Source organism: Kitasatospora sp. NPDC002522, assembly GCF_053595195.1.
This window is the reverse complement of sequence record NZ_JBSFXE010000045.1, coordinates 1-56,643: the sequence shown is the minus strand read 5'-3', so window position 1 is coordinate 56,643 and position 56,643 is coordinate 1. Positions and strand designations below refer to the sequence as shown.

Annotated in this window: 52 protein-coding genes (1 of these 52 only partly in view); 30 read left to right on the top strand and 22 right to left on the bottom strand. The window is 74.1% G+C overall.

Features of this window, described 5'->3' with window-relative positions; translation table 11 throughout:
• Positions 1-159, bottom strand: the beginning of a protein-coding gene (locus ACWD4U_RS29440) for an FAD binding domain-containing protein (RefSeq protein ID WP_363448687.1). The gene continues 729 nt to the left of window position 1, outside the view; 159 of the gene's 888 nt are visible here — the first part of the coding sequence; its start codon is at positions 157-159; the stop codon falls past the left edge of the window.
• 364 nt (positions 160-523) lie between these two features.
• On the opposite strand from ACWD4U_RS29440, the gene ACWD4U_RS29435 reads away from it, so the two are divergent.
• Positions 524-2,113, top strand: coding sequence for a PucR family transcriptional regulator (locus tag ACWD4U_RS29435; protein WP_363448689.1), 1,590 nt, complete (start codon positions 524-526; stop codon positions 2,111-2,113).
• A gap of 62 nt (positions 2,114-2,175) precedes the next feature.
• On the opposite strand, the gene ACWD4U_RS29430 is transcribed toward ACWD4U_RS29435, so the two are convergent.
• Complete coding sequence (locus ACWD4U_RS29430) at positions 2,176-3,258, bottom strand: alpha/beta hydrolase (protein ID WP_363448691.1); 1,083 nt, start codon at positions 3,256-3,258, stop codon at positions 2,176-2,178.
• 283 nt (positions 3,259-3,541) lie between these two features.
• Here ACWD4U_RS29430 and ACWD4U_RS29425 point away from each other — a divergent pair, with 283 nt between their 5' ends.
• The 7 genes from ACWD4U_RS29425 to ACWD4U_RS29395 all read left to right on the top strand — a co-directional run bounded on the left by ACWD4U_RS29425 (position 3,542) and on the right by ACWD4U_RS29395 (position 11,974).
• Positions 3,542-4,645, top strand: coding sequence for an ROK family glucokinase (locus tag ACWD4U_RS29425; protein WP_449787348.1), 1,104 nt, complete (start codon positions 3,542-3,544; stop codon positions 4,643-4,645).
• Between the two features lie 264 nt (positions 4,646-4,909).
• Complete coding sequence (gene ggt, locus ACWD4U_RS29420; RefSeq protein ID WP_363448693.1) at positions 4,910-6,703, top strand: gamma-glutamyltransferase; 1,794 nt, start codon at positions 4,910-4,912, stop codon at positions 6,701-6,703.
• Positions 6,704-6,830: 127 nt separating this feature from the next.
• On the top strand, positions 6,831-7,634 hold the full coding sequence (locus ACWD4U_RS29415; protein WP_363448695.1) for an exodeoxyribonuclease III: 804 nt from the start codon (positions 6,831-6,833) through the stop codon (positions 7,632-7,634).
• 124 nt (positions 7,635-7,758) lie between these two features.
• Positions 7,759-8,286, top strand: coding sequence for a PadR family transcriptional regulator (locus tag ACWD4U_RS29410; RefSeq protein WP_363448697.1), 528 nt, complete (start codon positions 7,759-7,761; stop codon positions 8,284-8,286).
• The gene (locus ACWD4U_RS29405; protein WP_363448699.1) at positions 8,283-8,975 is read left to right on the top strand and encodes an ABC transporter ATP-binding protein; all 693 of its coding nucleotides are present in this window, start codon (positions 8,283-8,285) and stop codon (positions 8,973-8,975) included. The genes ACWD4U_RS29410 and ACWD4U_RS29405 overlap by 4 nt, the downstream gene beginning before the upstream one ends.
• On the top strand, positions 8,972-11,233 hold the full coding sequence (locus tag ACWD4U_RS29400; protein WP_363448701.1) for an FtsX-like permease family protein: 2,262 nt from the start codon (positions 8,972-8,974) through the stop codon (positions 11,231-11,233). Before ACWD4U_RS29405 ends, ACWD4U_RS29400 begins: the two co-directional genes overlap by 4 nt.
• Positions 11,234-11,398: 165 nt before the next feature.
• Positions 11,399-11,974, top strand: coding sequence for a hypothetical protein (locus ACWD4U_RS29395; RefSeq protein ID WP_363448703.1), 576 nt, complete (start codon positions 11,399-11,401; stop codon positions 11,972-11,974).
• Between the two features lie 128 nt (positions 11,975-12,102).
• Here ACWD4U_RS29395 and ACWD4U_RS29390 read toward each other — a convergent pair whose 3' ends face one another.
• On the bottom strand, positions 12,103-12,792 hold the full coding sequence (locus ACWD4U_RS29390; protein WP_363448705.1) for a lysoplasmalogenase: 690 nt from the start codon (positions 12,790-12,792) through the stop codon (positions 12,103-12,105).
• Positions 12,789-13,676: a sterol desaturase family protein gene (locus ACWD4U_RS29385; RefSeq protein WP_363448707.1), complete on the bottom strand. Its 888-nt coding sequence runs from the start codon at positions 13,674-13,676 to the stop codon at positions 12,789-12,791. The genes ACWD4U_RS29390 and ACWD4U_RS29385 overlap by 4 nt, the downstream gene beginning before the upstream one ends.
• A gap of 181 nt (positions 13,677-13,857) precedes the next feature.
• On the opposite strand from ACWD4U_RS29385, the gene ACWD4U_RS29380 reads away from it, so the two are divergent.
• On the top strand, positions 13,858-15,210 hold the full coding sequence (locus ACWD4U_RS29380) for a DUF2398 family protein (protein ID WP_363448709.1): 1,353 nt from the start codon (positions 13,858-13,860) through the stop codon (positions 15,208-15,210).
• 16 nt (positions 15,211-15,226) lie between these two features.
• Here ACWD4U_RS29380 and ACWD4U_RS29375 read toward each other — a convergent pair whose 3' ends face one another.
• The 5 genes from ACWD4U_RS29375 to ACWD4U_RS29355 all read right to left on the bottom strand — a co-directional run bounded on the left by ACWD4U_RS29375 (position 15,227) and on the right by ACWD4U_RS29355 (position 18,635).
• Entirely contained in the window at positions 15,227-15,433 is a 207-nt protein-coding gene (locus ACWD4U_RS29375) for a cold-shock protein (protein WP_363448711.1), read from the bottom strand.
• Positions 15,434-15,501: 68 nt separating this feature from the next.
• Positions 15,502-15,690 carry a hypothetical protein gene (locus ACWD4U_RS29370; RefSeq protein WP_363448713.1) on the bottom strand — a complete coding sequence of 63 codons (189 nt, stop codon included), beginning with the start codon at positions 15,688-15,690 and terminating at the stop codon, positions 15,502-15,504.
• A gap of 130 nt (positions 15,691-15,820) precedes the next feature.
• Positions 15,821-16,447 (bottom strand): TetR/AcrR family transcriptional regulator, encoded by a 627-nt coding sequence (locus ACWD4U_RS29365; RefSeq protein ID WP_363448715.1) that lies wholly within the window; start codon positions 16,445-16,447, stop codon positions 15,821-15,823.
• 83 nt (positions 16,448-16,530) lie between these two features.
• The gene (locus ACWD4U_RS29360; protein ID WP_363448717.1) at positions 16,531-17,442 is read right to left on the bottom strand and encodes an acyl-CoA thioesterase; all 912 of its coding nucleotides are present in this window, start codon (positions 17,440-17,442) and stop codon (positions 16,531-16,533) included.
• A 215-nt stretch (positions 17,443-17,657) separates the two neighbouring features.
• Positions 17,658-18,635 carry a glycoside hydrolase family 16 protein gene (locus ACWD4U_RS29355; RefSeq protein ID WP_363448719.1) on the bottom strand — a complete coding sequence of 326 codons (978 nt, stop codon included), beginning with the start codon at positions 18,633-18,635 and terminating at the stop codon, positions 17,658-17,660.
• 366 nt (positions 18,636-19,001) lie between these two features.
• On the opposite strand from ACWD4U_RS29355, the gene ACWD4U_RS29350 reads away from it, so the two are divergent.
• The 3 genes from ACWD4U_RS29350 to ACWD4U_RS29340 all read left to right on the top strand — a co-directional run bounded on the left by ACWD4U_RS29350 (position 19,002) and on the right by ACWD4U_RS29340 (position 22,892).
• Positions 19,002-19,463, top strand: a complete 462-nt coding sequence (locus ACWD4U_RS29350) for a hypothetical protein (RefSeq protein ID WP_363448721.1) — start codon at positions 19,002-19,004, stop codon at positions 19,461-19,463.
• A 106-nt stretch (positions 19,464-19,569) separates the two neighbouring features.
• The gene (locus ACWD4U_RS29345) at positions 19,570-21,645 is read left to right on the top strand and encodes a bifunctional polysaccharide deacetylase/glycosyltransferase family 2 protein (protein ID WP_363449317.1); all 2,076 of its coding nucleotides are present in this window, start codon (positions 19,570-19,572) and stop codon (positions 21,643-21,645) included.
• 2 nt (positions 21,646-21,647) lie between these two features.
• Positions 21,648-22,892: an acyltransferase family protein gene (locus tag ACWD4U_RS29340; protein WP_363448723.1), complete on the top strand. Its 1,245-nt coding sequence runs from the start codon at positions 21,648-21,650 to the stop codon at positions 22,890-22,892.
• Between the two features lie 50 nt (positions 22,893-22,942).
• Here the strand turns inward: ACWD4U_RS29340 and ACWD4U_RS29335 are convergent, their stop codons facing one another.
• The 4 genes from ACWD4U_RS29335 to ACWD4U_RS29320 form a co-directional block, all read right to left on the bottom strand.
• Entirely contained in the window at positions 22,943-23,893 is a 951-nt protein-coding gene (locus ACWD4U_RS29335; protein ID WP_363448724.1) for a hypothetical protein, read from the bottom strand.
• A gap of 204 nt (positions 23,894-24,097) precedes the next feature.
• Positions 24,098-25,447 carry an MBL fold metallo-hydrolase gene (locus tag ACWD4U_RS29330; protein ID WP_363448725.1) on the bottom strand — a complete coding sequence of 450 codons (1,350 nt, stop codon included), beginning with the start codon at positions 25,445-25,447 and terminating at the stop codon, positions 24,098-24,100.
• Between the two features lie 259 nt (positions 25,448-25,706).
• Positions 25,707-26,165, bottom strand: coding sequence for a MaoC family dehydratase (locus ACWD4U_RS29325; protein WP_363448726.1), 459 nt, complete (start codon positions 26,163-26,165; stop codon positions 25,707-25,709).
• 120 nt (positions 26,166-26,285) lie between these two features.
• Entirely contained in the window at positions 26,286-26,720 is a 435-nt protein-coding gene (locus ACWD4U_RS29320; RefSeq protein WP_363448728.1) for a pyridoxamine 5'-phosphate oxidase family protein, read from the bottom strand.
• 183 nt (positions 26,721-26,903) lie between these two features.
• Here ACWD4U_RS29320 and ACWD4U_RS29315 point away from each other — a divergent pair, with 183 nt between their 5' ends.
• The 13 genes from ACWD4U_RS29315 (at position 26,904) to ACWD4U_RS29255 (ending at position 40,802) form a co-directional block, all read left to right on the top strand.
• A complete protein-coding gene (locus tag ACWD4U_RS29315) occupies positions 26,904-27,743 on the top strand; it encodes a hypothetical protein (protein ID WP_363448730.1) in 840 nt (279 codons plus the stop codon).
• A gap of 123 nt (positions 27,744-27,866) precedes the next feature.
• A complete protein-coding gene (locus ACWD4U_RS29310; protein WP_363448732.1) occupies positions 27,867-28,487 on the top strand; it encodes a hypothetical protein in 621 nt (206 codons plus the stop codon).
• A complete protein-coding gene (locus ACWD4U_RS29305; protein ID WP_363448734.1) occupies positions 28,481-29,425 on the top strand; it encodes a hypothetical protein in 945 nt (314 codons plus the stop codon). Before ACWD4U_RS29310 ends, ACWD4U_RS29305 begins: the two co-directional genes overlap by 7 nt.
• A gap of 83 nt (positions 29,426-29,508) precedes the next feature.
• Positions 29,509-30,201, top strand: a complete 693-nt coding sequence (locus ACWD4U_RS29300) for an SAF domain-containing protein (RefSeq protein WP_363448736.1) — start codon at positions 29,509-29,511, stop codon at positions 30,199-30,201.
• On the top strand, positions 30,201-31,379 hold the full coding sequence (locus tag ACWD4U_RS29295) for a hypothetical protein (protein ID WP_363448738.1): 1,179 nt from the start codon (positions 30,201-30,203) through the stop codon (positions 31,377-31,379). The genes ACWD4U_RS29300 and ACWD4U_RS29295 overlap by 1 nt, the downstream gene beginning before the upstream one ends.
• A complete protein-coding gene (locus tag ACWD4U_RS29290; RefSeq protein ID WP_363448740.1) occupies positions 31,369-32,919 on the top strand; it encodes a CpaF family protein in 1,551 nt (516 codons plus the stop codon). The genes ACWD4U_RS29295 and ACWD4U_RS29290 overlap by 11 nt, the downstream gene beginning before the upstream one ends.
• Complete coding sequence (locus ACWD4U_RS29285) at positions 32,919-33,878, top strand: type II secretion system F family protein (protein WP_363448742.1); 960 nt, start codon at positions 32,919-32,921, stop codon at positions 33,876-33,878. Before ACWD4U_RS29290 ends, ACWD4U_RS29285 begins: the two co-directional genes overlap by 1 nt.
• 7 nt (positions 33,879-33,885) lie before the next feature.
• Complete coding sequence (locus ACWD4U_RS29280; protein WP_363448744.1) at positions 33,886-34,773, top strand: hypothetical protein; 888 nt, start codon at positions 33,886-33,888, stop codon at positions 34,771-34,773.
• Between the two features lie 51 nt (positions 34,774-34,824).
• Positions 34,825-35,091, top strand: a complete 267-nt coding sequence (locus tag ACWD4U_RS29275) for a hypothetical protein (RefSeq protein WP_363448746.1) — start codon at positions 34,825-34,827, stop codon at positions 35,089-35,091.
• 98 nt (positions 35,092-35,189) lie between these two features.
• Entirely contained in the window at positions 35,190-35,549 is a 360-nt protein-coding gene (locus tag ACWD4U_RS29270; RefSeq protein ID WP_363448748.1) for a TadE family protein, read from the top strand.
• On the top strand, positions 35,546-36,031 hold the full coding sequence (locus ACWD4U_RS29265; RefSeq protein WP_363448750.1) for a TadE/TadG family type IV pilus assembly protein: 486 nt from the start codon (positions 35,546-35,548) through the stop codon (positions 36,029-36,031). The genes ACWD4U_RS29270 and ACWD4U_RS29265 overlap by 4 nt, the downstream gene beginning before the upstream one ends.
• Before the next feature lie 35 nt (positions 36,032-36,066).
• Complete coding sequence (locus ACWD4U_RS29260; protein WP_363448752.1) at positions 36,067-36,516, top strand: hypothetical protein; 450 nt, start codon at positions 36,067-36,069, stop codon at positions 36,514-36,516.
• Positions 36,516-40,802 (top strand): LysM peptidoglycan-binding domain-containing protein, encoded by a 4,287-nt coding sequence (locus ACWD4U_RS29255; RefSeq protein ID WP_363448754.1) that lies wholly within the window; start codon positions 36,516-36,518, stop codon positions 40,800-40,802. The genes ACWD4U_RS29260 and ACWD4U_RS29255 overlap by 1 nt, the downstream gene beginning before the upstream one ends.
• Positions 40,803-40,863: 61 nt before the next feature.
• Here ACWD4U_RS29255 and ACWD4U_RS29250 read toward each other — a convergent pair whose 3' ends face one another.
• The 3 genes from ACWD4U_RS29250 to ACWD4U_RS29240 form a co-directional block, all read right to left on the bottom strand.
• Positions 40,864-41,289: an SsgA family sporulation/cell division regulator gene (locus ACWD4U_RS29250; protein WP_363448756.1), complete on the bottom strand. Its 426-nt coding sequence runs from the start codon at positions 41,287-41,289 to the stop codon at positions 40,864-40,866.
• 120 nt (positions 41,290-41,409) lie between these two features.
• Positions 41,410-42,393 (bottom strand): AraC-like ligand-binding domain-containing protein, encoded by a 984-nt coding sequence (locus ACWD4U_RS29245; protein ID WP_363448758.1) that lies wholly within the window; start codon positions 42,391-42,393, stop codon positions 41,410-41,412.
• A gap of 162 nt (positions 42,394-42,555) precedes the next feature.
• Positions 42,556-45,399: an ATP-binding protein gene (locus tag ACWD4U_RS29240; RefSeq protein ID WP_363448760.1), complete on the bottom strand. Its 2,844-nt coding sequence runs from the start codon at positions 45,397-45,399 to the stop codon at positions 42,556-42,558.
• Between the two features lie 200 nt (positions 45,400-45,599).
• Between ACWD4U_RS29240 and ACWD4U_RS29235 the strand changes: the two genes are divergently transcribed.
• A complete protein-coding gene (locus ACWD4U_RS29235) occupies positions 45,600-46,436 on the top strand; it encodes an alpha/beta fold hydrolase (protein ID WP_363448762.1) in 837 nt (278 codons plus the stop codon).
• Positions 46,437-46,467: 31 nt separating this feature from the next.
• Here ACWD4U_RS29235 and ACWD4U_RS29230 read toward each other — a convergent pair whose 3' ends face one another.
• The 3 genes from ACWD4U_RS29230 to ACWD4U_RS29220 all read right to left on the bottom strand — a co-directional run bounded on the left by ACWD4U_RS29230 (position 46,468) and on the right by ACWD4U_RS29220 (position 49,209).
• A complete protein-coding gene (locus ACWD4U_RS29230) occupies positions 46,468-46,836 on the bottom strand; it encodes a carboxymuconolactone decarboxylase family protein (protein WP_363449319.1) in 369 nt (122 codons plus the stop codon).
• A gap of 92 nt (positions 46,837-46,928) precedes the next feature.
• Positions 46,929-48,521 carry a D-alanyl-D-alanine carboxypeptidase/D-alanyl-D-alanine endopeptidase gene (gene dacB, locus ACWD4U_RS29225; RefSeq protein WP_363448764.1) on the bottom strand — a complete coding sequence of 531 codons (1,593 nt, stop codon included), beginning with the start codon at positions 48,519-48,521 and terminating at the stop codon, positions 46,929-46,931.
• Positions 48,522-48,732: 211 nt separating this feature from the next.
• Positions 48,733-49,209 (bottom strand): VOC family protein, encoded by a 477-nt coding sequence (locus tag ACWD4U_RS29220; protein ID WP_363448766.1) that lies wholly within the window; start codon positions 49,207-49,209, stop codon positions 48,733-48,735.
• Positions 49,210-49,378: 169 nt separating this feature from the next.
• Here ACWD4U_RS29220 and ACWD4U_RS29215 point away from each other — a divergent pair, with 169 nt between their 5' ends.
• Positions 49,379-50,131, top strand: a complete 753-nt coding sequence (locus tag ACWD4U_RS29215) for a nucleotidyltransferase family protein (RefSeq protein WP_363448768.1) — start codon at positions 49,379-49,381, stop codon at positions 50,129-50,131.
• 27 nt (positions 50,132-50,158) lie between these two features.
• Here the strand turns inward: ACWD4U_RS29215 and ACWD4U_RS29210 are convergent, their stop codons facing one another.
• Complete coding sequence (locus tag ACWD4U_RS29210; RefSeq protein WP_363448770.1) at positions 50,159-50,752, bottom strand: DUF4240 domain-containing protein; 594 nt, start codon at positions 50,750-50,752, stop codon at positions 50,159-50,161.
• A 114-nt stretch (positions 50,753-50,866) separates the two neighbouring features.
• Here ACWD4U_RS29210 and ACWD4U_RS29205 point away from each other — a divergent pair, with 114 nt between their 5' ends.
• Complete coding sequence (locus ACWD4U_RS29205; protein WP_363448772.1) at positions 50,867-51,817, top strand: zinc-binding dehydrogenase; 951 nt, start codon at positions 50,867-50,869, stop codon at positions 51,815-51,817.
• A 379-nt stretch (positions 51,818-52,196) separates the two neighbouring features.
• Here ACWD4U_RS29205 and ACWD4U_RS29200 read toward each other — a convergent pair whose 3' ends face one another.
• Positions 52,197-52,787 (bottom strand): helix-turn-helix domain-containing protein, encoded by a 591-nt coding sequence (locus ACWD4U_RS29200; protein ID WP_363448774.1) that lies wholly within the window; start codon positions 52,785-52,787, stop codon positions 52,197-52,199.
• 87 nt (positions 52,788-52,874) lie between these two features.
• On the opposite strand from ACWD4U_RS29200, the gene ACWD4U_RS29195 reads away from it, so the two are divergent.
• Positions 52,875-53,744, top strand: a complete 870-nt coding sequence (locus ACWD4U_RS29195) for an alpha/beta fold hydrolase (RefSeq protein ID WP_449787347.1) — start codon at positions 52,875-52,877, stop codon at positions 53,742-53,744.
• Between the two features lie 47 nt (positions 53,745-53,791).
• On the opposite strand, the gene ACWD4U_RS29190 is transcribed toward ACWD4U_RS29195, so the two are convergent.
• A complete protein-coding gene (locus ACWD4U_RS29190) occupies positions 53,792-54,133 on the bottom strand; it encodes a hypothetical protein (protein WP_363448778.1) in 342 nt (113 codons plus the stop codon).
• A gap of 190 nt (positions 54,134-54,323) precedes the next feature.
• Here ACWD4U_RS29190 and ACWD4U_RS29185 point away from each other — a divergent pair, with 190 nt between their 5' ends.
• Positions 54,324-56,471, top strand: coding sequence for a hypothetical protein (locus ACWD4U_RS29185; protein WP_363448780.1), 2,148 nt, complete (start codon positions 54,324-54,326; stop codon positions 56,469-56,471).
• Positions 56,472-56,643: the final 172 nt, after the last annotated feature.

Sequence of the window (56,643 nt, the reverse complement as noted above, 5' to 3'; positions counted from 1 at the left end):
CTCGGTGATGCGGTTCAGGTCGAGAATCGCGGATGGCCGGTGCACGTCGAAGTTCATCTCGACCATGACGTCCGTGCCGCCCGAGATCGGCAGCGCGGTGGGGTGCTCAGCCTTCGCCGCGAGTGCCTCGTCCCAGGTAGCGGGCCGAAGGAACTCCATGCGGGTGTCTCCTCAAGTCGTCGCCAACCGGACGTGGGCACTGCGCCCTGGCCGGTGTTCCGGACTGTGCAACCGCCGTGTTGCCACGGCGTTGAGTCCCGGTCACCGCGGTGTGTCCGGCGGGATGTGGCCAGTGAACCGCTGTGACGGGGCCCACTGGCAGTCACCGATGGCATGAGGCCCGGCGGCGTGCCGCAGTACCGTCCTGTACGTTCCTCTAAGGTGGACGATCGCCCAGCTCACCTCGTGCACACTGGGCCAACCCACCCACTCTTTTCATCCCCTTGTCCCAGCCTGATCCACCCCCCGGCACCCCATCAGCAGCACCCCACCCTCACCCCCTCGCACCCCCTGGGAGGCGCCCATGCGCGTCCGTGACCTGCTCGCCCCCGGCGCACCCCGGCTGCGCCTGCTCGCCGGCGAGGACGAGCTCGACCGGCAGGTCACCGGAGTGATGACCACCGACCTCCAGGACCCCGGGCGGTACCTGCACGGCGGCGAACTGGTCCTCACCGGCATGCTCTGGCGCACCGCCCCCGCCGACTCCGAACGCTTCGTGCGCACCGTCGTGGCCGGCGGCGCCGCGGCCCTCGGCGCGGGCGAGGCCGAGGTCGGCCCCGTCCCGGACGACCTCACCGAGGCCTGCCGCCGGCACCGCATCCCGCTGCTCGTCGTCCCCGACGACATCGCTTTCGGCACCGTCACCGAGTACGTCGGCCGGCAGGTCTCCGCCGACCGGGCCGCCGACCTCGCCGCGCTGGTCGACCGGCACCGCCTGCTGGTCTCCGCGGCCGGCGGCGGCGGCCTCGACGCCGTCCTCGACCTGCTCGGCGGCGACCTCGACCTCGACTGCTGGGTGCTCACCCCGACCGGCCGGGTGGTCGCCGGACCCACCGACCGGCTCACCCCCACCGACCGCGACCAGCTCGCCCGCGCCCACCTCGCCGCCCAGCGCCAGCGCCGCAGACCCCCGCACCGCGCCCGGCTGGCCGGCGGCGCCTACTCCCTGCTGCCCGCCGCCGTCGACCCCGCCGACGAGGCCCCGCTCGCCGACTGGCTCCTGGTGGTGGCCGGCGACGTCACCGAATGGACGCCCAAGCGGCAGCAGCTCGCCGAGAACCTCGCCCGGCTGGTCGCCGCCGAGCGCACCCGCCGCGACGAGGGCCGACGGCTGCGCCGCCGGATCGCCGACGAGGTCCTGACGCTCCTTCAGCGCGACGCCGACCCCGGCGAGATCGGCCGCGCCCTGCACGCCTCCAGCACCATGGCCACCCGCTACGAGGGCGCCGGCGACAGCGACGACAGCGCGCAGTGGCTGGTGCTCAGCGCCGAATCCACCGGCCTGCCCGACGGCGCGCTACGGCCGATCCTCGAGGAGGCCCTGGCCGGCGCCACCGACCGGGCCCTGGTCGCCGCCCACGGTGCGACCGGCGCGGTGGTCGTCCTGCCCGCGCTCGACGTGCCGGTGCCGGCCGACGCGATCCGCACCCTGCTCGCCCCGCTGGAGGCCGGCCTCGGCTCCGAAGGCCGGATCACCCTCGGCGTCTGCGCGCCCGCCGCCGAGTCGGCCGGCCTGCGCGGCGCCCTGGAGGAGGCCCGGCACGCCCGCCGGATCGCCGCCGCCCGGGTCGGCCGGGTCTGCGTGGCCGGCCCCGAGGAGCTCGCCTCCCACGTCCTGCTGCTGGCCGCCGTCCCCGACGAGGTCCGCCGAGCCTTCCGCAGCCGCCTCCTCGACCGGGTCATCGCCTACGACCTGGAACACCAGGCCGACCTGGTCCGCACCCTCGAGGCCTTCCTCCGCTCCGACGGCTCCTGGACCCGCTGCGCCGCCCAGCTCCACGTCCACGTCAACACCCTCCGCTACCGCATCGGCCGCATCGAGGAACTCACCGGCCGCGACCTCTCCCGCCTGGAGGACCGGGTCGACTTCTACCTCGCCCTGGAACTCGCCTGACGGGCCGTCAACACGCCGAAGGGCCCTGCCTGGTGGCCGGGCCCTTCGGGGGTGGGACGGGGTCAGTGCTGGACGGGGATGATCGAGGTCAGCCAGGTGAAGACGCCGGGGACCATGGGCTTCCAGACGTCGCTGCTGTGGGCGCCGGTGGTCTCCACCACGTTGACGGTGGTGGGGGTCTTGGCGGCGGCCTTCAGGGCCTCGCCGGCCTCCAGGCCGTCACCCTTGTTGCCGCTGACGTAGAGGGCGACCTTGGGGGGCTGGGCGGCGGACTTGAGGATGTTCAGCGGGTTGGAGACCTCCCGCAGGTGCGGGTCCTTGGCGGTCAGCGACGCGGGCTCGGCGGCCGGGTCGCTGTAGCCCGAGAGGCTGACGCCGGCCCGGTAGCGGTTCGGGTGCTCCAGGGACAGCTTGGCCGCGCAGTGCGCGCCCGCCGAGTAGCCGGCCACCGCCCAGCGGTCGGCGGACGGGTCGGCGCGGAAGTTGTCCAGCACCATCTGGGGGACGTCCCGGGACAGCCAGGCGTCGGCGTTGACCTTGCCCGCCACGTCGGCGCAGCCGGTGTCGACGGTGTCGCCCAGCAGGTTGGTGCGCGGCGAGACCAGGATGAACGGCGCGACCTGCCCGCTCTGCATCATCGGCTTCAACTGCTCGGACACCTTCAGGGTGCCGAACCAGGTCTTCGAGGAGCCCGGCCAGCCCGGCAGCAGTTCCACCACGGGGAAGGTCTTGTCCTTGAACGCCGGGTCGTTGTACTGCGGCGGCAGCCAGACCAGCACCTCGCCGTCGACGCCCGACACCGCGCCCTTCAGGTCGGTGGTCTGTACGTCGTTCGGCACCTTGGGGTCGCCGACCGGCTTGAACTGCTGGATCACCTTCGGGTGCTTGGCGTCGTTCGCCGGCGCCCCGCTCGCCCCGCCCGTCTCCGCCTGCACGTTCGGCACCGCGCGGATGTGGTTGCCGGTGCCCAGCAGGTCGTCCCAGCTGCCGTAGATCAGGTTGGCGTTGTTCACCATGACGAACACCATGGTGACGGCCGTGAGCTGACAGAACAGCAGCATGGCGATCCTGGACAGCACCTGAAGGGGTCGCGGACCGCGCACCCGCCCCCACAGCAGCAGTGCCGCCGTGACGGAGATCGGCACGAGAATGATCGTGACGATGAGGAAAGGGGTGCCTGTCAGCTGCATCGGGTCTCTCGTATCAGGTCGTCCGGCCGTCCGGGGCATGGTCCCCCGGTTCGCGCTTCACACTTGTCAGACTGCGTGGAACACACGATCAGTTGCCCCCGAACGGCGTAGAAACCTGAGAGGAACATCACGTTTTCTCGAGAATCCGCTGTGTGTTCGCCGCCCAAGTCTGCCACTTCGCTGAGAACCCCCCGCCCCAGGTCGCAGCCCTTTACCAAACAGAGGAGCATCAGCCCCCGTGACCAGTCCCAGCGGCCCCAACCGCCCAGCCGTCCTGCCGAATCTGCTCGGTCTGGGCCCCCGTGCCGAACGCCGCCGCCGCGCCCTCCCGGCCAGCGTGCTGCGGCTGCCCACCATCGGCGTGGACATCGGCGGCACCAAGGTGGTGGCCGGTGTGGTCGACGGCGAGGGCCGGGTGATCGACCGGCTGCGCACCGAGACGCCGGACAAGAGCAAGAGCCCCAAGGTCGTCGAGGACGTCATCGTCGAGCTGGTCCTGCAGCTCGCCGACAAGCACGACGTGCACGCGGTCGGCGTCGGCGCGGCCGGCTGGGTGGACGCCGACCGCTCCCGGGTGCTCTTCGCCCCCCACCTGAACTGGCGCAACGAACCGCTGCAGGAAGCCCTCAGCTCCCGGCTGCGCTTCCCCGTGGTGGTCGAGAACGACGCCAACGCCGCAGCCTGGGCCGAATGGCGCTTCGGCGCCGGCCGCGGCGAGGACCACATGGTGATGATCACCCTGGGCACCGGGATCGGCGGCGCGGTGGTCCGGGACGGTTTCGTCGACCGTGGCAAGCACGGTCTGGCCGGCGAGTTCGGCCACATGCAGGTGGTGCCCGGCGGCCACCGGTGCCCGTGCGGCAACCGCGGCTGCTGGGAGCAGTACTCCTCCGGCAACGCGCTGGTCCGCGAGGCCCGCGAGCTGGTGGCCGAGGAGTCCCCGGTGGTCCAGCCGCTACTCGCCCGGGCCGGCGGCAGCCCGCTCGGCATCAGCGGGCCGCTGGTCACCGAGGCCGCGAGGGACGGCGACGCGGTGGCCGTCGAACTGCTCTACGAGGTCGGGCGCTGGCTCGGGGTCGGGATCGCGAATCTGGCCGCCGCGCTCGACCCCGGCCGGTTCGTGGTGGGCGGCGGCGTCAGCGAGGCCGGCGAGCTGCTGCTCGGCCCCGCGACGGACGCCTTCCGCCGCACCCTCACCGGCCGCGGGTTCCGGCCGGAGGCCACGATCGTCCACGCCGCGCTCGGCAACGAGGCGGGGTTGGTCGGCGCGGCGGACCTGGCGCGGCAGGTCGCGCGGCGGTTCCGGACGATCAAGCGCAGAAGGGTCGAACGCGGCCTGTAGTGGCAAACGTCCAGGGGCTCTGGGGGTACCTCCCGGCCCCCCTTGGGGCTGGGGGCGGAACTGCGGGGCGGGTGGCGGTGCGGTCTGAACTCGGCTGACGGTCTTCGGAGACGTCCATGCGCCCAGACCTTGCAGCGCCCCCGAACCCCGACCGCCACGCACTCCCGCCGTTCCCCGGGCCCCTAACGGGTCCCGGAGGGACCCTTGCTGGGGGTGCGGCATGTATGGGACAACGGGTTACTGACGCCGTTTCAGGGAGGCCGTATGGGACCCGTTGCCCGTCTCGTTCCCGCACTCGTGCTCGTCACCGGATTGCTGGCCACTGCCGCGGGGCCCGCCGTCGCCGATCAGGTCGTGCCAGAGAAGTCGCCCGAGGCGGTGGGGTGGGGCGGGGCGGTGGCCAGTGTGGATGCGGATGCCACGGCTGCCGGGATCGAGGTGTTGCGGCGGGGCGGCAACGCGGTGGACGCGGCCGTGGCCACGGCTGCCGCGCTCGGGGTCACCGAGCCGTATTCGGCGGGTATCGGCGGGGGCGGGTACTTCGTGTACTACGACGCCAGGACGCACCGGGTGTCCACGCTGGACGGCCGGGAGGTCGCCTCGCGGACGGCGGATTCCTCGCTGTTCCTGGAGAACGGCGTACCGCTGCCGTTCAACGACGCGGTGACCAGCGGGCTGTCGGTCGGCGTTCCGGGTACCGCGGCGACCTGGGAGCAGGCGTTGCGGCGGTGGGGGACCCGTTCGTTGGGGGAGGCGTTGAAGCCCGCGGAGCGGATCGCCGACCGCGGGTTCACCGTCGACCAGACCTTCCAGGACCAGACCGCGGCCAACCAGGCGCGGTTCAAGGACTTCCCGGCGACGCGGGAGCTGTTCCTGCCGGGCGGTCAGCTCCCGGTCGTGGGCAGCGCCCTGCGCAACCCGGATCTGGCGGCGACCTACCGGCAGTTGGGGCGGGAGGGCACCGCCGCGCTGTACCGCGGGGCGATCGGTACGGACGTCGTCCGGACCGTGCAGCACCCGCCGGTCGATCCGGCGTCAGGTCGCAACGCCCGGCCGGGGCGGATCGACGCCGGGGACCTGGCGGGGTACCAGGTGCGCGAGCAGGAGCCGACGCACGTGAGCTACCGGGGGCTGGACGTCTACGGCATCGCGCCGTCCTCCTCGGGCGGGACGACCGTCGGTGAGGCGCTGAACGTCATGGCGGGGGCCGACCGGGGGAGCCTCGCCGATCCGGTGCGGTACGACCACCGGTTCCTGGAGGCGAGCCGGATCGCGTTCGCCGACCGCAACCGGTGGGTCGGCGACCCGCGGGCCCAGCAGGTGCCGACCCGTCAACTCCTCGATCCCGGCTACGCGGCGAGCCGCGCCTGCCTGATCGACCCCGACCACGCGCTGACCAGCCCGCTCGCCCCGGGCGACCCGTACCACCCGGCGGCCTGCGCGAGCAGCGGGCAGCCCGCGGCCGAACCGTACGAGGGGCAGTCGACCACCCACCTGACGGTCGCCGACCGGTGGGGCAACGTGGTGGCCTACACGCTGACCATCGAGCAGACCGGCGGCAGCGGCATCACCGTTCCCGGCCGGGGCTTCCTGCTCAACAACGAGCTGACCGACTTCAACTTCACCCCGCTCACCCCGGGTGTCCCGGACCCGAACCTGCCCGGGCCGGGCAAGCGGCCGCGCTCGTCGATCTCCCCGACCATCGTGCTGCGCGACGGGCAGCCGTACTTCGCGGCCGGCTCGCCCGGCGGCGCGACCATCATCACCACGGTGCTGCAGGTGCTCACCGGCCGGATCGACCGCGGTCTGACGCTGGAACAGGCGATCGCCGCGCCGCGCGCCAGCCAGCGCAACACCGCCGCGACCCAGGCCGAACCGGCGTTCCTGGCCTCGCCCGAGGCGGCCCGGCTGCAGGCGATGGGCCACGTCTTCGCGACCGTCCCGGAGATCGGCGCGGCCACCGGCGTCGAGCGGCTGCCGGACGGGCGGTGGCTGGCCGCGGCCGAACCGGTCCGGCGCGGCGGGGGAGCGGCGGCGGTGGTGCGGCCCTCGCGCTGAACACCGGGGCCCGGGCGGACGTCCGGGTGAGCGCGACCTGCCCGGTGCTGTCGGCGACGGGCGGTATGTTCGGACGGGGTGCCCGCCCGCGGGGCCCCGTCCGTCCGCTCGCCTAGGGAAGGCCGCCGTGACCGTCCGCATCGCCACCTGGAACATCAACTCCGTCACCGCCCGGCTGCCGAAGCTGCTGGAGTGGCTGGAGTCCGCCAAGCCGGACGTGCTCTGTCTGCAGGAACTCAAGTGCAGCACCGAGGCGTTCCCCGCCGAGGCGGTCGGCGAACTCGGCTACGAGTCCGCGGCGCACGGCACCGGGCGGTGGAACGGCGTCGCGGTGCTCTCCCGGATCGGGTTGGAGGACGTGGTCCGCGACCTGCCCGGCCAGCCCGGCTTCCTCGCCGACGACGCGATGCTGCCCGTCGTGGAGCCCCGCGCCGTCGCCGCCACCTGCGGCCCGGTCCGGGTCTGGTCGGTGTACGTGCCCAACGGCCGCGAGGTCGACCACGCTCACTACCGGTACAAGCTGGAGTGGCTGACCGCGCTGCGCGACGCCACCCGGGAGGACGCCGCCGGCGCCCGCCCGTTCGCCGTGCTCGGCGACTTCAACATCGCCCCCGCCGACGAGGACGTCTTCGACGTCGCGGCCTTCGAGGGCCAGACCCACGTCACCGCGCCCGAGCGCGCCGCCCTCACCGCCCTCCAGGAGATCGGGCTGCAGGACGTCGTGCCCCGCCCCCTCAAGTACGACCGCCCCTACACCTACTGGGACTACCGCCAGCTCGCGTTCCCGAAGAACCGCGGCATGCGCATCGACCTCACCTACGCCAACAAGCCGTTCGCCGACGCCGTCACCGACAGCTACGTCGACCGCGAGGCCCGCAAGGGCAAGGGCACCTCCGACCACGCCCCGGTCGTGGTCGACCTGGACGTCTGACCGGTCGTCAGGGCACCGTCCCCGCACCGCCGATCGGTCCGGAAGGCCCGGTCGGCGGTGTTTTCGACCCCACTATTCTCTGAGTGTATAGACGCGGAGTACACCCGCAGCGTAGGGTCGCGGCATGAGCGTTCCTCTCACCCTGCTGGGCCTGCTCGAACGTGAGCCGAGCCACGGCTATGACCTCAAGCGCGACTACGACGCCTTCTTCAGCCGCGGCAAACCGCTCCCCTTCGGGCAGGTGTACGCGACGCTCGGGCGGCTCGCCCGGGACGGGAAGGTGGTGGTCGGGGAACCGGAGGCCGGGGACGGGCCGGACCGCAAGCGGTACGTGATCACCGACGCCGGAGCCACCGAGTTCGAGGAGTGGCTGACCGAGCCGGTCGCCGCCGAACCGCACCTGCAGACCGTGCTGTTCAGCAAGGTCGTGCTGGCCCTGATGCTCGGCCGCAACGCCGAGGCGTACCTGGACACCCAGCGCAGCGCGCACCTGCAGCGGATGCGCGAACTCACCGAGATCAAGCGGGCCGGCAGCCTGGTCGACGCGCTGCTCGCCGACCACGGCCTGTTCCACCTGGAATCCGACCTGCGCTGGATCGACCTGACCACCGCCCGACTCGACGCCCTCGCCGCGGAGGTGACCCGCCGATGACCACCGGCCCCGCCCTGCTCGAAGCCCGCTCCGTCACCCTCTCCTTCGGCAACACCCCCGCCCTGCGCGGCGCCGACCTGGTCGTCGACGCCGGCGAGATCCTCGCCGTGATGGGCCCCAGCGGCTCCGGCAAGTCCACCCTGCTGCACTGCCTGGCCGGCATCCTCACCCCCGACGGCGGCGAGGTCCTCTTCGACGGCCGCCGGATCGACCGGCTCGGCGAGCAGGAACGCAGCGCGCTGCGCCGCGACTCCTTCGGCTTCGTCTTCCAGTTCGGCCAACTGGTACCGGAGTTGACCGCCGAGGAGAACGTCGCGCTGCCGCTGCTGCTGGGCGGCGTCCGACGCAACGCCGCGCTCCAGCGGGCCCGCGCCTGGTTCCCCCGGCTCGGCCTGGACGGGCTGGAGGCCCGCCGCTCCGGCGAGCTGTCCGGCGGCCAGGCACAGCGCGTCGCGCTGGCCCGCGGGCTCGTCGCCGAGCCGCGCGTGCTGTTCGCCGACGAGCCCACCGGCGCACTCGACTCGCTGACCGGCGAACACGTGATGGACCTGCTCGTCGACTCCGCCCGGGCGCAGGGCACCACCGTCGTCCTGGTCACCCACGAGGCCCGGATCGCCGCCTACGCCGACCGCGAGGCCATCGTCCGCGACGGCCGCGCCACCTCGCTCTCCGGCCGGATCGCCTCATGATCCGACTCAGCCTCCGACTCACCGTCAGCGGCGGCCGCGAGGCGCTGGCGCGACTGCTGATCACCGCCGCCGCGATCTCCCTCGGCGTCGGCCTGCTGCTCACCACCCTCGCCGCGGTCAACGCCGTGCACACCCAGAACGCCCGCTACGCCTGGTTCAACACCGGGTTGGGCGCAGACGGCCACGCCGGAGCTGACGGTGCGTCGGCCACCGGGAACGACGCGCGGTCGCTCTGGTGGCTGACCAGGCGGGACACCTTCCACGGGGAGGAGATCGGCCGGGTCGACGTCGCCGTCACCGCCGAGGGCGGACCGGTCTCGCCCGGGGTGTCGCGGATGCCCGGCGCGGGGGAGTACTACCTGTCGCCCGCGCTGGCGCGGCTGGTGGACACGACACCGCCCGCGCAGCTCGGCGACCGGTTCCCGGGCCACCGGGTCGGGATCCTCGGGCCGGCGGCACTGCCCGCGCCCGACAGCCTGGTGGCCCTGGTCGGGCGGACACCGGCGGAGATGGCGGCACTGCCGGGCGCCCGGCAGGTGTCGCGGATCGCCGACACCTCGCCCGACGAGTGCGCGGACTGCGTGGTGGGCCTCAAGGCCAACGGCGTGGACCTGATCCTGACGGTGGCGACCGGCGCGCTGGTGTTCCCGGTGCTGATCCTGATCGGCACGGCCACCCGCCTGACGGCCACTCAGCGCGAGCGCCGCTTCGCCGCGATGCGGCTGGTCGGCGCGACGCCCCGGCAGGTCTCGGCCGTGGCGGCGGTGGAGTCGACGGTCGCCGCGGTGGCAGGAGTGCTGTTCGGCTTCCTGCCGTACCTGCTGCTGCGCGGCCCGGTCGCCGGGATGGCGCTGACCGGCGCGGCGTTCTACCCGGACGACCTGACGCTGACGGTCCCTCAACTGCTGGCCGTCTGCCTCGGCGTCCCGGTCGCCGCCGCGGTCGCCGCGCGGATCGCGCTGCGCCGGGTGCGGATCTCCCCGCTGGGGGTGAGCCGGCAGGTGACGCCGAAGCCGCCGCGGGCGTGGCGGGTGCTGCCGCTGGCGGCGGGGCTGGGGGAGCTGGTGTTCTTCCTGGTGCGGCACCCGGAGACGGTGCCCGGGCAGATCAAGGCGTACCTGTCGGCGTTCCTGCTGATCATGCTGGGCGTGGTGCTGAGCGGCCCGTGGCTGACCAAGGTGGGCGCCGGGCTGCTGGCCGGCCGGGCCCAGCGCCCGGCGCCGCTGATCGCGGTCCGGCGGCTGGCCGACAACCCGACGGCGGCGTTCCGTGCGGTGAGCGGGCTGGTGCTGGCGCTGCTGGTGACCACCGCGACGGTCGGGATCATCACCACGTTGAGCGATGAGCGCGGCGTCCCGCACGGCGGCCCGCAGTTCGACAACCTGATGCTGAACGACCTCTCCGGCGGCTACGACGACCACGGCCGCCCGGCGCGCACCGGCGCGCCCGCCCTGCCCGGACTGACCGATCGGCTGCACGCCGTGCCGGGTGTGCGGGAGGTCCTGCTGGTCCACCCCCTCGCGGAGCCGGTGCCGATCGCCGACTACGACCGCTTCGCCAGCGAGGCGGTGGACTGCCGCAGCCTGGACGCCGTCCGGGTGTACGGCCACTGCGAGCCCGGCGCACAGAGCGCGTACGTGCCGGTGATGTGGTCCGGCTGGGAGGACCTGAGCGCCCGGCAGTGGCCCGCCGCGCCGTACACGGTGGAGCAGCTGGCGGCGCTGCCGGTGGTCAACGTGGTGGTGGACACCGACGGCTCGCCCGCCGCGGTGGAGCAGGCCAGGACCATGGTGGACAGCGCGTACCCGGCGATCCGGCAGGCCGCGACGCTCTCCGAGTCGCGGACGATGATGACCAGTGAGCTGAGGGGCTACCAGCAGCTGGCGAACGTGGTGATCCTGGCGACCTTCCCGATCGCGGGGTGCAGCCTGGCGGTGAGCGTGGCCGGCGGGCTGAGCGAGCGCAAGCGGCCGTTCAGCCTGCTGCGGCTGACCGGGGTGCCGCTGCCGCTGCTGCGCGGGGTGGTGGCGCTGGAGTCGGCGGTGCCGCTGCTGCTGGTGTCGGCGGTGGCGATCGGCATCGGCTTCCTGGCCGCCGACCTGTTCCTGCGCTCGCAGCTGAAGTACACGCTGCACGCCCCCGGCGCGGGCTACTACCTGACGGTGGTCGCGGGGCTGGCCGCGGCGCTCGGGATCATCGCGGCGACGCTGCCGCTGCTGCGCCGGATCACCGGGCCGGAGACCGCGCGCAACGAGTGACGGGCGAGGCCGTTCGGGTCCGGAGCATCGACCGGACCCGAACGGCCTCGCGGGTTCGCCGGTCACGGGGGCACTGCCTAGCCTGGTCGGAAACCGAGGGTAGCGGAACGACCACGGGGCGCCAGCGCCTGCCGCTACCCCGACCCGACCCCCTGGAGGTACGGCATGCGCCCAACGCGCACGGCCGCCGCCGCTCTGCTCGGCACCACCGTCCTGTTCGGCCTGGCCGGCACCGCCCCCGCGTCCGCCAAGGGCGGCGAACCCGCCTGGGTGAGCCCGGCCCAGGCGCAGCCCGGACAGTCGGTCTCGGTGAGCGTGACCTGCGAGACCAGCTCGGTGAAGACCGTCACCGCGACCTCGGCGGCCTTCGCCGGCGGCTCGACCACGCTCAGCGTCGGCCCCGACGGCAAGTACTCCGGCACCGCGACGGTGATCTCCGAACAGGAGATGGTCAGCGCGGCCGCCAAGCGGACCACCACGGACTCCTCGTGGGGCATCGACGGCAAGTGCCCCAACGGCGACGGCTTCGTCGGCGCGGTCGCCATCGCGGCGGCCGCCACCGGCGGCAGTGCCGAGTGGGAGGGCGCCAAGACCCCGCACGGCGCGGTGGAGACCGGTCTCGGCGGCTCGGTCGGCGTCGACGCCCGGCAGCTCGGCGCCGGCGCGGCACTGGTCACGGCCGGTGTCGGCGGCTTCTGGCTGCTGCGGCGGCGCGGGGGCGCGGCCGGCGGGACGTCCTGACCGGCACCCGTACGCGCCCACCGTACGAAGCCGGCCGCCCGTCCCCGCGGCCGCACGAGAAGGGCGGCACCCGAGCCTCGGGTGCCGCCCTTCAGCACGTGCGCGGGGGCCTGCGGCCGGTCGGCGCGTCAGGCGGTGGCCACCGCGGCTCCGGCCGGGGCGGTGGCGGCGGCGGTGCGGGCCAGGGTGCCGGTGGTGAGCAGGTACTGGCCAGCGAGGTAGGTGGCCATCACCAGGAAGCCGTGCCCGGGAAGGTGCTTCCAGTGGGCCAGGTCGGTGGCGATCAGGGTGTCGGAGAGCAGGAACAGCGCCCCGCCGAGGCCGGCCCGCCCGTTGATGCCCGCGGAGCTCACCGCGGTGGCGGTCAGCAGCAGGCTGTAGCCGGCCACCGCGATCTGCAGGTCGCCGAGGTCCGGCCAGAGCTGACTGATCAGCACCCCCCAGGCGACCGCGTACCCGGCGGCGGTGAGCAGCGCGCGGCGGCGGTCGGCGAACGCGCCGAGCCTCACGAACATGGTCACGTAGCAGAGGTGGCCGAGCGCGAAGGAGCCCATCCCGGCGAGGAAGGCGGGGGTGGTGCCGAACTGCAGCAGGATGTCGCCGCCCGCGCCGAACAGCAGCGCGGGGATCAGCAGCCGGGGCGCGGCGGCCGCGCCGGCCCACACCCAGGCGGCGAGCAGCGGCATCAGCAGCGGCTTGGTGAGGTTCTGCAGCAGCGTCAGGTGGACGAGGATCGCCAGCAGGTGCACGACCGAGACGGCGGCGAAGGCGATCAGCAGGGCCCGCGCGGTGCGCGGGTCGCGGACGGTGGTGGTCATGCGGCTGCGCCCTCCGGGCCGGCGGCGGGACGGTCGGCGGTGCGGTCGGCGGCCGGGGCGGGCTGCCAGCCCGGGCCCTTGGCCAGGTGGCGAAGCCGGTCGCCCCAGGTGGTGGCGGTGCGGACGTCCCGGGCGATCGACAGGTACTCGTGGGTGGCGACCTTCAGCGGGTTGAAGGTGCCGATGTTCTTGGTCAGGCCGTACACCGGGCGCTCGGCCTCCGCGGCGAAGCTGCCGAACATCCGGTCGAAGACGATCAGGATGCCGCCGAAGTTGCGGTCCAGGTAGCCGCCCTGCGAGGCGTGGTGGACCCGGTGGTGGGAGGGCGTGTTGAACACGTACTCGATCGGCCGGGGCAGCGTGCCGATCCGCTCGGTGTGGATCCAGAACTGGTAGACCAGGTTGGCCGAGGAGCAGAACGCCAGCGCCGCCGGGTGCACGCCCGCCAGGATCATCGGCAGGTAGAAGACCCAGCTGGTGGCGCTGGTCCAGGGCTGGCGCAGCGCGGTGGAGAGGTTGTAGTGCCGGCTGGAGTGGTGCACCACGTGGCAGGCCCAGAGGATCCGGATCACGTGGTGGCCACGGTGCGACCAGTAGTAGAAGAAGTCCTGGGCGAGCAGCATCAGCGGCACCGTCCACCACAGCACCGGCACCCGAAGCGGCGTCAACTCGTACAGGAACGAGTAGATCGCCACGATCGGGATCTTCCAACCCGCGTCGAACAGCAGCGAGCCCAGACCCATGGTCAGGCTGGTCGCGGTGTCCTTGGCGGCGTATCCCTGCTCGTCCTCGTCCGGGTGCAGGCGGAAGGACACCAGCTCCAGGACGGTGAGCAGGACGAAGGCGGGTATCGACCAGAGCACGACGTCGGGCAGGTGAGGCATGCCCAGACCATAGGGGACGGCGGCGACCAGCGGAAGAGGTGGTTACCGGCGCGTAGCACTCGGTATGCCGTCTACTCTTGGGGGCGACATGGAGCGGCACGAAGCAGCCGCCCGCGCCGCCACCGCGGCCGGGGGCACGGGGATCGGGCGCACGGGCGGGGCGGGACGACTCGCTGCCCCTGTGCGCGTCGGCGCACCCGCTGACGGTGCGTACGAGCAGCTCCGCCGTGCCCGGACGGAACTGGCGCAGCGGTTCGCGGCCGCCGAACCCGCCGACGCGCAGCGGCTGTTCGCCGCCCGGTTCGGGCTGTACGGCGCCCGGCACCTCGGCGGCGCCCCGGAGCAGGCCGAACCCGCGCCCGGCACCAGCTGGTGGCACGGGCCGAGCGTCCACCACGCCACCTCCCCGCTGTTCCGGCCGCTCGGCTACCGCCGGGTCCGACGCGAGGCCCCCGCGGCCCCGGCCGCCGCCCCCACCGGCGGCGGGCGCCACCGCAAGCCCGAACTCCCGCCCGGCGGCGGCGACCGCACCGCGGCCGCCGAACGGCGCACCGCCGCCCGGCTGCTGCTCGCCCACCCGCTGGTCACCGCCGACGGCCCGCACGGCGCCGCGCTGCCGCTGATCCGCCGTCACGCCGAGGCGCTCGCCGAGCAGTTCCACACCCTGCTCGGCTACCGGCTCACCCTCGGCCCCGCCCACGCCCGGCTGCACAAAGCGGACATTCCCGGCCGCGGACTCCCGGGCCTCACCCCCGACGGCTACGCCGAGCTGGTCACCGCCCTCGCCGCCCTGGCCGACGGCGACAGCGCCGAGCCCGAACGGCCCGAGGTGCGCGCCGTGCTCGCCGACTGGCGGCTGCCCGCCGGGCAGGAGGGACGCGACCTGGCCGCCCAGATGCTCGACGGCCCCGGGCTGCCGCCCGCCGGGCCGGAGCTGACGGTGCGCCGGCTGCTCGCCGAGACCCCGGTGGTGCTGCTCGACGACCTGGCCCCCGCCGAACGCGCCCACCTGGACGGCGCCCGGCGGGCCGAGACGGAACGGTTCGCCGGCTTCCTCGGCCTGACCGCCGAGATACGCGCCGAGGGCGTCGCCCTGCTCGACCCCGCCGACGAGCTCACCGACCTCGCGCTGCCCGGCCCCGGCACCCTCGCCCAGGCCGCCCTGCTGCTCGCCGAACGGCTGGTCGAGGAGCTCCGCCCGGTCACCGCCGACACCGCCCCGCCCGCCGTGCTGATCCCCGACGCGCTGATAGACGGCGCCCTCGGCGACATCACCGACGACTACGGCCTGCGGGCCGGCTGGGACGCCGGGTACCTCGCCGACCTGGCCGCCTTCCGCCGGGACGCGCTCGACCTGCTGCACCGGATGGGCCTGGCGGCGCCCGCCGGCCGCGCCTGGGTGCTGCGGGCCCCCGCCGCCCGGTACGCCCCGCAGGCCGAACTCCAGCCCGCCCCCGGCTCCGGCCGGCACTCCCGGCCCGCGACGCAGACCGTCCCCGCACCGGGGCGGGGACGGGACCGTCAGTCGGTGTGAGCCGCGCCGGGACGCGTCACAGCGGGCGGACCTGCTCGGCGACCGGCCGGAACTCCTGCACGGTCTCCTGGTACTGCACCCGCTGGCCCTGGTGCAGGATGCGGTCCTCGCTGTCGGCGAGGACGGAGTCGTAGTAGACGGCGACCTCGGGGCCGCCCGAGTCGGGGGTGATGTAGCCGTAGGCGTGGTGGATGTTGAACCACTTCACGGTGCCGGTCTCCATGGTGGGACTCCCTTCGGGCCGGTTACCCTCAGTATCGGCCGGGCCCCCGGCGCCCACCACCCGTCCGCTCAACGGCCGCTCGCGGCCGCCGCGGCGACCGCCGGCCGATGGTCCCGGACCGTCTCCACGGTGGCGCCGACGCCCAGGCTGCCCAGGGCGATGGAGGCCGCGACGGCGGCGCAGGCCAGTATCCGGCGGTGCAGCTTCGGCAGGGGGAAGCGCGACGCGGGTACGGAGAGGACGGGACGGGCGTTCATGTCCCCGAGCATTCCAGCGGGGTGTTACGCGGTCGCGAAACGCGGGTGAAGTCTGGACGGGATCTCAGCATCGGAACCGGCACCACCGGATCGCCGCAGGTGGCGACCGTGATCGTGAGTGTGCGCAGGCTCAGGCGGGCGCCTCCTGCGGTTCGTACGGGGTGAGCACCAGCCGGACCATCTCCTCCAGCCGGCTGCGGGCGTCGTCCAGCGTGGTGCGGCCGGTCACCCAGGCCGTCAGCTCGCCCTGCCAGGCGTGGCCCACCATGTGCCGCACCAGCTCGGCGGAGGCCGGCGGGACCTCCGGCATCACCGCGTGCAGTGCCGCCCGGTCCGCCCGGGCCAGGCCCTGCAGCGCCTCGCTGGCGAAGGGGTCGGTGGAGGTCGCCACCGCGACCCGCAGCCGGGCCAGTTCGGGCTGCCGCTGGTAGGCCCGCATGCCGCGCCGCACGAAGCGCACCGCCCGCTCGGTGGGCGAGGCGCTGCGGGCCGCCCCCACCTCGCCGACCAGGTCGGCCAGCAGCAGCCGGTGCCAGTCCGCTATGGCCGCGGCCAGCAGGTGGTCCTTGGACGAGAAGTACCGGTAGGCGGTGCCGAGCGCGACTCCCGAACGCTCCGACACCTGTTTCATCTGGAGCCGTTCCACGCCGATCTCGGTCACCAGGGCCAGGGCGGCGGACAGGAGCGAGCCGCGGCGTTCGAGCTGACGGGGGGACATCGCCTCCACCGGACGAGGTGACAGGTCAACCTTGGTCACCCGAACCATGATACGTGGCGGGTCCTCGCCGCGGTATGACGCCGACGAGGGCCGGCTGAACACCCCTCAGGAACCGGCGGCCCTCAGCGGTCGGTCGGGCGCAGCTCGCGCAGCAGCGTCTCCTGCACCGCCGAGGCCACCAACTGGCCGTCCCGGTCGTAGAACTCGCCCATCGCCAGGCCCCGGCCGTCCGAGGCGGACGGGCTGCGCTGGGCGAACAGCAGCCACTCGTCGGCGCGGAACGGGCGGTGGAACCACATCGCGTGGTCCAGCGAGGCCAGTGCCACCCGGGACTCCTCGACCCGGTGCACCCGGTGCGGCTGCAGGTGCAGCGCGGTGGTGGAGGCCAGCGTCAGGTCGGAGAGGTAGGTCAGCGCGCAGGTCTGCAGCAGCGGGTCCGCGCCGGGCAGCTCGGTGCCCGTCCGCAGCCAGACGAACTGCTGGGGGACGCCCGGCACTTCGGGCGGCATCCCCGGGGCGTCGGCCGGCACGAAGCGCATCTGCAGGGCGCGGAAGATCGCGGCCTTGGCGAACTCCTCCGGGGCGTCCCGCTCCCAGGCCAGGAACGGGTCCGGCAGCTCCTCCGGGCCCGGCACCGGCGGCATGGTGCGCTGGCGCTGGCCCGAGGGCTCCGGCCGCTTGAACGACGCCGACATGGTGAAGATCGCCTCGCCGCGCTGCACCGCCGTCACCCGCCGGGTCGCGTACGAGGCCCCGGTGCGCACCCGGTCGACCTGGTAGACGATCGGCCGCCGCGGGTCGCCCGGGCGCAGGAAGTAGCCGTGCAGGCTGTGCACCCGGCGGGCCTCCTCCACGGTCCGCCCCGCGGAGGTCAGCGCCTGCGCCGCCACCTGCCCGCCGAACGCGCGCAGCGGCGCACCGGCGTGGCAGCGGCCCCGGAACAGGTTCTCCTCCAGTTCCTCGATGCCGAGGAGCTCGGCGAAGCCGTCCGGCCCGGTGTCGGAGGGGTCCTGCGGGAGGGGGGCATCGGTCACGCCCGTCATGCTAGAACACGTTCCACCCAGGAGTTCGCGTGGCGTGGGTCACCCGCCGTGGCGCGGGCGGGCGGGGCCGGGTTCGAGAACGAGGGCGCCTCGGTGGACGATCCGGTGCAGCGGCTCGGGGTGCACCGGGTAGCGAGGAGTCCTGCCCGCCGTCGCCCTGGTGGAGAGCGCGCTGCGCGGGTGGGCCCGCGGGGCTGGTGGCGGGGTCAGGACTTCGGGACGGTGTTCACGTAGTTCGTGCCGGCGCTGTAGAAGCCGTCGACCGTCTTCTGGACGTCCGCCTGGGAGAGCGCCTCGTCGGCCTTGTAGTAGAACCAGTTGACCTTCAGGTTCCAGGTGCGCTGGCCGCTGATGCTCGAGGGGAGGTCGATGAACCAGTTGCTGAAGTGGACGTCCACCTTCTCCCGCAGGGTGTACTTGCCGGTGCTGGTGGACAGCTCCTTGCCGTCCAGGGTGTAGGTGACCTTCCCGTCCTGGGCGGTGATCATCATGAGGTGCCAGCCCTCGAGGCGCTGCTTGAGCGGGTGGGTGACCCGGTCCGCGGGGTCGGCCTTGAACCAGCTGGTGGTGTCGAGCTGCGGGCCGGGCGTGCCCCAGCCGCCGTTCGGGTAGTACTCGTAGTCGAGCTCGCTGTAGTTCGGCGAGGAGTCCGAGGGGGAGATCGGGAAGTACGACTGGGCGACATGGTCGCCGTTCCGGCCGCTCGCGGGCTTGTCGCTGAGATAGACCCGGGCAGCGAAGGTGCCGTTGAAGAGGGTGGCGCCGGTGCTCTGGATCTCGGTCTGCCGGGTGCCCTTGGGAGTGCCGTCGGTGGAGGCCTGCAGCTGCAGGACCCGGCCGCCCTGGGCGGTGGCGTCGGCGGGGAAGCCGGCGCCGGCCGAGGACCAGGTGTCCTTGATGCCGGGGCCGCCCCCGCCCTCGCGGACCTGCCAGCCGTGCGCGGTGAGTGACGGGTCGTCGGCGCCGCTGTAGTGGAAGTTGTCGAACAGGGTCCCGGGCGGGCCGGTCGGCGTCGGCGAGGCGCTGGGGGAGGCCGCGCCCTTCGCGGGCGCCCCCTTCGCTGACGCGGTGTCACCCCCGTCGGACGACGGGCTGCCGGAGCACGCGGCGAGGAGGCACGCGAGGGTCGGCAGCGTGAGCACGCTCCACGCGCGGTGACGACGGGTGCGGCGGGGCTGGCTCACACGAACTCCTTGGGGCGGCGGAGGCGGTACCCGGAGCCGCCCGTGGCACGAAGATCAATGGATGACTGACCGTATGACGATCAGATGGGGGGTCATCCTAACGAAGCGTGCAAGCCCCACCGCCCCCGCCCAGGGGTGCGCGCGGTGCTGCGCCCCGGCCCCGCCGGACCCGCATCGACCAGGCATGACAACCGTGCGTGCACGCTTACGGGTGGGTACACCTGCCCCGGTATTCCAATCCGATTACGACACCCGAACAGATCAGGCCAAAAGCAGACATCGGGTCACATTCGCTTCAGGCCGGTGCCGTAGCGTGCGCCCTACGCTTCCGCGGTCCACGTACCCTGCACTGAAAGGCCTCGCAAGGTGCGAAACGTCATCACCCCCACCGAACGCGGATCGGCGCACCAGGCCCAGCCTGACATGTTCGAGTCGGACTTCGAGGAGCCCGCCTCCTTCGAGGAGCCCGCCCCCACACCCGTGTTCGTCTCCCGGTCGGGAATGCGCGGCCGGCTGCTGCGCGGCCTGGGCTGGCCGGTCTCGGTAACCGGCGCCATCCTCGCGGTGGCCATGGGCAGCAGCCTGGTCGGTGTGCAGGCGGACGCCCCCGCGATGGGCATACCCGTGCAGCCCTCGCGCTCGCCCGTCACCTCGCCCTCACCCACGCCGTCGCCGTCCCCCTCCGCCTCGCCCTCCTCGTCGTCCTCGCCCCGGACGGGCACGCGCTCCGCGACGCCCTCGGCGAAGACCTCCGGCGCCACGGCGAAGTCCACGACCACCACCTCGCACGCGGCGACGCCTTCGGGCCAGGCCAGCAAGCACCCCTGATCGTCCGCACCACCCATCTCCAGGAGCGTCATTGTCCCGCCACCAGCGCCGCCGGCAGTCCCTGCTGAGGCCGCGCCGACTGGCCGCCCCGCCGCTGCGCTTCTTCATGCCGCTGTCGCTGCTGGCCTGCCTGCTCGCGCTGCTCGTGCTGCGCGGCCTCGCCACCAACGAGGTGTTCCACGACACCCGGATCGCGATCTCGGTGGACAAGGACACGGTTCCGCAGAACCTGCTCAAGGGCGGGCCGATCATCGACGCGCGCGGCTCCAAGAACGCGCACCCGGTGAGCTACGGCATCCCCGAGAAGACCGTGGTGCTGAGCTTCGACGACGGCCCCTCGCCGGACTGGACGCCGAAGATCCTCCAGGTGCTCGCCGCCCACGACATCCAAGCGGACTTCTTCGTGACCGGTGCGATGACCACCCGCAACCCGGAGCTGATCCGGCAGATCGTCGCGGGCGGCCACGAGATCGGCGTGCACACCTTCACCCACCCCGACCTGGCGTACCAGTCGCACGCCCGGATCAGCTGGGAGCTCGCGCAGACGCAGCTGGCGCTGGCCGGCGTCGCCGGCATCCACAGCGCGCTGTTCCGCCCGCCGTACTCCTCCGACGCCTCGGCGCTGGACGACTGGAACTACCCGGTCATCAAGTACGTGGGCGCGCACGGCTACCTCACCGCGTTCATCGACAAGGACACCGACGACTGGAAGAAGCCCGGTGTCGACGAGATCGTCAAGGCCGCGCTGCCCAGCACGCCCGGCGCGGGCGAGCTGATCCTGCTGCACGACGCCGGTGGCGACCGCTCCGAGACCATCACCGCGCTCGAACAGATCATCACCAAGCTGCAGGGCGAGGGCTACCGCTTCACCACCATCTCCGACGCGCTCGGCGCCACCGACGCCAACGTCCCGGTGCACGGCTTCCAGCTGTGGGCGGGCAAGGGCTTCATCTGGGCCAGCAAGTTCTCCGTGCTGACCCTGCCGGTCCTGGTCGGGATGCTGGCCGTCGTCGGCTTCCTCAACTTCGGCCGGTTCGCGCTGATGCTGGTCCTCGCGCCGCTGCACGCCCGCCGCGCCAAGCGGCGCGACGCCTGGGGGCCGCCGATCACCGAGCCGGTCACCGTGCTGGTCCCGGCCTACAACGAGCGCGAGTGCATCGCCAACACCCTCAACTCGCTGGCCGCCAGCGACTATCCGATCGAGGTCATCGTCATCGACGACGGCTCCACGGACGGCACCGCGGACATCGTCGAGGAGATGGCGATGCCGTTCGTCCGGCTGATCCGCAAGGTCAACGGCGGCAAGTCCAGCGCGCTCAACACCGGCATCGCGGCCGCCTCGCACGAGATCATCGTGATGATGGACGGCGACACCGTCTTCGAGCCCTCCACCGTGCGCGAGCTGGTCCAGCCGTTCGGCGACCCGAGGATCGGCGCGGTCGCGGGCAACGCCAAGGTCGGCAACCGGGACAGCCTGATCGGCGCCTGGCAGCACATCGAGTACGTCCTCGGCCACAACCTGGACCGCCGGATGTACGACATGCTCAACGTCATCCCGACCATCCCCGGCGCGGTCGGCGCCTTCCGCAAGGAGGCCCTGGAGCACGTCGGCGGGATGAGCGACGACACCCTCGCCGAGGACACCGACATCACCATCGCGGTGCTCTGCGACGGTTGGCGGATCGTCTACGCCGAGCACGCGCGCGCCTGGACCGAGGCCCCCGCCAGCCTCCAGCAGCTCTGGTCCCAGCGGTACCGCTGGAGCTACGGCTCCATGCAGGCGCTGTGGAAGCACCGCGGCGCGGTGACCTCCCGCGGCCCGGCCGGACGCTTCGGCCGGCTCGGGATGCCGCTCGTCGTGCTGTTCGGCGTGGTCGCCCCGCTGCTGGCGCCGCTGGTCGACATGTTCCTGCTGTACGGCGTGCTGTTCGCGGACGCCCCGATCACCCTCACCAGCTGGGGCGGCTTCATCCTGCTCCAGGGCGCGCTGTCCTGGTACGCCTTCCGGCTCGACCGCGAGAAGCCCTGGCACCTGATCAGCCTGCCGATCCAGCAACTGGTCTACCGGCAGCTGATGTACATCGTCCTCCTGCAGTCCACGATCACGGCGCTGACCGGTGGGCGGCTGCGCTGGCAGAAGCTCCGGCGCACCGGCGAGGTCGCCGCACCCGTGGAGGCCTGACCGTGACCACATCCACCGACTCCGGGCTCAGCCAGGACACCATGCAGCTGCGGATCCCGGCCGTGCTGCTTGAGCAGGCCGAGGAGGCGCCGAAGCGCAAGGGCGGCCGCGACCGCTACCTCGACCTGCTGCGCGCACTGGCCCTGGTCCGCGTGATCCTTTACCACAACTTCGCCTGGTTCTGGCTGCCCATCGTCTTCCCGTCGATGGGCGTGATGTTCGCGCTGGCGGGCTCGCTGATGACCCGCTCGCTCAGCCGCCCCGCCCTCGGCGTGATCCGCGGCCGACTGCGCCGACTGCTGCCGCCGATGTGGCTGTTCGGCGCCATCATGCTGGCGCTCCAGATACGCGACGGCTGGGGTCCGAACTCCGAGGGCCACCCCGCCTGGTGGTGGGGCAAGCTGGTGTTCTGGTTCCTGCCGCTGAGCACCCCGCCGTTCGCCGAACAGCTGCACGGCTTCCAGCACCACGTGGACGCCGGCTGGGCCGCGCAGGTCATCGTGCCGCTGTGGTACCTCCGGGCCTACCTCTGGTACGTGCTGCTCTCGCCGCTGATGCTGTGGGCGCTGCGGCGCTTCCCGGTGGTCACGCTGCTCGCGCCGCTGGCGATGGTGATCGTGATGAACGGGTTCTTCGCCGACCAGGAGTTCATCTACGGCCGGGTCTGGGAGACCGCCAACGACTTCGCCACCTTCGGCTCCTGCTGGATCCTCGGCATGGCCCACCAGGAAGGGCTGCTCAAGAGGATCCCGCAGTACGTCCTGCCGTCCCTCGCACCGCTGGTCATGGTGGCGGGCTTCTGGTACCTGCAGACCCGGCCGGTCGATCCGGCCCAGGCGACCGACATCGAGTCCTGGCCGATCGCCCAGGCCGTGTGGTCCTTCGGCTTCGTCGCCCTGCTGCTGCACATCAGCCCGTCGTGGGAGCAGTGGCCGGCGCCGCTGGAACGCTGGAACGGCCTGGTCAGCCTGCTCAACTCACGTGCCGTCAGCGTCTACCTCTGGCACCAGACCGCGCTGGTGGCCGCCGTCCCGCTGATCGACCCGCTGTGGAGCGTGCCGTTCTTCTACGACCACCTCCAGTGGCTGCTGACCAGCCCCTGGTTCACGCTGCTGGCGGCGATCCCGCTGCTCGTCCTGCTGGTGGTGACCTTCGGCTGGGCGGAGGACGTGGCCGCCAAGCGCTCGCCGCGGCTCTTCCCGTACCCGCGCCGCCAGCGCGGCAAGCGCCGGGCCGCGGTCGTCTAGACGCGCGGCGGGCCCCGCGGGTGTGCGGGGGTCCGCCGGCTGACGTGGGGTCAGGCGTTCCAGGGGGCGGTGGGGAACCAGAGGTAGCCGAGGCGGCCGAGCACCTTGATGTCCCAGTAGATGATGGTGAAGACCCCGGCGACGATGAAGGCGACCGCGGTGAGGGCGGCGGCCCGGCTCGGCTTGGCGGCGACCCAGCGGCGCAGGCGCTCGCCGAGGAGCAGCGAGAGCAGCAGCGCGAGCGCGGCCATCACCAGCATGTTGCCCACCGACTGGAGGACGAAGGCGAGCGCGCCGTAGCCCGGGTTGTGGGTGTTGGCGGCGTGCCGGAACAGGTCCCGGAAGAGCGGGTACGGGCGGCCGATCAGGAAGCCGCCGACCAGGGCGCCGAGGACCACCATGCGGGCGTTCGGGAAACGGCGGGTGAGCGGGCCGAGCGGGTCGGGGACGACCCCGGCGGCGGCCAGGCCGAGGACCGTCATGGCCAGGCCGATCAGGCCGAAGGCGATCATCGACTGGGCGGTGCGCGGCGAGATGGTGCCGGGGGCCGCGGCGGCGGTCGCGAACTGCGGCATCCGGGTGCCGACGATGCCGACCAGCGCGCCGTACAGCGCGGAGACCGGGAGCATGCCGGCGGCCATCCAGCCGAGCGGGCGCAGCACCACCAGCAGCCGCTCGCGGCGGGTCCCGGCCTCGCCGACCAGCTGGCCGACGGCGCCGAACACCGCGATGTTGCAGGCGGTGAAGGAGCCGGCCAGGCCGGAGACCAGGGCGAACACCACTCCGGCGGCGATGCCGGAGATCGGCGTCTTGTGCGCGTCGTGGCCGAGCAGGGTGTTGGCGGTGTTCACCCCGATCTCGGTGTCCACGAGCTTCGCGGACCAGGCGTAGGCGAGCAGCAGCGCGGCCACCGCGCTGCCGACGACCAGTAAGGCGCGGCGGCGCGGCGCGCGGGTCGTGAGGACCTCGCTGCGCGGCGGGGTGGAGACGACCTCGGTCATGGGCGGTTCCCTCCGGCGTGTGGGACTTTCGGGACGCACCGATTCTGTTTGCGGGGCCGAGGGGGCGCTTCTTCCAAAATGCTGCGTGCGGATTTCCGGGAACACCCGGGATTGCAGCGAGGTTAATTCTTGATTGGCCGTCAGGAATGTCGGAACGCCCGGCCTTTACCGGTGTTTGACTCGCGAACCAGGAGTTCCGCCCCGTCACACCAGGGGGAGCTCGCCCTCCGCGCCGGGCGCGGCCAGTGGCGCCTGCGGGCGGGCCGACGGACCGGCCAGCGGGGCGTCCGGCCGGTTCGGGCCGGTGAGCGCGGCCGGGGTGTCGGGGACGCCGGCGGGCAGCGGGGTGAGGCCGTCGGGGACGAGCAGCCCGGCGCCGCTGGGCATCGTCGCCACCGCGCGCCACCACAGTTTGAGGGCGGGCGGGTCGGCCGGTTCGAAGGGCTTGCCGGGGCGCGGCAGGGCGAGGTTCGTGCCGGCCGCCTGGGCGGCGGCGACCACCCGCTCGGCGGGCTCCTCCCACGGGTGCGGGGCCAGGTCGAAGGTGCACCAGTGGATCGGCAGCATGAGGTCGCCGCGCAGGTCGCGGTGGGCCTGCACGGCCTCCTCGGGCGTCAGGTGCACCTCGGGCCACTGCTCGGAGTACGCCCCGACCTGCAGCATCGTGGCGTCGAACGGGCCGAGCCGGCGGCCGATGTCGGCGAAGCCCGGGAAGTACCCGCTGTCGCCGCTGTGGAACACCCGGTGGCGTTTGCCCGCCACCGCCCAGGACGCCCACAGGAACTTGCTGCTCGGGCGCGGTCCGCGCGAGCAGTAGTGCCGGGCCGGGGTGGCGGTCAGCCGCAGGCCGTCGATCTCGGCCGACTCCCACCAGTCGAGTTCGACGATCAGCCGCGGCGGTACGCCCCAGTGCTCGAGGTGCGCGCCGATGCCGAGCGGCACCGCGAAGACCGCGTCGCCGGCGGCGAGGGTGCGCACGGTGTCCATGTCCAGGTGGTCGTAGTGGTCGTGGGAGATCACCACCACGTCCACCGGCCCGAGTTCGGTCAACGGCAGCGGCACGGGGTGCAGCCGCTTCGGGCCGATCCAGTCGAACGGGGAGCAGCGCTCGCTCCACACCGGGTCGAACAGCACCCGGACGCCGTCGAGTTCGGCCAGCACGGTGGAGTGGCCGAGCCAGGTCAGTCGCAGGCCGGAGGCGGGCGGGGTGGCCAGTTCGACGGGCAGCAGGCGGTGCAGCGGGACGGCGGCGGCCGGGGCGCGGCGGGTGTGGTCGATCGCCATCTTGCTGCGCAGCAGCGTCATCGGGGTGTGTGCGTAGACGAGGCGGCGGGTCGGCACCGGGTTGCGGAAGGCGCCGTCGACGAAGTGCGGGGAGTTCTGCACCCGGTGCCAGCGGTAGCCGCTCGGGTCGGCGCCGAACGCGTCGGTGCGCATCCGCTGCCAGGTGTCGTGCGGCAGCGTCCGGTAGGCGTGCTTGGCGTCGCGCAGTGCGAGCCCGGCCTCGGCGGCCAGTTCGCCGGCGCGGAACAGCCAGGAGACGGGGCGGGACACGGCACCTCCACGGTCGGACACCCGTACGGCGGCATGCCGGGCGTGGAGGCGGGGTGCCCCCGGGCGCGGGACGGCAGGCCGGAGGGCGACGCCCGGGCGGGCCCGCGGGGCCCGGGTCCGTGCGACGACCTCGCATCCGGACATTACCGGCCGAATCGGATGAAACCCGTCCGGAGCAGGTGAGGCGCGCCGCAGCGTAACGAGAAAGGACCGCCCCGGGTTGCGGGACGGTCCTCGGCTTCGGGGCCGGACGGGCGGCTCAGCCGGTGTAGAAGCGGGTGATGGCGTCCGCCACGCAGTGCGGCTTGGCGCTCTCCGCGCTGCTGATGGTGAACCGGACCACCACCTGCACGCCGCCGGGCACCGGCTCCGCCGAGACCAGCACGGCGCTCGCCCGCACCGCGGTGCCCACCGGCAGCGGCGCCGGGAAGCGCACCTTGTCCGAGCCGTAGTTGAGGGCCATCGCGACGCCGCCCTCGACGCCGTAGCACTCCTTCGCCAGCACCGGGATCAGCGACAGCGTCAGGTAGCCGTGGACGATCGTCCCGCCGAACGGCGACTCCTTGGCCCGCGCCGGGTCCACATGGATCCACTGGTGGTCGCCGGTCGCCTCGGCGAACAGGTTCACCCGCTCCTGGTCGATGGTGTGCCACTCGCTGGTGCCGAGCTCGGTGCCGACGGCGGCGGTCAGGTCGGCGAGCGAGGCGAAGATCGTCACGGTGCGCTCCACGGGTGCGTACGGGCCGGATCCGGCCCGTGAGGGCCGACTCCGGAGAGTATGCCTACCCGCCGGTCACCTGTCAGGGCCCGGGGCGGGTCCGCCGCCGGAGTGCGCAGCTCAGGACCGGTGGCCGAGCGGTGCGGAGGCGGGGCGCACCCGGCGGCCGGAGACCAGTTCGGGGGTGATCGCCACGTACTGCGGGCTCGGGTCCGGGATCCAGGGCAGCAGGCCGCCCGCCTCCAGTGCGGCGCGCTCGGCGCCGTCGCGCACCACCTGTGCGCGCCCGTGCACCAACACGCTCCAGCCGCTGTGGCCGTGCGGGTCGAAGTCGTCCACCTGGAACGCCGCCACCGTGCCGTCCAGCGCCCGGGCCGCCCCGGTGCCCGCCCGCAGCGCCAGGACCAGCCGACCGTCCGCGGCCACCTGGAAGGCCACCGGCAGCACCGCCGGCAGGGCGTGCTCGGTGTACACCACGCGGCCCAGCGGCACGCTGGCCAGCAGCCGGCGGCACTCCGCCTCGCTCAGCGTCTCCAGGGGCTCGTCACGGTCCATACCGCCGATGGTGCTCCTCCCGGGCGGGCGCAGATAGGGCCCATGGTCCCTGAGCTGGGGCTCATCGGGCCGATTCCGGCCCGCACCGACACCCGGCGGCGATAGCTTTGGCCACGGCCGGTGTCGCGCGCCCACCGGTCGCCGCGGCGGCACCGAGCGCGCGGCAGGCGAGGGGGCGACAGCGTGGTCAGCGGTGGCATCGAACTGGTGGTGATCGGCGCGGACGGCGGCCCCGACCGCGCCCACGCGGGCTCCGCACGCGCCGCCGACGGCGCTCGGGCGCTGGCCGACGCACTCCCCGGCCGCACCTTCGACGCCGGCACCCGGGGCAGCACCGTCAGCCGGCCGCCCGCCGACGCCGACGCCAACGCGCTGCTCACCGCCGTCCGGCAGGCCGGCCAGCGGCCCGCCCGCTGGCTGGTGGTCTGCCTGCTCGGCCAGCTGGTCGCCGACCCGCGCGGGCGCCGGCTCGCCCTGGTCACCGCCGGGTCCACCCCCGACAACGCCTACCGGCGCGGGCTGGCCTGGGACTGGGTGACCAGCGCGATGGTGCACGGCGCGCAGGAGGAGACCCTGCTGATCGTCGACGCGGTGGCCGACCGGGACGCCTGGGCGGCCCTGCAACGCGAGGACGGCGCGGGCGAGTTGCTCGGCCACTCCCGGGTGCCGTTGTGGGGCCGGGTGGGCCGGTGGAGCGGCGGTCGGCGCGGCCGGGACGCCGTCCTGCCGGGCGCCGAGGGCTCGTTCAGCTGGGCGCTCGGCCGGGTGCTGGAGCACGGCGTGCCCGGGGCCCCCGCCGCGGTCGGCCCGGTGGAGCTCCAGCCCGCCGTGGAGGGACAGTTGGGCTGGGGCGAACCGACCGCCGCGGGCGAGGCGAGATTGCTGGTTCCGCGTGACGGGGGGCGACTCCTGATGCGCAATCGGGCCGCCGTGAGAGGAGCGTTGGCCGGATTGCCGCTTTCCGATGGACTCTTGGCGGTTCTGTGGCGAGAAAACGCCCCATCCGATCCGCCTTCCGCGTAAGGTCAGGACGCCCCGGGTGTTGCCGTGTCGGGGTGGGGTGGCGAAGAATCGACCACCGAGCACACAGGGGACGGCAGACGACATCCGCGCCCGGATCCGTCCGGCCGCGGCAAGGTGGGGCTTATGCGGCAGCACGGAATTCCGTTGCGCCCTGGGGCGGTTGGGATCAGCGGGCTGGTGCTGGCATTCCTGCTGACGGGTTGCGGCAGTGGCGGCGCGGGTTCCGCCGACCGCCTCGGCACACCCTCGGCGAACCTGCCCACCGCCGCCGCCACCGGCTCCGCCGCCCCGGCCCCGAGCGGTACCCCGGTGCCCTCCGAGGGGCTGGAGGGCGCCGCCGGACAGGCCGCCCTGACGACCTATCAGTCCTGGTGGGACGCCCAGGCCGACACCTTCGGGCGATCGGATTCGGACGGAACCGTGCTGCGGCTCTACGCCACCGGAACGGCCCTCGGCGACACCCTCGCCACCCTCGACCAACTGCACCGCGCGAAACTGGTGTTGATCGGTAAACCCCGAACCTCACCGGTGCTCAAAGGACTTGATCTGCAGGCGAATCCGGCCACCGCGACGATCACGGACTGCCTCGACGTCACCGAGTGGCACCAGGCGGACGCCGCCACCAAGCAGATCAAGGATCCGCAACAGCGGCTGTCGCGCTATGCGGCCACCGCCGTGCTGCGGAAATCCGGAAACCGCTGGCTGATCGTCGACTTCACCCGTGAGGTGGCAAAGGCATGCTGAACTCCGCTTGGCGAGTCGCCATTTGTGTACTGACCGGAATCGGACTGTCGGTCGCCGCGCTGCCCGCCGCGAACGCGGACGGCGGCGGCGACGTCGACATCCACCCCTGCGCCTCCGACGACATCTGCGTCGGAGTCCACGACCCCGGCACCCCCGGCAGCACCAGCACCCCGGGCGGCGGCGGTGGCGGTGGCGGCGACCAGAGCTGCTCCTGGAACGGCATCCCGTACGCCTGCTGGGACGACGACCTCGGCTGGTTCTCCTCCAGCGACGGCTGCTACTACCAGACCGCCTTCCCGCAGCCGGACGCCACCGACCCCGCCTGGAACGGCCACAGCTCCGCCGACGGCGCCGTCTACGACGTCAACTGCCGCGGCGCGGACGGCCAGCTGAGCACCAAGCCGCAGACCTTCCTGGCCCAGGCGCCCGGCGCGGCCCCGGCCGAGACCCCCGGCAGCCTGGCCCGCAGCATCTTCGCCGACATGGTCCCGGACACGCCGCACCTGCACGCCGCGCCGCAGGGCAACGCGGTGGTCGGCTCCGCGGTATGGCTCTGGTACGACCGCAGCACCAAGGCCTCCGGCCCCTGGCCCAACACCGTCAAGGGCCAGCGCTTCACCGTCACCGTGACCTTCACCCTGGACCACGTGACCTGGAACGCCGGCGACGGCAGCCCGGCGTTCGCCTGCAAGGACCCCGGCACCCCGTACGACAAGGACGCCCCGGCCGGGGCGCAGTCCACCTGCTCGCACACCTTCGCCAAGAGCTCCGCGGGCAAGCCCGACAAGGCCTTCACCGTCACCGCCTCCCCGACCTGGCGGGTCACCGCCCACCGGACCGACCTGCCGGGCGTCCAGATCTTCAACTTCCTGTACACCCCCGCCACCATCAGCGGCACGATGCAGCTGCCGGTCGCCGAGGTCCAGGCCCTGAACTGAGCCCCCGACAGCCGGCCGCCAGGCCGGAGCAGTTGACGTTCCGTTGCGGATGAAAGGCCCGGAGACCGGTGGAGACCCGAAACATGCCGACGCAGAGCAGCCCGGCCGGCGCGGGGTACCCCGCCGAGGCGGCGGCGCGGCCCGCGCCGCACACCCCGCCGCGCCGACTCGGCGCCCGCCGCCGCCGGCCCGCCGTGCTCGCCATGGCGGTCGCGCTGATCGCCGCCGGCGGCCTCGGCGGCGCCGTGCTGTACAACAGCAGCGGCCAGCGGATCGCCGTCCTCGCGCTCGCCCGCGACGTGCCGATGGGTCAGAACCTGACCGCAGACGACCTGGTGGTCGCGCACATCGCCGGCGACCCCGCGCTGCGCCCGCTGGACGCCCGCGACCTGCAGCGCACCGTCGGCCTGCGCGCCACCACCGACCTCAAGCGCGGCGCCCTGCTGGTCAAGGCCGACCTGACCAGCGACCCGGCGGCGCAGCCCGGCCAGCAGACCGTCGGCATCTCCGCCAAGCGCTCCCAGCTCCCCGCCACCCGGCTCCAGCCCGGCCTGCAGATCCTGGTGGTCAACACCACCGACCAGAAGAACGACGGCACCGCCCGCACCCCCGAGACGCTCAGCGCCGTGGTCACCGCCGTCGGCCGCGCCGACACCGACGGCACCACCGTCATCGACGTGTCGATCGGCCCCACCGACGGCCCCAAGCTCGCCTCCTGGGTGGCCGGCGGCAAGTTCCAGGTGATCCTGGCGCCGCGCACCGGCGGGGGCTCCTGATGGCCGTGGTGGCCGTCCTCGGCGGACCCGGCGCCCCCGGGGCCACCAGCAGCGCCCTCGCCCTGCTGCTCGCCTGGCCGCTGCAGCCCGGCCGCCGGGTGCTGCTGGTCGAGTGCGACCCGGACGGCGGCGCGGTGCTGGCCGGCGCGCTCGAAGGCCGGGTCGAGGCGGTGTACGGACTGCGCAACCTCGCCGTCGCCGACCGCCGCGGCCTGCTCGCCCAGACCCTGTGGGAGCAACTGCTCGACGTCTCCCCGCAGGGCACCGGCGAGCGGCTGCTGCTGCCCGGGCTCACCGACCCCACCCAGGCCCCCGGCCTCGCCTACACCTGGGAGCCGCTGGTGGAGACGCTGCACGGCCTGGAGGCGCAGGGCTACGACGTCATCCTCGACCTCGGCCGCTCCGGTGCCGCCGGCCCGATGGCGGTGCTGGCCCGCCGCGCCGACGTGGTCGCCGCCACCGTCCGCACCACCCTGCGCGGGCTGTCCGCCGCCCGGCCGCGGCTGGCCGCCCTGCGCGAGGACCTGAACGCCAACGGAACCGGCGCCGACGGCCTCGGACTGCTGCTGGTCGCCGAAGGCCCCTACCCCGACGGCGAGGTGGCGCGGCAGTTCCAGCTGCCCGCGCTCGGCGTACTGGCCTACGCGCCGCGCACCGCCCGGGTGCTCTCCGACGGTGGCGACACCGCCGACCGGCGGTTCATCCGCTCCGAGCTGATGCGCACCGCCCGCACCGCCGCCGACCGGATCCAGCAGCTGATCGCCGCCCGGCGCCGCCGGCTCGCCCCGCAGGCCGCTCCGCAGGCCGCTCCGCAGGCCGCTCCGCAGGCCGCTCCGCAACTCGCCCCGCAGGCACCGTCGTTCACCCCCGGGCCGGTGATCGCACCGCAGCCGGTGCCGCCGCAGCCCGTGCCGCCGCAGATCCAACAGCCGGTCGGTTACGGACAGTTCACGAATGGCCAGTTCGCGGGCGCAGGAGGGCAGTTCACGAACGGTCAGTTCAACGGCGCGGGAGGTCAGTTCACGGGGGAGTGGCCGGTGCGGGCGGAGGCCCCGCCGGCGATCTCGTACGCGGCGCCGCACATCGCCCCGCCCGCCGTACCGCAGCCGCCCGCGCCCGCGCCGTTCCCCGGCCAGGACGACGGCGACGGCTGGGGGGAGGTCCGCCATGCGCGCTAGCCCGTACCAGGGTTCCACCGACGCCGCGGGCCTGCCCTGGGCGAAGCCCCCGCAGCCCGGCGTGCCCCAGCCCGGCTTCCCGCAGTCCGGCGTGCCCCAGGCCGTGGCGCCGCAGCCCGCCGCGCCGCAGGCGCTCGCGTTGCAGCCGGTGGGCGTCAAGCCGGCCGTCGACCCGCAGGTGGCGCGGGAGTTGAAGCGGCAGGTGGCGGCCGAGCTGCACCAGCAGCTGTCCCGGCTGGCGGAGTCCGGCACCGAGGCGGACCGGGCCACCCGGCGCCAGCGCGGCCGGGCGCTGATCGAGGAGGCGGTGGCCCGCTGGTCCGACGCCCACGCGCAGACCCACGGCATCCCGCCCACCCGGGAGCAGGACCGGGCGCTCGCCGAGGCCGTCTACGACCTGCTGTTCCGGGCCGGCCGGCTGCAGCCGTACCTGGACGACCCGGAGATCGAGAACATCCTGATCAACGGCTGCGACGACGTCTGGATCTCGCGGGTGCACCAACCCCTGCGCCAGGTCCCGCCGGTGGCCGACTCGGACGCCGAACTGGTCGAGCTGCTGCAGGACCTGGCACGGCAGCACGGCGGCGGCGAGCGCACCCTGTCCACGGCCAGCCCGATGCTGGCGCTGCGCCTTGAGGGCGGCATGCGCCTGCAGGCGATGACCGAGGTCACGCCCCGCCCGTACGTCGCGATCCGCCGCCACCGGGTGGCCAGCGCCACCCTCCGCGACCTGATCCAACTCGGCACCGTGGACAGCACCCTGGCCGCGTTCCTGGCCGCCGCGATCCGGGCCCGGAAGAACGTGATGATCACCGGCACGCAGGGCGTCGGCAAGACCAGCCTGCTGCGCGCGATGGCCGCCGAGATCCCGCCGGACGAGCGGGTCGGCACCCTGGAGTCCGAGTTCGAGCTGTGGCTGCACACCCTCGGCCACCTGCGGCAGGTCGTCCCGATGGAGGCCCGCGAGGGCAACGGCGAACGCGTCGACGGCCGCATGGCCGGCGAGTTGACGATCGGTGAGCTGATCCCGGCGGCGCTGCGCATGACGCTGTCGCGGATCATCGTCGGCGAGGTCCGCTCCGGCGAGGTGGTGCCGATGCTGCGGGTGATGACCAACGGCGAGGGCGGCTCGATGTGCACCCTGCACGCCCGCGGCCCGCACATGGTGGTCGACCGGATCGCCGAACTCTGCCTGGAGTACGGCGCGCACATGACCGACAGCCTGGCCTACCGGCTGACCGCCAACGCCGTCGACTTCATCGTGCACGTCACGATGATCGACGAGACCGCGGTCGGCGGCCGCCGGCACCGCTTCGTGTCGCACGTGCTGGAGGTGACCGGCCTCGGCGAGTCCGGCCGGCCCGCGATGAACACCGTCTTCGGGCCGCGTCCCGAACTCGGCGAGGTCCGGGCCGTCCCGGTCACCCCGCCGCACTGCCTGGACGACCTGCGCCGGGCCGGCTTCGACGCCGGCCTGCTCGGCTCCCCGTACGGGAGTTGGGGCGCTCCGCTCGCGCTGCGGATCGGGGGGATGCACTGATGCTGCTGTACGTGCTGTGCGGACTGCTGCTGGCCTGCGGCCTGGTCGCCCTGGCGGTGGGCCTGGTCGGCCGCCGCGAGGGCGAGGAGGAGCGGGACAACCCGCTGGAGTCCCGGCTGCACACGCTCTGGTACGGCGCGCCCGGGACCGCCTCGCCCGGCATGGCCCGGCTGCGCCGGATCCAGGTCGCGCTGGCCCTGATCGGCGCGCCGGTGGGCTGGCTGGGCACCGGCATCCCGCTGGCCGCGGTGCTGGTCCCGCTCGCGGTCTTCGGCCTGCCGTGGCTGTTCGACGCCACCCGCTCCGACACCCGGCGGATCGAACGGCTGGAGGCGCTCGCCGAGTGGACCCAGCGCCTCGCCGACGTGCTGCTGCTCGGCGTCGGCCTCAACCAGGCCATCCTGACCAGCCGTCGGACCGCCCCGGCCGCACTGGAGGGCGAGATCGCCGACCTGGCCGCCCGGCTGCAGGCCCGCTGGCGGCCGGAGGACGCGCTGCGGGCCTTCGGCGACCAGATCGCCGACGCCACCGCCGACAAGGTGCTCGCCGCGCTGCTGCTGCGGGCCGGCGACAGCGGCCCGGGCCTGGCCCGGGCGCTCGCCGACATGGCCGACTCGGTGCGCGAGGAGGTCCGGCAGCGCCGCGCCATCGAGGCCGACCGGGCCAAGCACCGGGCCACCATCCGCTGGCTGGTCGGCATCATCGTGCTGGTGATCGTCGCCGGTGCGTTCAACTCCGGCTACACCCGGCCCTATTCGACGCTCGCGGGCCAACTGGTGCTGGCCGGCGTCGCGGTGGCCTTCGTGCTGGTGATCGCCTGGATGCGCTCGATGGCCCGGCACACCCCGCTGCCGCGGATCCTGGAGCCGGACCGCCGTTCCAAGGCCGGCCGCCCGGCCGAACACCCCGCCGAGCCGGACACGTCGGAGCCCGAATCGCTCGTGAAGGAAGCGCGGTGAACCCACAGTGATCTCTCCCTGGGCCGTCCTGGCCGGCGGCGCCGCAGCCGGCGGCCTCGCCCTGCTGTTCGCCGAACTCCGCCCCGCCCCGCCCGAGTTGGGCCGAGCGCTGGACCGCCTGCACCGCACCCCGGACCAGCACCGGGACGCCGGCGTCGAAGCCGGGCTGCCCTGGTACGACCGGATCGGCGAACGCTCGCTGCGGCTGCCCGGCGTACGCCTCCCGCGGCGCGAACTCGCCCTGATCGGCCGCACCCCGGCCCGGTTCATGGCGCACAAGGTGCTGTTCGCCGTGCTCGGCCTCGCGCTGCCCGGCTACCTCGCCGCGTTCGCCGCGCTGCTCGGCGAGTCCCTGCCGATCGCCGTCCCGCTGGTGGTCGGACCGCTGCTGGCCGCGCTGCTCTGGCTGGTCCCCGACGCCATCGTCGGCGGCGAGGCCAAGGAGGCCCGTACCGAGTACCTGCACGGCATCGCCGCCTACCTGGAGCTCGTCGCGCTGGAACGCGCCGCCGACTGCGGCCCCGCCGAGGCGCTGCGCCGGGCCGCCTCGGTCGGCCGCGGCACCGTGTTCCGGCGGCTGCGCGACGCGCTGGAGCGCGCCGCCACCGACCGGCTCCCGCCGTGGGACGGACTCGACGCGCTGGCCGAGGAGTTGGGCCTCACCCCGCTGCAGGACGTGGCCGACATCATGCGGCTCTCCGGCACCGACGGCGCCGCCGTGTACGACACCCTGCGGGCCCGCGCAAAGAGCCTGCGCGGCGAGCTGCTCGCCGAGGAGCTCTCCAAGGCCAACACCGACAGCGAGCGGATGGTCGCGCCCGGCTCCGCCCTCACCCTGCTGATGACCGTCCTCATCGTCTTCCCCGCGCTGTACCAGATGCTCCAAGTCACCTGACAGCACACACCGTTCGACCCCGCCCCCTTCCACGCCCCTGGAGACCACACCATGGCACGCATCCGCGCACTGGCGGCAGCCGTCCTGCTGCCACTCCTCCTGCCCCTCCAACTCGCCCAGCCGATCCTCAAGTTCCGCTTCGCCCGGCTGCGCGCGGCGCGCGCCGGCGGCGACCGCGGCGCGATCAGCATCGAACTCGCCCTGGCCGTCATCGTGGTGGTCGCCATCGCCGGCGCGATCATCGTGCTGATCAAGGGTCTGGCCAGCAACGTCGAGAGCAAGATCCCGGGCGACGTCCCGGCGGCGAACAACACGTGACCCGCAGCCCGCGCCGGCCCGTCCCCGCCCGCCGCCTGACGACCCGTCGACTCCGCCCGCTCCTCCGCAAGCCGGGGGCGCCGACGGACGGGGGAGTGATGACCCTGAGCCTGGCCATCGTCTTCCCCACCGTGCTGTCCGTGATCTTCCTCGTGGTGCAGGCCGGACTCTGGTGGTACGCCGACCAGGCCGCGCTGACCGCCGCACGGGAGGGCGTGGACGCCGGACGGGTCTACGGCGCAGGGGCGGACGACGGGCCGGCGCGGGCGAAGGACTTCACCGACCGGCTGGGCGACCTGGCCCGGCTGGAGTCGGTGGTGCCCGGCGGCGACGCCGACACCTACCGGCTCTCGGTCACCGTCCACCCGGCCGCCGTACTGCCGTACTTCGACCGGCTGACCCTCACGCAGACGGTCAGCGCGCCCCGGGAGAAGTTCAACCCGCAGGGGCGCCCGTGACCGCCCGTCACCCGGTCCGGATGCCCCGGACCCGCCGCCACGACCGCACCGGCCGACCCGATCGCGCCGAGCGCGGCTCGCTCGCCATCGAGGCGGCCGTCGTGGTGCCCGTGGTACTGGCCTTCGTGCTGATGGCGGTCGCCGCCGGGCGGATCCAGACCACGGGCGCGGTGGTCGACGCCGCCGCCCGCTCCGCGGCCCGCGCCGCCTCGCTGGCCCGCACCCCCGAGGGCGCCCAGCAGGCCGCCGCGACGGCCGCGGCCGGCGTGCTGGACTCCCGCGAGGTGCACTGCGCCGCCGAACCGGTCGGCCCGCCCGAGTACGGCACCCTGGACGCCCCCGGCGGGCAGCTGGTCACCGTCACCGTCACGGTCTCCTGCACGGTTCCGCTCAGCGATCTGCTGCATCTCGGCGGCGCTCCGGGGCACAAGACACTCACCGGACGATTCACCTCGGTGGTGGACCGCTACCGGGGGAACTGAAGGACAATCAGAGGACCCTGGGGGGAGGAAACGTGATGAGACCACTGCGAGCGGCCCGCACGCCCGCGGCCGAACGCGACCGGGGCACCATCTCCGTGATGGTCGCCGCGCTCGCCGTCAGCCTGGTCGTGCTGGTCGGCCTGGTGCTCGACTTCGGCGGCCGGCTGCGCGCCATCGAACGCGCCGACGCGCTGGCCCAGGAGGCCGCCCGGGTCGGCGGCCAGCAACTGGACGTCAAGAAGCTGCGCGACGGCGCCGGCTACCAGCTCGACCAGGCGACCGCCGACGCCGCCGCCCGCGCCTACCTGGCCGGCCGCGGCGGCAGCGTCGAGATCACCTTCCCCGACCCGCAGACCATCAGCGTCACCCTGGACACCGACTACTCGACCGCGCTGCTCAGCGTGGTCCGCCTCACCACCCTCCCCGTGCACGGCCATGGCAAGGCCACCCTGGTGCACGGCATCACGGAAGGATCGACCGGCTGATGGCCGCGCGCGGAGCCGACGACCAGCACCGCAAGGGCCGCCAGGGGCGGCGACCGGGCACCACCGGCACCGGCGGACGCCCCGCCCCGGTGGCCGCCGCCCGCACCGGACGCCGCCGACGGCGGGCCGGCGGCTCGGTGCTCGCCGCACTGGGGTCCCTGCTGGTGCTGCTGGTCCTGCTGCTCGGGGTGCCCGCGCTGCTCGGCTACGGCACCCTCGCCGTGGCCGGCATGGGCGACCCCGTCGGCGGCAGCGTCACCGACGCACTCACCAGCCCCGACGACGGCCGGCTGTTCCTGTGGGCGCTGGTCGCGGTCGGCTGGCTGGCCTGGCTGTGCTTCCTGCTGGCCGTGCTGATCGAGATCCCCGCCCAGCTGCGCGGCCGGGTGGCCCGCCGGATCCCCGCCTTCGGCTGGAGCCAGCGCCTCGCGGCCGGCCTGGTCGGCTCGGTGATCGTGCTGCTCCCGGTGGCCGGCTCGGCCTTCGCCGCCACCCCCGAACTGCCGCAACGCGCCCCAGCCGTCGCCCAGTTGACCGCGGCCCCGGCGATCGCCGCGCTCCCCGCCGCGGCGCCGGCCGCCGCCCCCGCCGCGGACCCGCAGCAGCCGGTCTACACCGTCCGCGACACCCGGCCCGCCGACAGCCTGTGGTCCATCGCCGAACGCCAACTCGGCTCCGGCGAACGCTGGACGGAGATCGCCAAGCTCAACGACGGCCGCCCGATGGACGATTCGGGCACCCGGTTCGACGCCGACCGCCCGATCCAGCCCGGTTGGCGGCTGCTGATGCCGGCCGACGCCAAGCCCGACGCCGCCGCGGCGAGTTCCCCGCAGACCGGCAACGCCGCCCCGGCCCCCGCCGCCGCGCCCGCGCACGGCAGCGTCACCGTCAAGCCCGGCGACAGCCTCTCCGGCATCGCCCAGCGGGAACTCGGCGACGGCGACCGGTGGCCGGAGTTCTTCGCGGCCAACAAGGGCGTGACCGCCCCCGACGGCGAGAAGCTCACCGACCCCGACGTGCTCGCCCCCGGCACGGTGCTCACCGTGCCCGGCACCGCCCCGGCCCCGGCCCCGCAGCCGCCCGCCGAGCAGACCCCCGCCCCGCAGCCGCCCGCCGAGCCCGCCCCGGCGGCGTCCGCACCGGCCACACCCGAGCCGTCCGCGCCCGCCGCGTCCGCACCGGCGGCCTCCGCACCGGCCGTGGAGAGCCCCGCCCCCGCCGCCTCCCCGGCACCCGAGTCGGTGCCCGCCGGTGCGCCCGCGCAGAACCTGCCCGCCGTCCGCACCGGCGACTCCGCGCCCGGCCCGGACTACACCGTCCCGCTGGTCGCCTCCGGCATCGGCGTGCTGATGGCCGCCGCGCTGATCGGCGTGGTCGCCCGCCGCCGCACCGACCAGCAGCGGGCCCGCCGCCCGCGGCACCGGATCGCCCTGCCGTCCGCCGCCGCCGGCCGCTTCGAGGCCGAGCTGAAGGCCCGTCAGAACACCGACGGCCTGGAACTGCTGAACCGCGCGCTGCGCACCCTGGGCCGCAACACCGTGCGCGGCGGCAAGCGGCTGCCCGCCCTGGTCGCCGCCCGGATCACCACCGGCGGCACCGTCGAACTGCACCTCGCCGCACCCGCCGTCCCGATCGCCCCGTTCCGCGCCGCGCACGCCCCCAACGTCTGGTGGTGCCCCGAGGACGCGAACGACCTGCTCTCCGTCGGCCAGGCCGCCAAGTACGCCGCGCCCTACCCCGCGCTGGTCACCCTCGGCAGCACCCCCGACGGCTCCACCGTCCTCGCCGACCTGGAGACGGTCCGGCTGGTCCACCTCTCCGGGCACCCCGAGGACACCGAGGACGTGCTGCGCACCCTCGCCGTGGAACTCGCCCACAGCCCGCTCGCCGACCGGCTCCACCTGCACCTGGTCGGCTTCGCCCCGGACCTGCCCGCCGGCGGTCCCGCCACCGACCGGGTCCACCACCACACCACGCTGGAGGCCGCGCTCACCGCGCTCGGCCCGCGCACCGCCAAGGCCCGCGCCACCCTGGTCGCCGCCGAGGCCGGCAGTCCCCGCGAGGCCCGCAGCCGGGGCAGCGCCGACGAGGCCTGGGTGCCCGAGATCGTGCTCTCCGCGCAGCCGCCCGCCGGGAACATCCCCGCCGAGCTCGGCCGCCTGCTCGACGGCCGCCCCCGCACCTGCCTGGCCGTGCTGACCCGCGCCCCCGAACGCGGCGCAGGCCCGGTCGCCCGCTGGACCCTGCCCGCGACCGGTCCCGCCACCCTCCCCGGCCTGCACCTGACCGTCGAACTCCAGCGGCTCAGCCGCGAGGAGTACGACCACCTCGGTGAACTGGTCCGTGCCTCCGGCGACTTCACCCAGCACCCGGCGCCCGACTGGACCCTCGACGGCCCGCACAACGGACCCGACGACGAAGCCGAACTCCCGCTCCCCGTCCCGGCGCTGGCCGCGGTCGGCGCCGCGATCGGGGCCAGCGCCGGGGACCTCCCCCCGGCGACCGCCGCCGCGCTCGGCGTCGCCCTCGACGACCCCACGCCCAGCTCCCTCGACACCCGCGTCATCGCCCTGCTCGGCGCGGCGGCCGCCGCCTCGACGGCCCCGCTGCTGCCCGAGCCGCCGACCAGCACGGGCCGTCGGCCGTCCCCCACCGACAGCGGACCGGGCACCCAGTCGGCCACGCCCGGCGGCGACGAGGCCGGCCCCCGGCTGCTGGCCCGCGTCATCCCCACCGGCAACAGCCCGTTCGCGGGCACCGCGCCCACCAACCCGTACGCGGTCCTGCCGGTCGTCCCGGCCCAGCCGACCGCCCCGCACACCTTCCCGACCCAGCCCCCCACCAACCCGTACGCCCTCCCGCCGGGCGCCACACCGCCACCGGCTGCGCCCGCCGCACCCGAGCCGTCTGAGGGCGCTGCCCACCCGTCCCGGCACATCGCCAACGGGCAGGCCCGCAAGGCCACCACCCCGCCCGGCGGCACCCCGGTCGACCCCCGGTCGGCCGACGTTCCGTCAGAGGCGTTCGACGGGGCCACGGGCGGCGCGGAGCGCCCGGCCGCCGACGCCCCGTTCGATCCGCTGACCGATCCGCTCGACCCGCGCCTGCTCGGCTACCCGGCTGCTGACACACCGTCGGAGCCGCCCGCCCTCCCGCCGGTCGAGGCCACCGCCCCGGCCGACCCGTTCGCCGCAGGGCCGGCCGCTGAGGCTCCGGCAGTGCCGTTCCCCGCCGCACCGGCTCCCGCCCCGGTCGACCCGTTCGCCGCCGCGCCGACACCTGACGCTCCGTCGGTTCCGCTCGCCGCGCCGGCCGATCCCCGCGTCGCGGGCTTCCCGGCTGCGGTCCCGGCGGTCGCGCCCGCCGTCGCGGAGCCGCTGCCGACCCACGACCAGGCCCAGGTGCCGCATCCGCACGCGGCCAACGTGCCGGCCCGGCCCGCGCCGCGACCCGGGACGGCGCCCGCCCGCAGCGACAGCGACGACCTGCTGGCGATCCTGCGCTCGCCCGAGGCGCACCACCTGCGCTCCGCGCCGCGGATCCGGTTGCTCGGTCCGGTGGACATCCTGGGCGCGGCCGGTACCGCCGACGCGGCGGGCCGGGCCCGGCTGACCGAGCTGGCCGCGTACCTGGCGCTGCGCCCGGGCACCGAGCACACCACGCTCGACCGGGACATCCACCCGGGCGCCGCGCACCTCGACCCGCGGGCCACCGCGGAGCGCCTCGCCGAGCCGCTCCCGGTCAAACTCGCCGCCCTGGCCGCCTGGTTGGGCAGCTCGACCGAGGGGCGCGCGTTCCTGGAGGCGCAGCCCGCCGAGACGTACTCCTTCGCGCCGGCGGTCAGTTGCGACTGGGACGAGTTCCGCAGCCTGTACCGGCGCGGCATGCGCTCCACCTCCAGCACCGCCGACGCCGCCCTGGCGCACGCCCTCGCGCTGGTCCGCGGCGCCCCGTTCGCCGAGGCCCCGGCCGGGGCGTTCGGCTGGGCGGAGACCGAACGGCAGGACATGCTGGCCGCGATCGTCGACACCGCCCACGAACTCGCCGCCCGCCGCCTGCAGTACGGCGACCACCGCACCGCCGAGGCCGCGATCTTCCGCGCCCTCGCGGTCGCCCCGGACGTCGAACTCCTGCACCGCGACCTGTTCTACGCGTACGCCTCGGCCGGCGCCCGCGACCAGCTCGTCCGCGCCGTCAACCGCCTCGACGCCCTCAGCCGCCGCACCGGCCGCGACCTCGACCCGGACACCGTCGCCCTGCTCCGCGACCTGCTCACGGGAGGCTGACCGATGCCGCGGGTCCGGAAATCCGGGAGCGAATTCGACCGTGAATTCCGCTCGGCGCGGTTCAGTCCCGTCGGCCGGTGAGTTCGGCGAGGAGGCGGTCGATGTCGAGGTGGAAGCGCTCCGCTCCCAGCGGGACGAACGCGAGCGTGCGCTGCAGGAACGCGTCGACCGCCGACTCCTCGATGTCGATCAGCGCCGATCCCTCGTGGGATCTCAGCACGACGCGTATGAAGTGCCGACGGGAAGGCGACCGGGGGAGCACCAGCACGTCGCCGGTTCCGGCGCGCCGGTGCAGGCCCTCGGTGAGCAGGGAGCGGGCGAACACCCAGTTCACGGTCCTGGCCGTGGGCGCGCCGAGGGAGAGGCGGACGGCGTAGGGGTCGGCGGCGTGGTAGGACAGCTCGGCGGGGAGCGGGGCCGGGAGCTGGTCCGGGATGACGACGTGCACGGTCAGGACGCTGGTGACCGTCGGCGAGGGCTGGGTCATTTCATTCCTCCGCAAGGGCTTCGGGACCGGAACTCGTGAACCGAGCCTAAAATCCGGCGGTGCGGGAATCTTGTCGCGGAACGCATGGAACCTGGCACGAGAAAGCACTTCCGGTCGGATTCATCCCCGGGTGTTTCGCCATTCGCGGGGGGCCATCCCGTAGGCGGCCCGGAAAGCCCGGCTGAAATGCGCGGCGCTGGTGAATCCCCACCGGTGCGCCACCGCGGCGATCACGGCGCCGTTCCCGTGGCGCGCCAGCTCGCGCCGGCACTCCTCCAGACGGCGCCGCTGGATCCACCGGCCGACGGTCGCGTCCTCGCCCTCGAACAGTTTGTGCAGGTAGCGCGGTGATATGTGGTGGGCCCGGGCGATGATCTGCGGTGTCAGCCCGGGGTCGGCGAGATGCCGGTCGATGAACGCCTGGATGCGCAGCAGCATCGCCCGGTTCGCACCGGGCGTCTCCACCCCGGACCGGCCGAGGACCTGCTCGGCCAGCACGCCGAGCAGGTCCACGACGTTGCGGGCCATCAGCTCGCCGGTGCGCGGCGGGTAGGTGCCCGCGCCGTCCACCAGGCCGGCCAGGAAGGGCGAGAGCAGGCCGCCGAGGGGCGTGTCGGGGCCGAGCGGAGAGGCCGTGACGTGCGCCAGGTCCGCCTCGCTCAGGCCCAGCAGGTCCCTCGGCAGGACCAGGGACTTCGTCCGGAAGGACTGCGGAAGGTTCAGCCGGACCGGACGCGCCATGTCGTAGACGAAGACGTCGCCGGGTCCGAGGAGCGCCTCCCGGCCGTCCTGCTCGAGCCGGGCGACGCCCCGGTCCAGCAGTTTGACGACCACGTACTCCTCCGCGTCGCCCTGCGCGACGAGCCGGCGCGTCCGCAGGGCGGACAGGCAGTCGCCGTCCACGGTGACGGCCTGGAGCCGGCCGAGCGGCGTCGCGCGGATCGTGCCGGAGTACACCTCGTCGGGGACGGTCATGTCGACGGAGCCGAACGTCCGGGACAGGGCGTCGCGCCAGTACGCCCGTCTGCGGGCGACGGGCAGTGATTCGGTGGTGTGGAAGCTGCCGGGGGTGCTGCTCTCCTGGACCAGTACGTCGGGTGCCATCAGATCACGTCCGTCTCGTCTCGGGCTCGGCCCCCTGGCGATCGGGACGCACCGTTCGGACAGCAGATCCCGCACCGACGAGAAGATCGTGTCAAAGCGCCGCGGGCGCGCACATCACACGAGTCCCGCTGATCACGGCGGAGGGCGTGGGATGCGAAGCAGTCACTCTGCGTGTTCGCGAGTGGCCGCCAGGCGCGCGAGTTCGACCCGGGAGGTGATGTCGAGCTTGGTGAACGCATGCCGCAGGTGGGAGCTGACGGTGTGTGGTGAGATCGCGAGGCGCTCCGCGGTCTGCCGGTTCGTCAGGCCCTGGGCCACCAGCCGGATCACCTCGACCTGGGATGCGGTCAGCTCCGGCCACACCGTGACGGTCCCCCTGGACGTGGTTCGGCGCCGGGGCGATCCCAGGGCCCGCAGGCGGCGGCGGACGCGTGCGGCGTCGCGCTCGGCGCCGGCCTGGGAGTAGAGGTCGAGTGCCAGGTCGAGGTGGGGCACCGCGTCGACCGCGCGCCGGGTGGCCAGCTTGCGCCCGGTGTCCTCGAGCGCCGAGGCCCGGGGAATCGGCCGGGGGACGCCCTCGTACAACTCGACGGAGCGCAGGAGGGAAGCGAGGTCGCCATCGAGCAGTCCGCGGGCGTGCGCGGCCGCCGCTGCCAGGATCGGGAACCCCGGATTGAGGGCCGAGCGGCGCTCGGCCACGGCGACGGCGACCGCGGCGCGGTCCGGCGCTCCGGCCCGCAGGGCCATGCGGACGAAGACGGGTGCGTCGGCCGGATCGTCCGGGCTGGCCAGCGAGGGGCCCACTAGGTCGAACGTCGCGAAGGATTCGTCGAGCAGCGCCATGGCCCGGCCGGGATCGTCCTCGGCGTCCGCCAGCAGCGCCAGCAGCCACGAGCCGACGTTGCACACCAGGATCGCCGGGTCGGCCGGCATCCGCCGCACCTCGGCCGCATACGCGCGCGCCGCCTCCAGGTCGTTGGTGTGCAAGGCGACGCGCACCAGCGTGTACAGGAGGGTGGCGTCGGCGAAGTTGCCCATGCCGAGTTCGTCGGCCATCGCGGACGCGGCCTCGGCCTCGGCCCGGGCGTCCTCCAGTCGGCCCGCGTCCAGCAGCACCCGGGACCTGTTCATGGTCCACAGGCCCATCGCCGCGGCCTGCCCCTGCCGCTGCGTCTCCCGCACACCGGCCGCGGACTCGGCGAGCGCCTCCACCGACCGGCCCGCCGCGTTCAGCAGGAACGCCGTCCACAGGGCCTCCGGCACCCACAGCGAATGCCTGAACCCGACCTCGGCGGCCAGCGCCGACGCCCGCTCCGCGCACTCGAACGCGGCACTCCAGTCCATCCGGTAGAACCGCACGACCGAGCCGACGGCGACCGCAGTGGCCTCGGCGGCCTTGTCCTGAGCCTGCGCCGCGGCCTGCAGGGCATCGGACACGGCGTGGCCGGTCGCCTCGAAGTCCCCCACCATCGCCAGTTCGAGGGACCGCAGGGCGAGCAACCGGGCCCGCAGCGAGGCCGGGATACCGGGAAGGGCGGCTCCGGCCCCGGCCTGCCGGGCCGCCTCCGTGAAGTCGTACTGGCCGGACACCCGCACCAGGCCGAGCCGCACCTGCGCCTCGGCTGCCGGGTCCATGCTGCCGGGCAGGGCCGCGGCGGCGAGTGCCCTGGCCTCGGCCGGCTGCCCGGCCTGCCAGAGCAGCAGCGTCGTCTCGGCGATGATCGCCGGCCGCTCGGGGGCCTGCTCGGCCGTCAGTTCCAGCGCCCGGCGGCTGAGTTCCACCGCCGACGACGGCGCGGACGTCGCGAGTTCCGCCGCGGCGGCCCTCAGCAGTTCCACGGCCCTGCGGTCTCCCGGCTCCGCGCTGTCCAGGAGCAGGGCGGCCGCCTCGGTGACCGGTGCGCCGCGCGCCAGCAGGAGCTCGGAGGCGTGGCACCGCAGAGCCTGGCGTACGGAGACGGGCAGACTGGCCTCGACCGCCTCGCGGAGCAGGTCGTGACGGAACATCAGCCGGTCGTCCCGTTCTACCAGCAGATGGGAGTGCAGAGCCTCCTCCACCGGTGCGATCAGCGTCGCGGTCGGCTTGTCGAGCAGTTCGGCCAGGACGGCGACGGTGACCGTGCGGCCGACGGCGGACGCGGTCCGCACGACCTCCCGGGTCGGTTCGGAGAGCTGGTCGAGACGCTGCTGTACGGAGGTCTGGAACCGGTTGGGAAGGCGTCCGCCCGTCAGCCGTGCCACGTTGTGCTCGACGATCACCGCGCGTTCGTCGTGCAGGCCGCGCAGCAGCTCCACCAGGAGCAGGGGCACGCCCTCCGCCCGGCGCGCGGCGCTCAGCGTCATCTGGTCCGGAGGCGCTCCCAGGACGTCCTCGGTGATCCGGGCGACCGCCGCATCGGTCAGCGGTCCGAGCAGGAGCCGATGGGCGCCGGCGTGATCCAGCCGGTCCAGGGTCGTGCTCACGGCGGGTGTCCGGGTGCCGCTGCGGACGGCGACCAGCCACAGGATCGCGTGCGCGGACAGGCGAGCCGTGAGCGTGCGCAGGGCGAGCAGGGTCACGTCGTCCAACCACTGGACGTCGTCCAGGACGACGACCAGGGGAGCGTCGAGCGACGCCTGCTCCAGCCGGTCCTGCAACTCCTGCAGCAACCAGAACCGCTGCTCGGGTGCCGCCGCGAGGTCGCGCAGCCGGTCCTTGTCGAACAACGGCTCGGGGCCGGTCAGCAGACCGTCCAGCAGCGGGCCCAGCGGAACGAACTGGCCGTCAGGATCCGCGCCGCAGCGGAACACCCGCAGCCCACGGCGCACCGCGACGGTCTGCGCCTCCGACAGCAGACGGCTCTTGCCGCTGCCGGGCGCGCCCACGACGCACACGATCCCGCCGGCGCCCTGCCTCAGCGCGTCGAGCCGGGCACCGAGGAAGTCCAACTCCTGCTCCCGGCCCCGGACGGGCGGCTGCGAGGCACCGAGTCCGTCACCGAAGTGCGGCTGCTGAAAGCGGTCCAACGGAGACCCCCGTACACGTGTATGGCCGACAGGGGACAGGAGGGGTGGCACCAGGTCTCCCACCTGCATTTTATGCCCGGCACTGTGGGGCAAGCAGCGGTGCGTTCCGGGACAACCTCCGGCCTGGCGTCCGCCCTAGCGTGAGGACATCGCGTGGCGTGCACGGCCGCGCGAGCCACCTCGAACGAAGGAACGACGCCATGCCGTACATCACCGTGGGCCACGAGAACACCACCTCCGTCGACCTCTACTACGAGGACCACGGCACCGGCCAGCCGGTCGTCCTCATCCACGGCTTCCCGCTCGACGGCCATTCCTGGGAGCGGCAGAGCGCCGTGCTGCTCGACGCCGGCTACCGCGTGATCACCTACGACCGCCGCGGCTTCGGACAGTCCGCCCAGCCGACGACCGGCTACGACTACGACACCTTCGCGGCCGACCTGAACACCGTGCTGGAGACCCTCGACCTGCGGGACGCCGTCCTGGTCGGCTTCTCCATGGGCACCGGGGAGGTCGCCCGGTACGTGTCCGCCTACGGCTCCGCCCGGGTCGCCAAGGTCGCCTTCCTGGCCTCGCTGGAGCCGTACCTGCTCAAGAGCGACGACAACCCCGACGGGGTCGCGCCGAAGGAGTTCTTCGACGGCGTCGTCGCGGCCGTCAAGGCGGACCGCTACGCCTACTACACCGCCTTCTACCAGGACTTCTACAACCTCGACGAGAACCTCGGCAGCAGGATCAGCGAGGAGGCCGTGCGCAACAGCTGGAACGTCGCGGCCGGCGGCGGCTTCTTCGCCGCCGCGGCCGCGCCGTCGACCTGGTACACCGACTTCCGGGCCGACCTCCCGGCCATCGACGTGCCGGCCCTGATCCTGCACGGTACGGGCGACCGGATCCTGCCGATCGACGGGACCGCGCGGCCGTTCCACAAGGCGCTGCCGTCCGCCGACTACGTGGAGATCGAGGGCGCCCCGCACGGCCTGCTGTGGACCCACGCGGAGGAGGTCAACGCCGCGCTCCTCGCCTTCCTGAGGAAGTGACCGCCCTCCGCCGGCTGCTCCGGACGGCCCGTCAGACGCCGGTGACCGGCAGCAGGCCGCGCTCGGCGAACACCTTCCTGGCGACGAAGGTGGCGTTCAGGGCCTTGGGGAAGCCGCAGTAGCCGGCGGAGTGCAGCAGGGCTTCGACGATCTCCTCGGGGGTGAGGCCGACGTTGAGCGCGGCGTTGACGTGGACCTCCAGCTGGGGCTCGCAGCCGCCGAGCGCGGTGAGCATGCCGAGGGTGACCAACTGTCGGTCGCGCGGCACGAGTTGGGGTCGGCTGTAGATCTCGCCGAAGCCCCACGCGACGATCTGGTGGCCGAGTTCGGGGCTGATGTCGTCCAGCGACTCCACAACCCGGCGCCCGACCTCGCCGTCGACGCGGCCGAGCACCTCCATCCCGCGCTCGAAGCGCTCCCGGCGGACCTGTGCGTCGTTCGCGGCGCTGTCCACTGCGCTGCTCCTCTCCGAGTCGCCCGGCCGACGGTCCGTCAGCCGCCGTGCCCGGAGGCCTGCTCCTGGAGCAGCGCGGTGATCTGGTTGACGTCGTTGAAGACGCTGAGGAAGGCGTCGAGCGAGTCGCTGGAGCCGCCCGTGACACCGACGTAGACGAGGTGCAGACAGCCCTGGTCGGTGATCAGGTAGCCGGCCTCCTCCTGGGCGCTGACCGCGATCCGCTGGTTGAGGCGGTCGAGGCCGAGGACGGTGCCCGGCTTGGCGAAGACCTTGCCCTTGGCCGGGCAGTCGGTGGTGCAGGAGATCCCGTTGCTGCCGTCGACGCCGAGGATCGGCAGCGACAACCGGAAGGCCTCCGCGTCGGGGGTGCCCAGCCAGTAGGCGAGGAGCTGGTCGAGGCCGATCGGGGTGGCCCGTTCGGCCGCCACGCCGCCGCGCCCGTCCGCGAGTTGGAACTGGGCCGGGTCGACGTGCGCGACGTCGCTGAGGAAGTCGCGCTCGATCGGGAAGGCGTCGAAGCAGTCGCGGCTGCCGCGGGCGACGGCCATGTTGCACAGGGCCAGGTTGGCGCCGAGGTTGTGGCTGACCTTCAGGATCAGCTTGGCGTACTGGCTGTACGGCGGGGAGACGTACGCGGCGACCTGCGGGTCGCCGGCGTAGGAAGCGGGCAGCGCGTCCTGCGGGTTGGGGCCGGTCGGGTCCGCGGTGACGGCGACGCCCGCCCGGGCGAGCGCCTCGATCAGCGCGGTGCGGGCGAAGGCGTTGGGGTCCTGGATGTTGGAGACCTTCAGCAGCGGCTGGGCGTCGGCGGCGATGGTGCCGGACAGGCTGATCCGTGTGCCGTCGGGGGAGGCGGACACCTGGATGTCCGTCGGACCGCCGGCCGCCACCGTCTGGACCGTGGAGCTGACCTGGTACGGCGCGACCTGCGGACGCCACAGCAGCTGGGCGGGCTGCCCGGCCGCGGTGGGGGTGCTGAGCAGGTCGATCAGGTTGTCGTTGACGATCATCGGGGTGGGCTGCGGGTCCAGCGCCGGGGGAGTGAACAGCCGCGGGTCGACGATCACGTCGCCGTCGACCCGGGTGATGCCCGCGTCGTGCACCTGCTGGGCGATCTGGTCCAGGCCGGCCAGCGGGTTCTCGGGGGTGAGGCTCGCGCCCGGCAGGCTGGCCTCGGTGTGGTCGATGTTCGTGTAGTCCACCGAGCCGTCGGGCTTGGTGCGCCCGCCCATCGTCAGGTCGCCCTGGGCGACCATCGCCAGGTTCCCGTGCAGCGTCGAGCCCTCGCGGTCGCCGGTGGCCATGATCGGGGTGGTGAAGCGGTGGTCGGGGCCCAGGGTGTGCCAGGCGGTGGAGATGGTGACCAGCTTGGTGGTCGAGCCGGGGATGAAGAACTGGTTCGCGTTCTGGGAGTGGATGACCCTCCCGGTCGCGGGGTCGGTCTCCAGCACGCCCCACTGTGCGTGCTCGTAGCCCGGCTTGTGCATGATCGCCTCGATCGCGGGCCCGAGGTCGTCGTCGTGCGCCGCCGCCGTCGGGCCGGTGGCCACCACCGTGCCGGCCACGGCCGCGAGCGTCGCGCCGACTGCGGCCCAGGCCCGCAGCCGGCCGCGGATCGTCGATCCCATGTGTTCCGCCGTTCTGGGGCGAGGAACCCCGGGTCGACCAGACCCCGGGCCCTCACCGCCGAGGTACTCACGGCCGCATCGTAGGGAGCGGAAGGGCGCGAATCCCGCTGCCCGGCGGTGGAGCGACGGCGTGGGGGCCGAACGTCATCCGGTCGGACGATCACAACCGGCCCCGACGGAGCAGCGGCTGACTGTGCGTCAGCGGTCGGTGTCAGCCGTTCGCGGCGGCCTCCAGGGCGGCGACGTCCAGCTTGGTCATGGTGAGCATCGCGGCCATCGCACGGCGGGTGCGGTCCGGGTCGGGGTCGGACAGCAGCTCCATCATGCGCCGCGGGACGATCTGCCAGGACAGTCCGTAGCGGTCCTTCAGCCACCCGCACTGGCTCGGCTGCCCGCCGTCCGCGGTGAGGGCCTCCCAGTAGCGGTCGACCTCCGCCTGGTCGGCGCAGTCCACCTCCAGCGAGATCGACTCGTTGAAGGTGAAGATCGGGCCGCCGTTCAGCGCCCGGAACCGCTGGCCGAACAGCTCGAAGGTCACCACCATCACCTTCCCCGCCTCCCCGGGGCCGACGTCGGAGTAGCGCTGGACCTCCAGCACCTTGCCGTCGCGGAAGACCGAGACGTAGAACTCGGCGGCCTCCAGGGCCTGGTGGTCGAACCAGAGGAAGGTGGTGATCTTCTGCGCCATCGAAGCTGCTCCGTTCCGGTGCGTGGGTCGGCCCCGCGGGGGCGGGCGCAGCCGACGCTAGTCCCGCCGGGCGGGCGGGAGTCGACGGCGCGCGGGGGTGGCGTCGAGGTTCCGCCGGCCGCCGTCGAAAGCCCCGCGGGCCGCCGGGCGGTGTGCCAGAGTCGACGGCATGCCGACGAACGACGCTCCCGCCGCCGCCCTGCTGGACGCCTTCACCGCCCGTCTGCGCGCCGCCGTCCCGCTGCGCGCGCTGTGGGCGCACGGCTCGCTGGCCCACGGCGACTACCGGCACGGCCGCAGCGACCTCGACCTGATCGCCGTCCTGCCCGCCGAGGCCGACCCCCGGCAGCGCGAGGAACTCACCCAGCTGCACCGGCAGTTGATCGACGCGGACCCGGACGCGGCGAAGCTGCACTGCAGCTACCTGCCGGAACGCGGCCTCGACGACGCCGGGCGCCCGTACTTCACCTTCGCCCAGGGCGAGCCGATGGACCGCCCGGTCACCCCGATCAGCCGCCGCGAACTCCTGCACGGCGGGCTGGTGTTGACCGGACCGGCGCCCGACACGCTGCTCCCGCCGGTCGGCGACGCCGAACTGCACGACCACATCCGGGCCGACCTGCGCGACTACCTCCTGCCGATCACCGCCAAGCCCGAGCCCTGGCAGCAGGACATCTGGGTGGACCACGGCCCGATCACCGCCGCCCGCGCCACCATCACCCTGCGCGACGGCCGGCTGGTCACCAAGCGCGCGGCGATCGACGAACTCCCGCTGCTGGGCGCACCGCAGAGCCTGATCGACGACATCGCCGCCCGCCGCTACGCCACCCCGCTGCCGCTCACCCCCGCCGCCCGCACCGAACGCGCCGACGCCGCCCGCCGGTTCACCCGCACGGCGATCGAACGCGCGCTGCAGGGCTGAACCCGGTGTTCCCGGCCTGACGTCCCGTCAAGACGCCTCGGCGAACAGTGCGGAGAGCCGCGGCAGGCGCGCCGCGGTGTCGGCCGGCGTCCACACCTCGCCCACCGGCTCGGCGTTGACGGGGCTGTCGTGGCCGACCTCGGCGAGCAGGTCCTCCAGGCCGTCCTCCTCGCCGGTGATCCGCTCGTGGGCGTACGCGGCGCAGTAGTCCAGCTCCTCCCAGTCGGGGAAGTCGTGGTTGTCCCAGTCCTGGTAGGGGAGGGCGGCGAGGCGGCGGACGGCGGGCTGGTCGGCCAGGGCGTCCGGGTCGGCCAGCGCGGTGGCGTAGGCGGTGCGGCCGAGGCCGATCAGCCAGGCGTGGAAGTACCACAGGCCGTCGTCGCTGATGCGGCCGCGCTGCACCAGCTTGGCGACGGCCAGGGTGGCCATGGTGTCCAGCGGGGCGCGCACTTCGTCCAGCCGGAGCTGGAACTCCAGCACCTCCTCGACCGGGAGCGTGGCGAGACGCTCCGTCAGCCGCTCCGCCCGCTCGCACTCGGGCCGGCCGCAGCCCAGTTGCTCGTGCTCCGGCCGGATCTCGCGGCTCGCCTCGACCAGTTCCCAGAACCCGTTCACGTCCATGCCGGGCAGCCTCGCACGCGCGGGTGACAGCCGGGCTTGACTTCAAGCGCGCTTCAACAACCAGGATGGCGGGCGGTCAGGAAGTCGAAGCGTGGTCGAGGCGTTGGAGGCGTGATGCGTGCGGTGTGGCTGAGGGAGTTCGGCGGTCCCGAGGTGCTGGTGGCGGGGGAGGCGCCGGACCCGGTGGCAGGGGAGGGGCAGGTGCTGGTCCGGGTCGCCCACGCCAACCTGACCTTCGTGGAGACCCAGTTCCGGGCCACCGGCCTCGGCCCGTTCAGCGCCGGCCTGCCGATGATCCCCGGCAACGGCGTCGGCGGCACCGTCACCGCCGTCGGCCCCGGCGCCGACCCCGGGCTGCTCGGCCGACGGGTCGTCACCTCCACCGGCGGCTCCGGCGGTTACGCCGAACTGGTCGCCGTCCCCGCCGACGGCCTGTTCCCCGTCCCGGACGAGCTGCCGCTCGACGCCGCCACCGCGCTGCTCGCCGACGGCCGGACCGCGCGGCTGCTGCTGGAGACCGCGGGCGTCACCGCGGGCGAGCGGGTGCTGGTCGAGGCGGCAGCCGGCGGTGTCGGCAGCCTGCTGGTCCAACTCGCCGCCACCGCGGGCGCCGAGGTCGTCGCCGCGGCCGGCGGAGCCGACAAGCTCGCCCTCGCCGAGGAACTCGGCGCCCACGAGAGCGTCGACTACCGCACCCCCGGCTGGACGGCAGCCCTCGCCCCCGTCGACCTGGTTCTGGACGGCGTCGGCGGCGAGATCGGCCGCACCGCCTTCACCGCCCTGCGCCCCGGCGGACGGATGCTCAGCTACGGCCTCGCCAGCGGAAGTTGGGCCGGTGTCCCGGACGATCGGGCCACCGCCCGGCAGATCACCCTGCTCACCCTGCGCCCCACCCCCGACCGGATCCGCGCCGCCACCGCCCACGTCCTCGCCGAAGCCGCCGCGGGCCGCCTGCGCCCCGTCATCGGCCAACGCTTCCCGCTGGCCCGCGCCGCCGACGCGCACACCGCCATCGAGTCCCGCTCCACCCTCGGCAAGACCCTGCTGGACGTCGCCCACGAGTGACCCGGCCGGCCGGGTGACGGACCGTCGGCCACCCCGCCCCCGCGTGCAGCAGCATCAGCCGAGTCTGGGTCGCGACGGTCCCGGGCCCGCGCGGACGCAGGTTCCGGATCCTCAACGTCACCCGTACCGGCCCTGCCGACACCACCATGTTGACGTTCCATCAGGGCGACATCCCCTTGGCCGGCGAGCTGATCGCCTCACTCGTGGGCGTGCCCGCCGAGCTGGACGGCGCGGAGCGGGTCTGAGGCGCTCGCGCACCGGGCCGGGACGGCCACGCACCACATCCGACAAGCTGAAAGGCCACCGGGCGGTGGCCACGAGACCACAAGCCGGTGAGCGCCTCTCCAGCTACGTCCGTGAGCGAGGGAGTGACGGTTCGTCACCCGACTTCGGGCGGTGAGGAGGGCTCGGTGTCCCGAGCTGACGGTCCGTGCTCGGCAGGACGCGGGTCGGCGGGGAAGAAGACGGGGCTGAGCAGGTACGGCACCCGTCCGGGGCCGGGCCGGTGGGCGAGGCGGGGTTGGACGACGGCGAGCAACTCGCCGAGGAGTTCGGCGAGTTCGTCCGGGTCGAGCCAGAGCGTGCCCTGGCGGTAGGAGACCGAGTCGGCAGTGGGGTTCGCGTCCGCGCGGTCGAGGTACGCGTTGAACTCGGCGATGAGGACGGCCATCGCGGCGGCGAAACCGCGGCGGTGGTCGTCGACGGACATGGCCGCGGCCGCCTCGCCGTCGATCGTGGGGCGGTCGCGGCGCAGCCGGTACTGGCGTTCGACCACGTTGCGCACGCGCCGCTCCTGGGCCACTTCGAGGAAGCCGGCCTCCGCGAGCAGGGCCACGTGCCGGTAGACGCTCACCTTCGGGACGTCGGGCAGCCGGGCGGACAGCTCGCCGGTGGTGAGCTCGCGCCCGCCGGAGAGGGCGTGCACCACGCGCAGGCGAACCGGGTGCAGAAGCAGTTCGGCGGTGTCCATGGCGCCACTATTTCATGAGTGATACCGTTATCGAAATTGAAACTGCGGCGGGGGTGGGAGCGGATGAGGCGAGCAGGCGGTCGGGCAGTGGCCGTGAACGGGCACTCCGTCCATGTCGAGGAGTCGGGCCGGGGCACCGACTGGGTGGTCTTCGAGGCCGGGGCGGGCCTGGGCAGGACCAGTTGGGACCTGGTCCTGCCGCGGCTGGCAGACCGGGCCCGACTGGTGGCCTACGACCGGGCCGGGTTCGGCCGCAGCGGCCGGACCTCGGGCCGGCCGGGAATCGACGACCTGGCCGCCGACCTGGTGGCGCTGATCGAGGACGTGGTACCCCCGTCGGCCCCACTGGTGCTCGTCGCGCACAGCATGGGCGGGCTGGTCGCCCGCCGCGCGGTGGACCGCCTGGGTCCGCGGCTGCGCGGCCTGCTGCTACTCGACCCGACACCGGAGAGTTCGCCCGTCTACGACCGGTTCGACCGGACCGCCGCGAAGGTCGACCGCGCGCTCGCCGTCACGCAGGCCCTGGTGCGGTTCCGCCCGCTCGCTCGGATGGCCAGCGGGAACGTCCGGCGGCTGTTCCCGGCCGACACCTACGCGACCATGCTCGCCGAGGACTTCGTCCCCGCGGGGATCGCGCAGACCAGGAAGGAACTCGCGGCCGTGGTCGCCGCGATCCCCCGATTCCGCGCCGAGCCGCCCGGTCTCCCGACCTGTCCGACCGTGCTCCTCTCGCCGTCCCGCCCCGACCGGGGACGGCGGGAGCAGCGCACCGCCATGACCGCCCATCAGCGGCAGTGGGTCGCGACACTGCCGGACGGACGGTTCGAACAGATCGACGCGGGCCACCTCATCCAGGCCGAGCAGCCCGGGATCGTGGCGGAAGCGGTCGCCCACCTCCTCGACCGGGCGACCCCGACCGGCGGCCAGGGGCTTGCCGACGACGCCCGGCCGTCTTGAGGAGCGCGCGGCCGGGTCACGCGTCCGGCGGTACGGCGAACGGGTCCTCAGGAAGGAAGCAGCCGTAATCCGCCAGCGACATCGGGTCGTTGAACACGACCCGCGGGGGAGAGCCCGTCCGCGCGTACCGGCGGTGGCGGGCCGGGCCGTTCGAGCAGCGGGTTCGGTGAGTGGGCCGCCAGCCTGCCGTACCGCTCCAGCAGAGCGAACACGGCGTCAGGGACGTCGCGGACGTGCTCGGCCACGTCCGCCTCCGGGATCTCGGGGTAGAGCTCCAGGAAGGCCTCGCGGGCCGCGGCCAGGAAGCGGTCCGGATCGACCACCACCACGTCCTGCCGGGTCCGCACGCTGATCCTCATGCCCGCCGTCGGCGCCGTCGTCTCGTCCACCGCAGCACGCTACCGCTCGGTCGGAGCCGCCGGTAGCGCGGGCCCGTCCGCGGCGCCGGTCTCCGCACACCCGGCCTGGCCCGGTCGTGGCGACACCACGTATCGTGGCCGGGATCGCCGTGCTGAGCGGCGCCACGGTGAACAGGCACGACGTCGCGCGGGCGGCGGCAACGGGGGCGGTGACCAAGCGGTGGCTGACGAGGCATCGACGGCCGGGCACGGACGGCGGACGGTCGACGAGGAACTGACCGTCAAGCTCCCGCCGAACGGGTTCGCGCTCGAGCAGACGCTCGAACTGCCGCCCGACGCCGACCCGTTCGACCCCGCACTGAGTGGCACCAGAACCATCCCGCTGCCGCCCGGCCACACGCCGGCCGCCGGCACCGCGATCCCGACCGTCCCGCCGCCGCCCAGCGCCCCGCCCGCGATGCCGCCCGCCCCGCCGGTCACCGGCTGGACCGGCGTGATGCCTGCCATCACCATCACCGCACCGCCGCCCCCCGGCACCGCCGCCCGGCCCGCCGCCACAGCGCCCGCAGCGGCCAACGTCCAGGCGTCGCACGGCATCGGCGGCGGCCTGCGCGGCCGCATCCTGGTGATCGAGGGCGGCTACGGCGGCGGCCGCCGCTGGGGCCGCGGCGGCACCGCCCACGCCTCGGTGCTCTCGGCCGCGCTGGCCGGCGTCGCCCCGCAGGTCCTGCTCTCCGCCGACCAGGTCGACGCCGTCCACCTGCCCGGCGCCGCCGACCCGCAGACCGTCCTCGCCCACCTGCGGGCCGCGGCCCGCCACCCCGGACCGCTGCTGATCCACCTCGGCGGCCACCTGATCACCGACCGCCGCGGCGGCCAGCTCTACCTCTCGCTGCGTGAGGCGAAGCCCGCCGACAGCCTGCCGTGGAGCGCCATCGCCACCGAACTGCGGCACCGCGGCAGCGAGTTGGACACCCTGGTGATCGGCGACCTGAGCGCCGACCAGGTGATCTGGCCGCAGCTCTCGGCCGGCGCGGGGCAGCAACTCGCCGACGGCGTCCCGCTCTGGGCCACCGTCAGCCACGACCCCGACCAACTCGGCACCTTCACCCGCGCGCTGATCGAGGCCCTGCAGCGCGGCCGCCCCGGCGCCGAACCACTGCTCAGCCCCGAACTGCTGCGCCAGCAGGTCCACTCGGTGCTGCGCCCCGACACCCTGCTGATCACCGCGCACCCCGCGTACCGCCCCTACTTCCGCAACACCGCCCGCCAACTCGGCCCGGCCGACCCCGCCGCCGACGCAGCTCCGGCGGGCACGCCCGCGGGCACCACGCCCGCCGCCGGCCCGCTGCGGCCCCGCCTCGCCCCCGGCTGGACCCCGCGCGGCCTCGTCTCGCTGCGCAAGCCCGGCGTCCCCGCCACGCCGCCCCGGCCCGCCCGCCCGGTCTCCCTGCGCAAGGGATGCGAACCGCCCCTCGACACCGAGGCGCCCGCCGCCGACGGCGTGCAGCCGACGGTCCGCCTGGGCAAGGACACCGCGCCGCCCGCCGCGGAGGAGACCGGCCGGAGCTCCGCCGCGTCCTGGTACGCGGGCTACCAGGCGGCCGAGGCCGCGGACGCGGTGAGCGTCGTCGACTTCGCCAAGGCGGAGCCCGCAGGCGTCTCCGTATCCGCAGGCGCAACCGCCTCAGCCTCCGACTCCGCAGCCGCCTCCGCCTCCGCGTCCTCGCCCGAGTCGAGCCCGAAGCCGAAGCCCGTGCAGGAGCACAGGCCCGAGCCCGAGCCGTCCGGGATCCCGGCCCGGCACGACCCGGCCGCCTCGACCGTCCCGCTCACCAAGCACGACCCGGCCGCGGCCACCGTCCCGCTCGAGAAGCCCGCGCCGCGCCCCACCGCTGACGTGCCGTCAGCCGCCGCGCCGCCCACCGACTACCTGGAGGCGATCGGCGAGATCGTCCGCAGCGCCGAGGCCGGACAACACGTCACGGCCACCGCGCTCGCCCTCGACCTCGAGGAGCAGGCCGTCGCCGCGCACGGCGCCCTCGCCCCGCTGGTCCTCCAGGTGCGCCAGGTCCGTGCGCACGTCGCCCGGGTGGCCGGACAGCCCGTCCTCGCCGCCGAGCTCTACCGCCAGGTCGCCGCCGCGCTGCTCACCACCGAGGGCCCCGAGCACCCCGAGACCCAGCGTGCCGCGACCAACGCCGAAGCCTGCTGGCGGGCCGTCAAGGACCCCGCGGAGGCGATCAGGATCGCCCCGGACATCATCGAACTCCGCGCCTACCTGCCCGGTCCCGAGAACCGCAAGCTGCGCGCCGCCGAACGCTACCTGCGCCAACTCGCCGACCGGAAGGCCAACGCGGCCCTGTAGGCCGCACCCCGAACCGCAGAGCGCAAAACCGGAAGCGAGTCGCAAGCCGGAAACCGGCAGCGGGGGGGGGGGGGGGGGCCGGCCCCCCCCCCCCCCCCACCGGGGAGGCGGACCACGGCACACCCCCCCCGCGGGTCGGGGGGGGGGGAGGGGACCCCGGGGGGGCCGCGGG

Coding starts and splice junctions, on each gene's coding strand:
- ACWD4U_RS29435 (WP_363448689.1), top strand. CDS start 524: ATGCGCGTCCGTGACCTGCTCGCCCCCGGCGCACCCCGGCTGCGCCTG.
- ACWD4U_RS29395 (WP_363448703.1), top strand. CDS start 11,399: ATGCGCCCAACGCGCACGGCCGCCGCCGCTCTGCTCGGCACCACCGTC.
- ACWD4U_RS29375 (WP_363448711.1), bottom strand. CDS start 15,433: ATGGAGACCGGCACCGTGAAGTGGTTCAACATCCACCACGCCTACGGC.
- ACWD4U_RS29210 (WP_363448770.1), bottom strand. CDS start 50,752: ATGGACGTGAACGGGTTCTGGGAACTGGTCGAGGCGAGCCGCGAGATC.
- ACWD4U_RS29305 (WP_363448734.1), top strand. CDS start 28,481: ATGCTGAACTCCGCTTGGCGAGTCGCCATTTGTGTACTGACCGGAATC.
- ACWD4U_RS29390 (WP_363448705.1), bottom strand. CDS start 12,792: ATGACCACCACCGTCCGCGACCCGCGCACCGCGCGGGCCCTGCTGATC.
- ACWD4U_RS29220 (WP_363448766.1), bottom strand. CDS start 49,209: ATGGCGCAGAAGATCACCACCTTCCTCTGGTTCGACCACCAGGCCCTG.
- ACWD4U_RS29295 (WP_363448738.1), top strand. CDS start 30,201: ATGGCCGTGGTGGCCGTCCTCGGCGGACCCGGCGCCCCCGGGGCCACC.
- ACWD4U_RS29235 (WP_363448762.1), top strand. CDS start 45,600: ATGCCGTACATCACCGTGGGCCACGAGAACACCACCTCCGTCGACCTC.
- ACWD4U_RS29245 (WP_363448758.1), bottom strand. CDS start 42,393: ATGGCACCCGACGTACTGGTCCAGGAGAGCAGCACCCCCGGCAGCTTC.
- ACWD4U_RS29410 (WP_363448697.1), top strand. CDS start 7,759: ATGAGCGTTCCTCTCACCCTGCTGGGCCTGCTCGAACGTGAGCCGAGC.
- ACWD4U_RS29370 (WP_363448713.1), bottom strand. CDS start 15,690: ATGAACGCCCGTCCCGTCCTCTCCGTACCCGCGTCGCGCTTCCCCCTG.
- ACWD4U_RS29200 (WP_363448774.1), bottom strand. CDS start 52,787: ATGGACACCGCCGAACTGCTTCTGCACCCGGTTCGCCTGCGCGTGGTG.
- ACWD4U_RS29345 (WP_363449317.1), top strand. CDS start 19,570: ATGCCGCTGTCGCTGCTGGCCTGCCTGCTCGCGCTGCTCGTGCTGCGC.
- ACWD4U_RS29260 (WP_363448752.1), top strand. CDS start 36,067: ATGAGACCACTGCGAGCGGCCCGCACGCCCGCGGCCGAACGCGACCGG.
- ACWD4U_RS29215 (WP_363448768.1), top strand. CDS start 49,379: ATGCCGACGAACGACGCTCCCGCCGCCGCCCTGCTGGACGCCTTCACC.
- ACWD4U_RS29300 (WP_363448736.1), top strand. CDS start 29,509: ATGCCGACGCAGAGCAGCCCGGCCGGCGCGGGGTACCCCGCCGAGGCG.
- ACWD4U_RS29320 (WP_363448728.1), bottom strand. CDS start 26,720: ATGGACCGTGACGAGCCCCTGGAGACGCTGAGCGAGGCGGAGTGCCGC.
- ACWD4U_RS29250 (WP_363448756.1), bottom strand. CDS start 41,289: ATGACCCAGCCCTCGCCGACGGTCACCAGCGTCCTGACCGTGCACGTC.
- ACWD4U_RS29230 (WP_363449319.1), bottom strand. CDS start 46,836: ATGGAGGTGCTCGGCCGCGTCGACGGCGAGGTCGGGCGCCGGGTTGTG.
- ACWD4U_RS29205 (WP_363448772.1), top strand. CDS start 50,867: ATGCGTGCGGTGTGGCTGAGGGAGTTCGGCGGTCCCGAGGTGCTGGTG.
- ACWD4U_RS29255 (WP_363448754.1), top strand. CDS start 36,516: ATGGCCGCGCGCGGAGCCGACGACCAGCACCGCAAGGGCCGCCAGGGG.
- dacB (WP_363448764.1), bottom strand. CDS start 48,521: ATGGGATCGACGATCCGCGGCCGGCTGCGGGCCTGGGCCGCAGTCGGC.
- ACWD4U_RS29310 (WP_363448732.1), top strand. CDS start 27,867: ATGCGGCAGCACGGAATTCCGTTGCGCCCTGGGGCGGTTGGGATCAGC.
- ACWD4U_RS29335 (WP_363448724.1), bottom strand. CDS start 23,893: ATGACCGAGGTCGTCTCCACCCCGCCGCGCAGCGAGGTCCTCACGACC.
- ggt (WP_363448693.1), top strand. CDS start 4,910: ATGGGACCCGTTGCCCGTCTCGTTCCCGCACTCGTGCTCGTCACCGGA.
- ACWD4U_RS29285 (WP_363448742.1), top strand. CDS start 32,919: ATGCTGCTGTACGTGCTGTGCGGACTGCTGCTGGCCTGCGGCCTGGTC.
- ACWD4U_RS29275 (WP_363448746.1), top strand. CDS start 34,825: ATGGCACGCATCCGCGCACTGGCGGCAGCCGTCCTGCTGCCACTCCTC.
- ACWD4U_RS29400 (WP_363448701.1), top strand. CDS start 8,972: ATGATCCGACTCAGCCTCCGACTCACCGTCAGCGGCGGCCGCGAGGCG.
- ACWD4U_RS29270 (WP_363448748.1), top strand. CDS start 35,190: ATGACCCTGAGCCTGGCCATCGTCTTCCCCACCGTGCTGTCCGTGATC.
- ACWD4U_RS29405 (WP_363448699.1), top strand. CDS start 8,283: ATGACCACCGGCCCCGCCCTGCTCGAAGCCCGCTCCGTCACCCTCTCC.
- ACWD4U_RS29290 (WP_363448740.1), top strand. CDS start 31,369: ATGCGCGCTAGCCCGTACCAGGGTTCCACCGACGCCGCGGGCCTGCCC.
- ACWD4U_RS29385 (WP_363448707.1), bottom strand. CDS start 13,676: ATGCCTCACCTGCCCGACGTCGTGCTCTGGTCGATACCCGCCTTCGTC.